This window comes from Klenkia sp. AC732 (assembly GCF_979256525.1).
This window is the reverse complement of sequence record NZ_CEEDOS010000013.1, coordinates 55190-102021: the sequence shown is the minus strand read 5'-3', so window position 1 is coordinate 102021 and position 46832 is coordinate 55190. Positions and strand designations below refer to the sequence as shown.

At 73.4% G+C, this 46832-nt stretch carries 46 protein-coding genes, 1 tRNA gene and 2 pseudogenes (1 of these 49 cut by a window edge); 26 read left to right on the top strand and 23 right to left on the bottom strand.

Features of this window, described 5'->3' with window-relative positions:
• Window positions 1–317 (bottom strand): annotated as a pseudogene (locus AC0IVP_RS08510) (hypothetical protein); the annotation flags it as partial.
• 57 nt (window positions 318–374) lie between these two features.
• On the opposite strand from AC0IVP_RS08510, the gene AC0IVP_RS08505 reads away from it, so the two are divergent.
• Complete coding sequence (locus AC0IVP_RS08505) at window positions 375–869, top strand: inorganic diphosphatase (RefSeq protein WP_056293593.1); 495 nt, start codon at window positions 375–377, stop codon at window positions 867–869.
• Window positions 870–965: 96 nt separating this feature from the next.
• On the opposite strand, the gene AC0IVP_RS08500 is transcribed toward AC0IVP_RS08505, so the two are convergent.
• Entirely contained in the window at window positions 966–1568 is a 603-nt protein-coding gene (locus AC0IVP_RS08500) for a TetR/AcrR family transcriptional regulator (protein WP_056294842.1), read from the bottom strand.
• A 54-nt stretch (window positions 1569–1622) separates the two neighbouring features.
• On the opposite strand from AC0IVP_RS08500, the gene AC0IVP_RS08495 reads away from it, so the two are divergent.
• Window positions 1623–2420 (top strand): SDR family NAD(P)-dependent oxidoreductase, encoded by a 798-nt coding sequence (locus tag AC0IVP_RS08495; protein WP_471755894.1) that lies wholly within the window; start codon window positions 1623–1625, stop codon window positions 2418–2420.
• A 5-nt stretch (window positions 2421–2425) separates the two neighbouring features.
• Window positions 2426–3463, top strand: coding sequence for an aldo/keto reductase (locus AC0IVP_RS08490; protein WP_471755892.1), 1038 nt, complete (start codon window positions 2426–2428; stop codon window positions 3461–3463).
• Between the two features lie 4 nt (window positions 3464–3467).
• On the opposite strand, the gene AC0IVP_RS08485 is transcribed toward AC0IVP_RS08490, so the two are convergent.
• From AC0IVP_RS08485 to tmk, 4 genes are all read right to left on the bottom strand, one after another.
• The gene (locus tag AC0IVP_RS08485; protein ID WP_056293600.1) at window positions 3468–4430 is read right to left on the bottom strand and encodes an NAD(P)H-dependent flavin oxidoreductase; all 963 of its coding nucleotides are present in this window, start codon (window positions 4428–4430) and stop codon (window positions 3468–3470) included.
• A 140-nt stretch (window positions 4431–4570) separates the two neighbouring features.
• A tRNA-Thr gene (locus AC0IVP_RS08480) sits at window positions 4571–4646 on the bottom strand.
• Between the two features lie 58 nt (window positions 4647–4704).
• Window positions 4705–5880: a DNA polymerase III subunit delta' gene (locus AC0IVP_RS08475; RefSeq protein WP_471755890.1), complete on the bottom strand. Its 1176-nt coding sequence runs from the start codon at window positions 5878–5880 to the stop codon at window positions 4705–4707.
• Window positions 5877–6542: a dTMP kinase gene (gene tmk, locus AC0IVP_RS08470; protein ID WP_056293605.1), complete on the bottom strand. Its 666-nt coding sequence runs from the start codon at window positions 6540–6542 to the stop codon at window positions 5877–5879. Before tmk ends, AC0IVP_RS08475 begins: the two co-directional genes overlap by 4 nt.
• 80 nt (window positions 6543–6622) lie before the next feature.
• On the opposite strand from tmk, the gene AC0IVP_RS08465 reads away from it, so the two are divergent.
• A complete protein-coding gene (locus tag AC0IVP_RS08465; RefSeq protein ID WP_471755888.1) occupies window positions 6623–7411 on the top strand; it encodes a methyltransferase domain-containing protein in 789 nt (262 codons plus the stop codon).
• Here the strand turns inward: AC0IVP_RS08465 and AC0IVP_RS08460 are convergent.
• From AC0IVP_RS08460 to AC0IVP_RS08445, 4 genes are all read right to left on the bottom strand, one after another.
• A complete protein-coding gene (locus tag AC0IVP_RS08460; protein ID WP_471755886.1) occupies window positions 7390–8154 on the bottom strand; it encodes a class I SAM-dependent methyltransferase in 765 nt (254 codons plus the stop codon). The two genes, AC0IVP_RS08465 and AC0IVP_RS08460, sit on opposite strands and share 22 nt — an antisense overlap.
• A gap of 29 nt (window positions 8155–8183) precedes the next feature.
• On the bottom strand, window positions 8184–11117 hold the full coding sequence (gene topA / locus AC0IVP_RS08455; protein ID WP_471755884.1) for a type I DNA topoisomerase: 2934 nt from the start codon (window positions 11115–11117) through the stop codon (window positions 8184–8186).
• Window positions 11118–11305: 188 nt separating this feature from the next.
• Window positions 11306–12835 carry an alpha/beta hydrolase gene (locus tag AC0IVP_RS08450; protein WP_471755882.1) on the bottom strand — a complete coding sequence of 510 codons (1530 nt, stop codon included), beginning with the start codon at window positions 12833–12835 and terminating at the stop codon, window positions 11306–11308.
• The gene (locus AC0IVP_RS08445; RefSeq protein WP_082556772.1) at window positions 12832–13149 is read right to left on the bottom strand and encodes a hypothetical protein; all 318 of its coding nucleotides are present in this window, start codon (window positions 13147–13149) and stop codon (window positions 12832–12834) included. The genes AC0IVP_RS08450 and AC0IVP_RS08445 overlap by 4 nt, the downstream gene beginning before the upstream one ends.
• Window positions 13150–13304: 155 nt before the next feature.
• Here AC0IVP_RS08445 and AC0IVP_RS08440 point away from each other — a divergent pair, with 155 nt between their 5' ends.
• Window positions 13305–15974, top strand: coding sequence for a DEAD/DEAH box helicase (locus AC0IVP_RS08440; protein WP_471755880.1), 2670 nt, complete (start codon window positions 13305–13307; stop codon window positions 15972–15974).
• Window positions 15975–16033: 59 nt separating this feature from the next.
• Here the strand turns inward: AC0IVP_RS08440 and AC0IVP_RS08435 are convergent.
• The 6 genes and pseudogenes from AC0IVP_RS08435 to AC0IVP_RS08410 all read right to left on the bottom strand — a co-directional run.
• Window positions 16034–16366 (bottom strand): annotated as a pseudogene (locus AC0IVP_RS08435) (Rv3654c family TadE-like protein); the annotation flags it as partial.
• A complete protein-coding gene (locus AC0IVP_RS08430) occupies window positions 16363–16704 on the bottom strand; it encodes a TadE family type IV pilus minor pilin (RefSeq protein WP_471755878.1) in 342 nt (113 codons plus the stop codon). The gene AC0IVP_RS08430 and the pseudogene AC0IVP_RS08435, both read right to left, overlap by 4 nt.
• Before the next feature lie 49 nt (window positions 16705–16753).
• A complete protein-coding gene (locus tag AC0IVP_RS08425) occupies window positions 16754–16996 on the bottom strand; it encodes a DUF4244 domain-containing protein (protein WP_235564714.1) in 243 nt (80 codons plus the stop codon).
• A 141-nt stretch (window positions 16997–17137) separates the two neighbouring features.
• Entirely contained in the window at window positions 17138–17860 is a 723-nt protein-coding gene (locus AC0IVP_RS08420; protein WP_471755876.1) for a type II secretion system F family protein, read from the bottom strand.
• The gene (locus tag AC0IVP_RS08415) at window positions 17857–18627 is read right to left on the bottom strand and encodes a type II secretion system F family protein (protein ID WP_471755874.1); all 771 of its coding nucleotides are present in this window, start codon (window positions 18625–18627) and stop codon (window positions 17857–17859) included. The genes AC0IVP_RS08420 and AC0IVP_RS08415 overlap by 4 nt, the downstream gene beginning before the upstream one ends.
• Window positions 18624–18935 (bottom strand): ATPase, T2SS/T4P/T4SS family, encoded by a 312-nt coding sequence (locus AC0IVP_RS08410; protein ID WP_471755898.1) that lies wholly within the window; start codon window positions 18933–18935, stop codon window positions 18624–18626. The genes AC0IVP_RS08415 and AC0IVP_RS08410 overlap by 4 nt, the downstream gene beginning before the upstream one ends.
• 34 nt (window positions 18936–18969) lie before the next feature.
• Between AC0IVP_RS08410 and AC0IVP_RS08405 the strand changes: the two genes are divergently transcribed.
• The 6 genes from AC0IVP_RS08405 to AC0IVP_RS08380 all read left to right on the top strand — a co-directional run bounded on the left by AC0IVP_RS08405 (window position 18970) and on the right by AC0IVP_RS08380 (window position 25436).
• Window positions 18970–20664: a recombinase family protein gene (locus tag AC0IVP_RS08405; RefSeq protein ID WP_471755872.1), complete on the top strand. Its 1695-nt coding sequence runs from the start codon at window positions 18970–18972 to the stop codon at window positions 20662–20664.
• Window positions 20665–20910: 246 nt separating this feature from the next.
• Window positions 20911–21198 (top strand): hypothetical protein, encoded by a 288-nt coding sequence (locus AC0IVP_RS08400; RefSeq protein WP_471755870.1) that lies wholly within the window; start codon window positions 20911–20913, stop codon window positions 21196–21198.
• Between the two features lie 112 nt (window positions 21199–21310).
• Complete coding sequence (locus AC0IVP_RS08395) at window positions 21311–22444, top strand: hypothetical protein (protein WP_471755868.1); 1134 nt, start codon at window positions 21311–21313, stop codon at window positions 22442–22444.
• Window positions 22445–22512: 68 nt separating this feature from the next.
• Window positions 22513–23151, top strand: a complete 639-nt coding sequence (locus AC0IVP_RS08390) for a hypothetical protein (protein ID WP_471755866.1) — start codon at window positions 22513–22515, stop codon at window positions 23149–23151.
• On the top strand, window positions 23148–23747 hold the full coding sequence (locus tag AC0IVP_RS08385; RefSeq protein WP_471755864.1) for a hypothetical protein: 600 nt from the start codon (window positions 23148–23150) through the stop codon (window positions 23745–23747). The genes AC0IVP_RS08390 and AC0IVP_RS08385 overlap by 4 nt, the downstream gene beginning before the upstream one ends.
• A 51-nt stretch (window positions 23748–23798) precedes the next feature.
• Window positions 23799–25436, top strand: coding sequence for an SIR2 family protein (locus AC0IVP_RS08380; protein ID WP_471755862.1), 1638 nt, complete (start codon window positions 23799–23801; stop codon window positions 25434–25436).
• 18 nt (window positions 25437–25454) lie between these two features.
• Here the strand turns inward: AC0IVP_RS08380 and AC0IVP_RS08375 are convergent, their stop codons facing one another.
• Window positions 25455–25754: a hypothetical protein gene (locus AC0IVP_RS08375; protein WP_471755860.1), complete on the bottom strand. Its 300-nt coding sequence runs from the start codon at window positions 25752–25754 to the stop codon at window positions 25455–25457.
• Between the two features lie 601 nt (window positions 25755–26355).
• Between AC0IVP_RS08375 and AC0IVP_RS08370 the strand changes: the two genes are divergently transcribed.
• The 6 genes from AC0IVP_RS08370 to AC0IVP_RS08345 all read left to right on the top strand — a co-directional run bounded on the left by AC0IVP_RS08370 (window position 26356) and on the right by AC0IVP_RS08345 (window position 31178).
• Entirely contained in the window at window positions 26356–26670 is a 315-nt protein-coding gene (locus AC0IVP_RS08370) for a hypothetical protein (RefSeq protein ID WP_471755858.1), read from the top strand.
• Window positions 26671–26767: 97 nt separating this feature from the next.
• Complete coding sequence (locus AC0IVP_RS08365) at window positions 26768–27403, top strand: recombinase family protein (protein WP_471755856.1); 636 nt, start codon at window positions 26768–26770, stop codon at window positions 27401–27403.
• 235 nt (window positions 27404–27638) lie between these two features.
• Window positions 27639–28430 carry a hypothetical protein gene (locus AC0IVP_RS08360; protein ID WP_471755854.1) on the top strand — a complete coding sequence of 264 codons (792 nt, stop codon included), beginning with the start codon at window positions 27639–27641 and terminating at the stop codon, window positions 28428–28430.
• 135 nt (window positions 28431–28565) lie between these two features.
• Window positions 28566–30068 (top strand): major capsid protein, encoded by a 1503-nt coding sequence (locus tag AC0IVP_RS08355; protein ID WP_471755852.1) that lies wholly within the window; start codon window positions 28566–28568, stop codon window positions 30066–30068.
• Between the two features lie 101 nt (window positions 30069–30169).
• Window positions 30170–30778, top strand: coding sequence for an HGGxSTG domain-containing protein (locus tag AC0IVP_RS08350; protein ID WP_471755850.1), 609 nt, complete (start codon window positions 30170–30172; stop codon window positions 30776–30778).
• Between the two features lie 58 nt (window positions 30779–30836).
• A complete protein-coding gene (locus AC0IVP_RS08345; protein ID WP_471755848.1) occupies window positions 30837–31178 on the top strand; it encodes a hypothetical protein in 342 nt (113 codons plus the stop codon).
• On the opposite strand, the gene AC0IVP_RS08340 is transcribed toward AC0IVP_RS08345, so the two are convergent.
• The gene (locus AC0IVP_RS08340) at window positions 31115–32083 is read right to left on the bottom strand and encodes a TadA family conjugal transfer-associated ATPase (protein WP_471755846.1); all 969 of its coding nucleotides are present in this window, start codon (window positions 32081–32083) and stop codon (window positions 31115–31117) included. The two genes, AC0IVP_RS08345 and AC0IVP_RS08340, sit on opposite strands and share 64 nt — an antisense overlap.
• A complete protein-coding gene (ssd, locus tag AC0IVP_RS08335; protein WP_056293641.1) occupies window positions 32076–33143 on the bottom strand; it encodes a septum site-determining protein Ssd in 1068 nt (355 codons plus the stop codon). Before ssd ends, AC0IVP_RS08340 begins: the two co-directional genes overlap by 8 nt.
• 126 nt (window positions 33144–33269) lie before the next feature.
• On the opposite strand from ssd, the gene AC0IVP_RS08330 reads away from it, so the two are divergent.
• Genes AC0IVP_RS08330 through argG form a run of 4 tightly spaced genes read left to right on the top strand, consistent with a single transcriptional unit; the run spans window position 33270 to window position 37377 of the window.
• Window positions 33270–34115 carry an HAD family hydrolase gene (locus tag AC0IVP_RS08330; RefSeq protein ID WP_471755844.1) on the top strand — a complete coding sequence of 282 codons (846 nt, stop codon included), beginning with the start codon at window positions 33270–33272 and terminating at the stop codon, window positions 34113–34115.
• Complete coding sequence (gene macS, locus AC0IVP_RS08325) at window positions 34025–35281, top strand: MacS family sensor histidine kinase (RefSeq protein ID WP_471755896.1); 1257 nt, start codon at window positions 34025–34027, stop codon at window positions 35279–35281. Before AC0IVP_RS08330 ends, macS begins: the two co-directional genes overlap by 91 nt.
• Entirely contained in the window at window positions 35278–35916 is a 639-nt protein-coding gene (locus AC0IVP_RS08320) for a response regulator (protein WP_471755842.1), read from the top strand. Before macS ends, AC0IVP_RS08320 begins: the two co-directional genes overlap by 4 nt.
• A 45-nt stretch (window positions 35917–35961) precedes the next feature.
• Window positions 35962–37377, top strand: coding sequence for an argininosuccinate synthase (argG, locus tag AC0IVP_RS08315; protein ID WP_056293646.1), 1416 nt, complete (start codon window positions 35962–35964; stop codon window positions 37375–37377).
• Between the two features lie 56 nt (window positions 37378–37433).
• On the opposite strand, the gene AC0IVP_RS08310 is transcribed toward argG, so the two are convergent.
• Window positions 37434–38402: an aldo/keto reductase gene (locus tag AC0IVP_RS08310; RefSeq protein WP_471755840.1), complete on the bottom strand. Its 969-nt coding sequence runs from the start codon at window positions 38400–38402 to the stop codon at window positions 37434–37436.
• A 220-nt stretch (window positions 38403–38622) separates the two neighbouring features.
• Here AC0IVP_RS08310 and AC0IVP_RS08305 point away from each other — a divergent pair, with 220 nt between their 5' ends.
• On the top strand, window positions 38623–39513 hold the full coding sequence (locus AC0IVP_RS08305; protein WP_471755838.1) for an endonuclease domain-containing protein: 891 nt from the start codon (window positions 38623–38625) through the stop codon (window positions 39511–39513).
• Window positions 39514–39586: 73 nt separating this feature from the next.
• On the opposite strand, the gene AC0IVP_RS08300 is transcribed toward AC0IVP_RS08305, so the two are convergent.
• Entirely contained in the window at window positions 39587–40414 is an 828-nt protein-coding gene (locus AC0IVP_RS08300) for a Fic family protein (protein WP_471755836.1), read from the bottom strand.
• A 46-nt stretch (window positions 40415–40460) separates the two neighbouring features.
• Here AC0IVP_RS08300 and AC0IVP_RS08295 point away from each other — a divergent pair, with 46 nt between their 5' ends.
• From AC0IVP_RS08295 to pabB, 4 genes are read left to right on the top strand one after another with little or no spacing between them, the layout of a single operon-like run.
• Window positions 40461–40997, top strand: a complete 537-nt coding sequence (locus AC0IVP_RS08295) for a histidine phosphatase family protein (protein ID WP_056293666.1) — start codon at window positions 40461–40463, stop codon at window positions 40995–40997.
• Window positions 40994–41515, top strand: a complete 522-nt coding sequence (gene cobU / locus AC0IVP_RS08290; protein ID WP_056293670.1) for a bifunctional adenosylcobinamide kinase/adenosylcobinamide-phosphate guanylyltransferase — start codon at window positions 40994–40996, stop codon at window positions 41513–41515. The genes AC0IVP_RS08295 and cobU overlap by 4 nt, the downstream gene beginning before the upstream one ends.
• Window positions 41512–42258, top strand: a complete 747-nt coding sequence (locus AC0IVP_RS08285; RefSeq protein ID WP_056293672.1) for an adenosylcobinamide-GDP ribazoletransferase — start codon at window positions 41512–41514, stop codon at window positions 42256–42258. Before cobU ends, AC0IVP_RS08285 begins: the two co-directional genes overlap by 4 nt.
• A complete protein-coding gene (gene pabB, locus AC0IVP_RS08280) occupies window positions 42255–44024 on the top strand; it encodes an aminodeoxychorismate synthase component I (protein WP_471755834.1) in 1770 nt (589 codons plus the stop codon). Before AC0IVP_RS08285 ends, pabB begins: the two co-directional genes overlap by 4 nt.
• Here the strand turns inward: pabB and AC0IVP_RS08275 are convergent.
• Both AC0IVP_RS08275 and cobN read right to left on the bottom strand, forming a co-directional pair.
• On the bottom strand, window positions 44017–44547 hold the full coding sequence (locus AC0IVP_RS08275) for an FKBP-type peptidyl-prolyl cis-trans isomerase (protein ID WP_056293678.1): 531 nt from the start codon (window positions 44545–44547) through the stop codon (window positions 44017–44019). The two genes, pabB and AC0IVP_RS08275, sit on opposite strands and share 8 nt — an antisense overlap.
• Window positions 44544–46832, bottom strand: the 3' portion of a protein-coding gene (gene cobN, locus AC0IVP_RS08270; protein WP_471755832.1) for a cobaltochelatase subunit CobN. 1368 nt of this gene lie beyond the right edge of the window; the window shows 2289 of its 3657 coding nt (coding positions 1369–3657); its start codon lies off the right edge, out of view; the stop codon is at window positions 44544–44546. Before cobN ends, AC0IVP_RS08275 begins: the two co-directional genes overlap by 4 nt.

The following is a 46832-nucleotide window of genomic DNA, read 5'->3' as shown; positions in this document are numbered from 1 at the left end:
ACCTCGCCCGGGGTGGCGCCGGCGACGACGGTGGTGGTGATCGTGGTGTCCGGGCCCAGCACCGTGACCGCGGCCAGCCCGGGGGCGGGGGTGTCGAGCTCGGGCAGCACCGCGTCGGGCACGGCGACGGCGTCCGAGGGCACCGCGGCCACGGTCGAGGGGTCGCGGTCGTCGTCCCGGACGGCGAACCAGACCCCGCCGGCGACCGCCAGCGCGACCAGGCTCAGGGCCACCAGGACCTGCCACGCGCGGCGGCGCCAGGAGCGCCGCGGCGCACTGCTGGCCGGGTCGCGGGAGGCGCGCGCGATGGCCTCCACCCCCCGATCGAGCACCTCGGCCACCCACGCCGGGCCGGCGTGGGCCACACTACGTCGGTGCAGTTCGACGTGACGGTAGAGATCCCCAAGGGCCAGCGGAACAAGTACGAGCTGGACCACGCCACTGGACGCATCCGGCTGGACCGGATGTTGTTCACCTCGACGCGGTACCCGGCGGACTACGGGTACATCGAGGCGACCCTGGGTCAGGACGGTGACCCGCTGGACGCCCTGGTGCTCCTGGAGGAGCCGACGTTCCCCGGGTGCCTCATCACCTGCCGGGCCATCGGCATGTTCCGGATGACCGACGAGGCCGGCGGGGACGACAAGGTCCTCACCGTCCCCGCGACGGACCCGCGGATGGCCCACCTGCAGGACATCACCGACGTGTCGGAGTTCGACCGCCTGGAGATCCAGCACTTCTTCGAGACCTACAAGGACCTCGAGCCCGGCAAGAGCGTCGAGGGCGCCAACTGGGTCGGTCTGGCCGAGGCCGAGGCGGAGATCAACGCCTCCTTCGAGCGCGCCAAGAACGCGCCCGGCCACCACTGACCCCCTCCTGACTGGCCGGTCTCCCCACGGCCGCCGAGCTCACCCGGACGACCGACGGGCGCCGCACCCCACCCGGGTGCGGCGCCCGTCGTCGTCTCAACCCCGGGCGGGGGCGTCCAGGGCGTGCAGCGCCTGGTCCAGGGCGGCCTCCAGCGGCCACGGGTCGCGCAGCGGCTGGCTGAGCACGAGACCGCCCTGGATCGCCGACAGCACCGACGCCGCGATGCGACGCGGGTCGACCGAGGCGTCCAGCTCCCCCGCCTGCTGCATCCGGACGACGCCGGCGGCGAGCAGGTCGGCCCAGGCGGTGAACGCCCCGGCGACGGTGGCCGCCAGTCCGGGGTCCCGGGCCGCCGCCTCGGTGGCCAGCGAGCCGATCGGGCAGGCCCACCGGCCCTGCCCGATGTAGTAGTCGACCAGCGCCGCCCGCCACGCCTCCCACGACGCCCGGGTCGACAGGTCGTGCACGTGCGGCTCCTGGGCGGCCAGCAGCTGGCCGCCCTCCCACTCCGCGACGGCCCGGACCAGCTCGGTCTTGCCACCGGGGAAGTAGTGGAAGAGCTGGCTCTTGCTGGTCAGCGTGGCGGCCCGGACGTCGTCCAGCGTGGTGCCGCCGATCCCGGCGGCCAGGATCTGGCGCCCGGTCTCCTCGACGATGCGCTGGCGGGTGCGTCGTCCCCGTTCGGTCAGCTCGGCCACGTGCCGCACGGTACCCGCTGGACCGCACGGTCCACTCCTGGTAGGAACTGGACCGTGCAGTCCAACTCAGACGTCCTGTCCACCCTGCCCCGCGACGACCGGCTGGCCGGCCGCACCGCGTGGGTCACCGGCTCCACCAGCGGCATCGGCGAGGCCACCGCGCACGTGCTGGCCGCGTCCGGGGCCACCGTGCTCGTCAGCGGCCGCGACGCCACCCGCGCCGCGGCCGTCGCAGACGCGATCACGGCCACCGGCGGCCGTGCGCTCGTCCTCGTCGCCGACCTGGCCGCCGCCCCCGACGCGTTGCGGGCGACCGCCGCCCGCGCGGTCGAGCTGGCCGGCGGCCGGCTCGACGTGCTGGTCAACAACGCCGGCGTCTACCCCGTCTCGGCCACCGAGGACCTGGCCGACGACGACCTCGAGGCCCTGCTCGCGGTCAACGTCCGCGCCCCGCACGTGCTGGTCGGCGCGATCGCCCCGGCGATGGCCGCCCGGGGGTCCGGGGTGGTCGTCGACGTCGGGTCCTGGATGGCCCGGGTGGGCAGCCCGTTCGGCGCGATGTACACCGCCACCAAGGCCGCCCTGGAGCAGCTGACCCGGGCGTGGGCCGCCGAGTACGGGCCCCGCGGGGTCCGGGTGAACACCGTGGCGCCGGGCGTGACGTCGACCCCGGGCAACGCCGGGGCCGAGGCGGTGCTGACGCAGATGACCGCGTCCACCGTCGCCGGACGTCCGGTCCGGCCCGTCGACGTCGCCCTCGCCGTCCGGTGGCTGGTCGGCGACGAGGCCGCCTTCGTGCACGGCACCACCCTCGACGTCGACGGCGGCATCCTCGCCGCCCGGGTCGGCTGACCGCCGTGGAGCTCCGCACGCTGGGCCGCTCCGGGCTGCTGGTCAGCCCGTTCACCCTGGGCGCCATGACGGTGGGCAACGACCAGTGGGGCTCCGACGAGGCCACCTCGGGCGCCGTCCTGGATGCCTACCTGGCCGCCGGCGGCAACGCCGTGGACACCGCGGACGTCTACTCCGGGGGCCGCAGCGAGGAGGTCCTCGGCCGGCTGCTGGCCGCCCGCGGGCTGCGCGACCGGGTCGTGCTGGCCACCAAGTACGGGTTCAACGCCGGGGGCGGGCCGCTGACCGGCGGCGCCGGGCGGATGAACGCCGTCCGTGCGCTGGAGGGGTCGCTGCGCCGGCTGGGCACGGACCGGGTGGACCTGTACTGGCTGCACGTGTGGGACGACGTCACCCCGGCCGAGGAGGTGCTGGCCACCATGGTCGACCTGGTCCGGGCCGGGAAGACCGGGCACTACGGGCTCTCCGACGTGCCTGCCTGGTTCGCCGTCCAGGTGGCGACGCTGGCCCGGGCGCACGGCGTGCCCGCGCCGGTCGCGCTGCAGCTGGAGTACTCGCTGGTGGCCCGGTCGATCGAGCAGGAGCACGTCCGGGCGGCCCGGGAGCTGGGGATGGGCATCGTGCCGTGGAGCCCGCTGGCCGGCGGCTTCCTCAGCGGCAAGTACCACCCCGGGCAGCCCGCCACGGCCGGGCGCCTGTCCGGCCCCAACCCGTTCGGGGACACCAAGGACACCCCCGGCAACTGGGCGGTCCTCGAGGTGCTGCGCGCCGTCGCCGACGAGCTCGGCCTGCCCGCGGCACAGGTGGCACTGGCCTGGGTGCTGGGGCGCCCCGGGGTCGACTCGGTGCTGGTCGGCGCCCGGACCCCGGAGCAGGCCCGCGCCAACCTGGCGGCCGCCGACACCGTCCTGCCGGCCGACGCGCTGGCCCGGCTGGACCGGGTCAGCGCGCCGGAACTGGGCTTCCCGTACGCGACCTACACGGCGGCGATGACGACGGCGGTCATCACCGGCGGCACCCCCTACCGGCGGCTGCGCGGCTGACGGCTCAGACGCCGGCCAGCACCGTCCGCAGCTCGGCCACGGCCTCGGCGTACTCCCGGCCGAAGCGGGCGATCAGCTCGCCGGCCGGGAGGACGGCGTCGATGGCGCCGATGCCCTGGCCCGAGCCCCACACGTCGCGCCAGGCCTTGCTCTCCCCCGACCCGAAGCTCATCGCGCTGGGGTCGGAGGTGGGCAGCGCGTCGGGGTCCAGGCCGGCGGCGGTGATGCTGCCGCGCAGGTAGTTGCCGTGCACGCCGGTGAACAGGTTGCTGTAGACGATGTCGTCGGCGGCGCTGTCCACGATCATCTGCCGGTAGCCCTCGACCACCCGGGCCTCGGTGGTCGCCAGGAACGCCGAGCCGATGTAGGCCAGGTCTGCGCCGGCGGCCTGGGCGGCGAGCACGGACCGGCCGTGCGCGATGGCGCCGGAGAGCACGAGCGGGCCGTCGAACCAGCGGCGGATCTCCCGGACCAGGGCGAACGGGCTCTGCGTCCCGGCGTGCCCGCCGGCACCCGCGGCGACGGCGATCAGCCCGTCGGCGCCCTTCTCCACCGCCTTGTGCGCGAACCGGTCGTTGATGACGTCGTGCAGCACGATGCCGCCGTAGGAGTGCACCGCGTCGTACACGTCGGAACGGGCGCCCAGCGAGGTGATGACGACCGGCACCTCGTGCTCCACGCACAGCGCGACGTCGGCCTCGAGCCGGTCGTTGGAGCGGTGCACGATCTGGTTCACCGCGTACGGCGCGACGGTGGCCCCGGTCGCCGCGGCGGCCGCCAGGCGTTCGTCGATCTCGGCCAGCCAGTCGCCGAGCATCGCGGCCGGCCGGGCGTTGAGCGCCGGGAAGGACCCCACGATGCCCGCCGAGCACTGCGCGACGACGAGGTCGGGGCCGCTGGCGATGAACATCGGCGAGGCCACCACGGGCAGGCTGAGCCGGCCCTGCAGGACGTCCGGGATCGACATGGGTGCAGCTCCCTCCTGGTCACGCCGCGGTGCGTGAGCCTGCGGGCAGTCTGCCGGTCAGCCCTGACTGCCCGAGCACCGGGGCCGGGGACGACGACGGCCCCCGTCCGTGGGGACGGGGGCCGTGCGGGTCGGTGTGGTGGAGCCGCCTGTCGGAATCGAACCGACGACCTTCTCATTACGAGTGAGATGCTCTACCGACTGAGCTAAGGCGGCGTGCTGCGTCGGAGAGCTTACGGGACCGCCTGCGAGGACCCGAGCACCGGTGCGGGTGTCACGCCGGCAGCCGCAGGGCCACGCACAGCGCCTCGATCGCCACCTGCGGCTTGACGTTGCGCTCCAGCGCGGTGCGGGCGGCGAGCACGGCGTCGATCCGGCGCAGGGCGCCCTCGGCGCCGATCTTCTTGGCCAGCTCCGTGGCGTCGGCCGCCCGGTCGGGGTGCGCCAGCTGCGGCACCCGGGTGAGGTCACCGCGCACGGTGTGGATGACAAGGGCGTCCCGGTAGAGCGAGGCCAGGTCGACCAGCGCCCGGTCCAGGGAGTCGCGCCCCAGCCGGGTGGCCCGGGACTTCTGCTTCTTCTCCAGCTCCTTGAGCTGGCCGGCGCCCCGGCTGGCCGCGGCGACCCCGGGCCCGCGCGCGCCGATGCCCAGGCTGGCCTTGACCGCCTCGGTCTCGGCGCCGTCGGTGACCGCCGTCGTCCGGTCGGACTCGACCTTGGCCGCGGACACCAGGTCGTCGGCGGCGTTGAGGCAGGCAGCCAGGCTGACCAGCGACAGCGGGACGTCCAGGACCGCCTTGCGGGACATCCGGGCCTCCTCGTCGCGGGCCAGGTGCCGGGCCCGCCCGACGTGCCCACCGGCTGCCGCAGCCGACCAGGAGGCCAGCGCCAGGTCGATGCCGTCCCGGCGGACCAGCACCTCGGCGACGGCCTCGACCGGCGGGGTGCGCAGCGCCACCACCCGGCAGCGGGAGCGGATGGTGACCGGCACGTCGTCGGGGTGCAGCGAGGGCGCGCACAGCAGGAAGACCGTCCGGGGCGGTGGCTCCTCCAGCATCTTCAGCACGGTGTTGGTGGCCTGCTCGGTCATCCGGTCGGCGTCCTCGACGATCACCACCTGGAACCTGCCCTGGGACGGCGCCCGGCCGGCCAGCCGGACCAGCTCGCGGGTCTCGTTGACCCCGATGGACAGCCCCTCGGGTGCCACGACCCGGACGTCGGCGTGCGTGCCGGCCAGCGCCGTCCGGCAGGCGTGGCAGGTGCCGTCACCGCCGTCGGGGCACTGCAGGGCGGCGGCGAAGGCGCGGGCGGCCACCGAGCGACCCGAGCCGGGGGGCCCGGTGAACAGCCAGGCGTGCGTCATCGAGGCCGGGTGCGCCACGGCCTGGGAGAGCTCGGCCACGACGGCCGGCTGCCCGACCACGTCGGTCCAGACGCCCCCGGCGCTCACGGTCGGTCCACCAGCAGCTGCCCGACCCGGTCCCGGACGGCGGCGGACAGCTCGTCGGGGGTCTGCTGGGCGTCCAGCACCAGGTAGCGGCGCGGCTCCGCGGCGGCCAGGTCCAGGAACGTCGCCCGCACCCGCTCGTGGAAGGCCAGCGACTCGGCCTCCAGCCGGTCCGCGGTCGAGCGACCCCGCGCGCGGGCCAGCCCCACCTCCGGCGGCAGGTCCAGCAGCACGGTCAGGTCGGGCACCAGACCCCCGGTGGCCCAGCGGGACAGGGCCAGGACCTCCTCCAGGGGGATGGTGCGCCCGGCACCCTGGTAGGCCAGCGAGCTGTCCACGTACCGGTCGGTGACCACGACCTCGCCGGCGGCCAGCGCCGGGTCGAGCAGCTCGTGCACGTGCTGGGCGCGGTCGGCGGCGTAGAGCAGCGCCTCCGCACGGGAGGACAGCGCGGTGTTGCCCGGGTCCAGCACGAGCTGCCGGATCGTCCCGCCGATGGCGGTGGCCCCGGGCTCACGGGTGCCGCGGGCGGCCCGGCCCTGCCCGGACAACCAGCTCAGCAGGTGCCGCACCTGGGTGGACTTCCCGGCGCCCTCACCACCCTCGAACGCCAGGAAGACACCACGGACGGCGGTCCGGGCGGGCGGGGACGGGACGGCGGGGATGCGGTCTCCTCGGGGTGGGACGGGGTGGTCCCCACGCTACCGGCGGGTGCCGACAGCCCTGGTGCAGCAGGGTGGGGTGCGTGCCCGCCGACTGGTCCCCGCCGCAGTACCTCCGCTTCGCCGACGAGCGGGCCCAGCCGTTCCGGGACCTGGTCTCCAGCATCGGCGAGGTCGACCCGGCCGTGGTGGTCGACCTGGGTTGTGGCACCGGGGAGCTGACGGCGTCGCTGGCTGCCCGGTGGCCCGGCGCCCGGGTCACCGGGGTGGACGCCTCGGTCGCCATGCTGGCCGCCGCGGCCGAGCACGCCGTCCCCGGGCAGGTGACGTTCGAGGCCGCCGACCTGACCACGTGGACACCGGCCGGCCCGGTCGACGTGCTGGTCAGCAACGCCGCTCTGCAGTGGGTGCCCGACCACCCGCGGCTCGTCGTGGAGTGGGCCGGGGCGCTGGCCCCCGGCGGCTGGCTGGCGTTCCAGGTCCCCGGCAACCACGCCGCCCCCACCCACGCGCTGCTGGCCGACCTGTGCCGGGACCCGCGGTGGTCCGACCGGGCCGGCGCCCTGGCACCCACCACCGACAGCGTGCTCGACCCGGCGGGCTGCCTGGGCGTGCTGGAGTCCGCCGGCCTGGCCACCCGGACCTGGGAGACCACCTACCTGCACGTGCTCACCGGACCCGACGCGGTGCTGGGCTGGGTGCGCGGGTCCGTGCTGCGCCCGGTCCTGGCCGCCCTCGGGGACGACGCCCCGGGGTTCGAGGCCGAGTACGCCGACGCCCTGCGCACGGCCTACCCGCCGCGGCCGGACGGCACCACGCTGCTGCCCTTCCGGCGGGTGTTCGCGGTGGGTCAGCGCGGGACGAGCCGGTAGGCCCGCGTCACGTACGACAGCTCCAGCACCTCACGGCCGGCGGTGTCCGGGTGCCGGGCCAGCAGGTCGCGCAGACCGTCCAGGAACCGCTCCCGCTCGGCCGGGGACATGGTGGCCACGTGGCTGCGGGTGCCGATGCCCAGCACCACCTGCTCGGGGGTCTGCCGCTGCACGACGCCGGACTGGTGCATCGCCACGTCGGCGGGCAGGGCGGCTGCGAAGGCGTCCACGACGGCCTGGTCGGCCTCCTGGCCACGGAGCTCGTCGCCCAGGTCACCCTCCAGGGCGCGGACCCAGGGGACGGTGAGGTCGCGGGTGTTCCAGACCCAGCCGACCACCCCGCCGGGCCGCAGCACCCGGCGCAGCTCCGCGGCGGTCGGCGCGGGGTCGAACCAGTGCGCGGCCTGCCCGGCGACGACGGCGTCCACGCTCGCGTCGGGCACCGGCAGCGCCTCCGCCCCGCCCACGTGAGCGGTGACCTGCGGCAGCCGGGCGCCGAGCTGGGCGAGCATCGGGGCGGACGGGTCGACGGCGACCACCTCGTGCCCGGCCGCCAGCAGCTGGTCGGTGAGCAGCCCGGTGCCGGCACCGAGGTCGAGCACCCGCAGCGGGCGCTCGCCCAGCAGCGCGGTCACCGCGTCGGCCGGGTAGCCCGGGCGCAGGGCCGCGTAGTCCGCGGCCACCGAGCCGAAGGAGGTGCGGCGGGCGTCCCAGCCGGCCTGGTCGAACTCGCCGTCGGTCACGCCTGCCGCTCCCCCGTCGTCCTGTCCGGTCAGCTGCCGCCCGCGGGGACGACGCCGGTGCCGGTGGTCGTCCGCGGGGCGGCCTTCTTCGCGGTCGTCTTCTTGGCCGTGGTCGTCTTCTTCGCCGTGGCCGCTGTGGTCTTGGCTGCCGTCGTCTTGGCTGCCGTGGTCTTGGCTGCCGTCGTCTTCTTCGCGGTCGTCTTCTTGGCCGTCGTCTTCTTCGCGGTCGTCTTGCGGACCGCCTTCTTCTTCACCGGGGCCCGCTCGCGCCGGTCGGCGAGCAGCTCGGCGGCCCGCTCCAGGGTGATGGTCAGCGGGTCGTCGCCCTTGCGCAGGCTGGCGTTGGACTCACCGTCGGTGACGTAGGGCCCGAACCGGCCCTCGCGCACGGTGACCAGGCCGTTGGTGACCGGGTCGGGGCCCAGCTCCTGCAGCGGCGGCTTGGCCGCGGCCCGACCGCGCTGCTTGGGCTGGGCGAAGACCGCCAGCGCCTCCTCGAGCGTGGTGGTGAACAGCTTCTCCTCGCCCTCGATGGAGCGGGAGTCGGTGCCCTTCTTCAGGTAGGGCCCGTAGCGGCCGTTGAGCGCCTGGATCTCCTCGCCGTCGGGCGCGACGCCGACCGTGCGGGGCAGGGTCAGCAGTTTGAGCGCGTCCTCGAGGGTGATCGTCTCCGGGGACATCGAGGCGAACAGGCTCCCCGTGCGCGGGGACTCCTTGCTGTCCTCGGGGACCACGGTGGTGACGTAGGGGCCGTACCGGCCGGCCTTGACCAGCACGGTCTGACCCGTCTCCGGGTCCTTGCCGAGCTCGCGGTCGCTGGAGGGCGCGTTGAGCAGCTCCTCGACCTTCTCGGGGGTGAGCTCGTCGGGGGCGATGTCGTCGGCGATGGAGACGCGGGCGCCGTCCTCGCCGCCGGCCTGCAGGTAGGGGCCGTAGCGCCCGACCCGGACCATGACCGGCTTGCCGTCGGAGGTGGTGGCGCGCAGCGGGATCGAGTTGACCCCGCGGGCGTCGATCTCCTCCAGCCGCTGGCCGACGACGGACTTGAGCCCGCCCGAGGCCGCGATGCCGCCGGCGTGCCCGCCCTCGCCACCGAAGTAGAACTCGGTCAGCCAGTCGACCCGGCGCAGCGTGCCGCCGGCGATCTCGTCGAGCTCGCCCTCCAGGGAGGCGGTGAACTCGTAGTCCACCAGCGCCGCGAAGTGCTGCTCGAGCAGGTTGACCACCGCGAAGGCGATGAACGTCGGGACCAGGGCGGAGCCCTTCTTCCAGACGTACCCGCGGTCCTGGATGGTCTGCATGATCGAGGCGTAGGTGGAGGGCCGGCCGATGCCGAACTCCTCCAGCGCCTTGGTCAGCGAGGGCTCCGTGTACCGGGCGGGCGGTGAGGTGGTGTGGCCCTTGGCGTCCAGCGACCGGGTGTCCAGCAGCTGACCGCGGGTGACCCGGGGCAGCCGGCTCTCGGCGTCGTCGGCGTCGCCGACCTCGTGCTCCTCGCGGCTCTCCACGTAGGCCCGCAGGAAGCCGGGGAAGGTGATCGTGCGGCCGCTGGCGGTGAAGGTGACGGCCTCGTCGGTGGTCGAGGTGCCGGCCAGCCGGATGCTGACGGTGTTGCCGACGGCGTCGGACATCTGGGAGGCGACGGTGCGCTGCCAGATCAGCTCGTAGAGCCGGAACTCCTCGCGGGCCAGCTGGCTGGCCAGCTGACCGGGGGTGCGGAAGGAGTCACCGGCGGGGCGGATCGCCTCGTGCGCCTCCTGGGCGCCCTTGGCCTTCTTGGAGTAGCGGCGGGGCTCGGCCGGCACGTAGGCGTCGCCGTACAGCTCGCGGGCCTGGGTGCGGGCGGCCCGCAGCGCCGTCTCGGACAGGTTCGTCGAGTCGGTGCGCATGTAGGTGATGAAGCCGTTCTCGTACAGCCGCTGCGCGGTGCGCATGACCTGCTGGGAGGACCAGCCGAACTTGCGGCCGGCCTCCTGCTGCAGCGAGGACGTGGTGAACGGGGCGTAGGGACGGCGGCGGTAGTCCTTCTGGTCCACCCGCACGACCTCGACCGGGCGGCCCTCCAGCCGGGCGGCCAGCCCGCGGGCGCCGGCCTCGTCCAGGTGCACGACGTCGCTGGCCACGGTGCCGGTGTCGGGCTCGAAGTCCCGGCCGGTGGCGACCCGGCGGTCGTCGACGCTGGCCAGCTTGGCGGTCAGGCTGGTCGGTTCGCCCTCGTCGGTGACCGCGGCGGCGTCCTGGACGTCGAAGACGCCGGACAGGCTCCAGTAGTCCGCGGCGGTGAAGCGCATCCGGGCCCGCTCGCGCTCGACCACGATGCGCGTGGCGACGGACTGCACGCGTCCGGCGGACAGCTTGGGCAGCACCTTCTTCCACAGCACCGGGGAGACCTCGTAGCCGTAGAGCCGGTCCAGGATCCGCCGGGTCTCCTGGGCGTCGACCATCGCGGTGTCCAGCTCGCGGGGGTTGGCCAGGGCCCGGGCGATCGCCTCCGGGGTGATCTCGTGGAAGACCATCCGCCGGGTCGGGACCTTGGGCTGCAGGGTGTCGACCAGGTGCCAGGCGATGGCCTCGCCCTCGCGGTCCTCATCGGTGGCCAGGAAGACCTCGGAGGCGTCCTTGACCAGCGACTTGAGCCTGGCCACCTGCTGCTTGCGGTCCGGGCTCACCACGTAGAGCGGGTGGAAGCCGTTGTCCACGTCGACGCCCAGGCGGGCCCAGGACTCGCCCTTGTGCGCGGCGGGGACGTCGGCGGCGTTGCGCGGCAGGTCCCGGATGTGGCCGACGCTGGCCTCCACGACGTAGCCGCTGCCCAGGTAGCCCGCGATCGTCTTGGCCTTGGACGGCGACTCCACGATGACCAGCGGCTTGCCCCCGGAGGCCGCCGCGGTCCGCTTGCGCGGCGGGGTGGCCTTGCCGCCCTCGGCGGACTCGGGGGTGGTCTTCGCGGTCTTGGTGGGCAACGGGACTCCTGTCGGGTGCTGCTGTGTGCAGGCGCCGGGACCGACCCGGGCACCGGGAGGGCGGTGGCTCCGGCCCGCTCGGCGTGCGCCACGGTAGGCCACGGTGCCGACGGGACCGCCGGAGACGAGCGGACCCGGGCGCGCCGCCCTCCCGGCCCGGCCCGTCGGTGGACCCGTCGATGGACCCCTCAGTCCGGCCGCCGCGTCCCGGCGACGACCTCGGCGATCGCCTCCACGGTCGGGAACCAGGGGCTGTAGTACTCGGTGTGCAGCTGCACCGGGGTGGTGGGCAGCGCGGTGTCCCCGAAGCCCGCGTCGAAGGGACTGCCCTGGTACCAGTCCGACGTCGAGACCGGGTCGAATGGGGTCCAGGCGCCGAAGACCTCGTCGGCCTCCAGGTCACCCGCCTCGTGCGCCCCGACACCCGGGCTGCCCAGCAGGACCAACGCGTCGGCGGCCAGCTCGCCGTCGGCGCGGGCCGCCTCCCCCGCGACCAGGGTGCCGTAGCTGTGGGCGACCAGGGTCGTCCGCGGGAGGGCGGGGCCCGACGCCAGCGCGCCCGCGGCGCGAGAGGCGGCCAGGCCGTCCAGGGCCCGGTCCAGGTCAGGGCCGCCGACGACCGCGCGCCGCGGGGACAGCACGTTGCCCAGGTGCGGGGTCTCGTAGCCCAGCCACGCCACCGTGGCGACGGCGAGGCCCGGGGCGGCGGCCTGGGCCAGGGACTGCACGCTCAGCGCGTCCCCGGTCATGCCGTCCAGGTCCCCGGTGACCGAGGTCAGCATCCCGGGCACCAGCACGCCTACGGCCTGCGCGGTGTCCAGGTCCCCGGCGGACAGGGCGGTCAGACCGCGCACCGGGTCGAAGAGCAGCAGCTGGGCCGTCTGGCCCGCCGCCTCGACCACGGCGAGCTGCGCGGCGGTCGCCCGGGCCTCGGCCAGGCCGGGTGCCGTGGGGTCGGCCAGGGTCGCGGCCAGCACACTGCGGTTGGCCTCGTCCCGCGCCCAGGCGGGCAGGCCCTCCAGTCGGCCCACCCCGGCGGGGTTAGCGACGATCGCGGCCTGCTGCTCGGCGGTGCTCAGCCCGGACCACCAGGTGGCCGCGCCGGTCGGGTCGACGTGCGGCACCGGGGGCGCGGACACCGCCGCGGCCGCGGCGGCGGCCACGTCGCCGAAACCGACCGGCCCTGCTCCTCCGACACCGGCCACGACCAGCGTCTCCGCCGACGCCCCCGCGGCGGCCAGCACGGCGGCGGCCGCGGTGAAGGCCTCGCGAGCGTGGCCCTCGGCCCGGCTGGCGGCGTGCTCGCGGTCGGCCACGGCGGTCAGCTGGTCCTCGGCCATCGCGGCGGTCGCGATCGGCGGCACGAGGCCGTCGTCGGACAGGGCGACCGGCCCGGACGCGGCCCAGCCGCGTGCCGACGCGGCCGCCTCCTGCGCGGCGCCGGCCTGGGTCACCACGACGCCCAGCGAGTCGGCGCTGCCGGCCAGCGCCGCCTGCACCTGGCCGGCGGTGGTGGACAGCTCGACCAGTGCGGTGGCCGCGACGTCGGCGGCCGGGCCGGACCACAGCGGCGTGGAGCGCAGCAGCTCGGCCAGCGAGTCCACCCGCACCCGCCAGGCGCCCAGTGACTCGGGCACCCCGGACAGCCCACCGACGGCGGTCTGCAGCGCGGGCAGGTCCCAGGACTCGATCGCGGCCAGCCCGACCGGACCGCTCATCGGGCGATCGCAGCGTGCGGCCCGGCCCCGACCCGCTCGGACACCAGCGCGTCGACGGCGCGGTAGGAGGCCACCGCACCGGTCAGCACGGTCGCGAGGTCCTGGGTGCGGGCCGCCAGCGACTCGACGAGCCCGCCCCAGCCCAGCCCCGTTGCGGCCAGGTGCTCGCCGGCCGGCCCGCTGAGCGCCTGCCCGAGACGGGCCCCCTCCCCCCGGGTGGCCGACCCCTCGGCCGCGAGCTCGGCGCCCAGGCCACCCAGCTGGCCGGCGAGGGCGTCGGCGTCGTCCAGTTGCACGGTCACGAGGTCGGGCACGGGTGTCTCCTGCTCGATGGGGCCCCGGTCGGGCCCGGCAGGACAGACGGTGTCCGCCGGGAGCGCGCCCCGTCGGCCGTCGTCCACAGGCGGGGACGGCGTCCACAGATCCGCCCCGTCACCGCCTGGTTGCCGACAGGTGTGACAGTGGAGGGGTGACGTCGTCCGCCTCCCGTCCGGCTGCCGTGGACGGGCTCCCCGGGGACGAGCTGCTCGAGGCGCTGCTGACCGGCACGCCCGAGGAGGACTCCCCGGTCACCCACGTGCACCGGCTCCCGGTCCGCGAGGCCAGCACCGGTGCCTGGCCGACCTGGGTGCCGGCGGACCTGCGCGACCGGCTGGTCTCCCGCGGCGTCCGCGAGCCCTACGCCCACCAGGTCGCCGCCGCCGAGCTGGCGCACGCCGGGCAGCACGTCGTCGTCGCCACCGGGACGGCGTCGGGCAAGTCGCTGGCCTACCAGCTGCCGGCGTTGTCGACACTGGCCGAGGACGACCGCGCGTGCGTGCTCTACCTGGCCCCGACCAAGGCGCTGGCCCGGGACCAGCTCGCGGCGGTGTCCGCGCTGGCCGACCCCTCGGTCCGCCCGGCGGCCTACGACGGGGACACCCCGCAGGAGGAGCGCGACTGGGTCCGGCGGCACTCCCGCTGGATCGTGACCAACCCGGACATGGTCCACCGCGGGATCCTGCCCGGGCACCAGCGCTGGTCCTCCACGCTGCGGCGGGTCGCCTACGTCGTCGTCGACGAGTGCCACGCCTACCGGGGGGTCTTCGGCTCCCACGTCGGGCACGTGCTGCGCCGGCTGCGACGGATCTGCCGCCGGTACGGCGCGGACCCGGTCTTCGTGCTCGCCTCGGCGACCGTGGCCGACCCGGCGACGGCGGCGACCCGGCTGGTCGGGGCGCCCGTCGCCGCCGTCACCGAGGACGGCTCGCCCCGCCCGGGCGCGACGTTCGCGCTCTGGGAGCCGCCGCTGACGGAGAAGACCGGTGAGCACGGGGCACCGCTGCGTCGCTCGGCCGCCGCCGACGCCGCCGGACTGCTGGCCGACCTGGTCGAGCAGGGCGCCCGCACGCTGGCCTTCGTCCGCTCCCGGCGGTCGGCGGAGTCCGTCGCCGACCAGGCCCGCCGGATCCTCACCGACCGCGGCCGCACCGACCTGGTGCGCCGGGTGGAGTCCTACCGCGGCGGCTACCTGCCCGAGGAGCGCCGCGAGCTGGAGCGTGCGCTGTCGGCCGGGGACCTGCTCGGGGTGGCGACGACGAACGCCCTCGAGCTGGGCATCGACATCGCCGGCCTGGACGCGGTCGTGCTGGCCGGCTACCCGGGCACGCTGGCCTCGCTGTGGCAGCAGGCCGGGCGTGCCGGGCGCGCGCAGCGGGAGTCGCTGGTCGTCTTCGTCGCCCGCGACGACCCGCTGGACCACTACCTGGCCCACCATCCGCGCGCGGTGTTCGGCCGGCCCGTCGAGGCCAGCGTCACCGACCCCACCAACCCCTACGTGCTGGGGCCACAGCTGTGCTGCGCGGCCGCGGAGCTGCCGCTGACCGCCGACGAGCTGGCCGACTTCGGTGGCGACGCCGCCCGCGCCGCGCTGGACCAGCTGGTGGCCTCCGGTCAGCTGCGCGAGCGGCCCACCGGCTGGTACTGGGCCGGTCGGGGCCGGCCCGACGTCGACATCCGCGGCTCCGGGGCCGAGCCGGTGTCGATCATCGAGGGCTCCACCGGTCGGCTGCTGGGCACCGTCGACGGCGATGCCGCGCACTCCGCGGTCCACGAGGGCGCGCTGTACGTGCACCGCGGCGAGACCTACGTGGTCGACGAGCTCGACGTCGAGGACGCCTGCGCGGCCGTGCACCCCGAGAGCCCCGAGTGGACGACGGTGGCCCGCGACGTCACCGACCTGTCCATCGTCGACATCGACACCACCCGCCGGTTGGGAACGGTCACCGCCCACACCGGCACCGTCGACGTCACCAACCAGGTGGTGGCCTACCAGCGGCGGCGGCTGGGCACCGGCGAGGTGCTGGCGGAGTTCCCGTTGGACCTGCCGGCCCGGCAGCTGCGCACCCGCGCGGTGTGGCTGACCCTCGACGAGCGGGCCATCGCGCGCGCGGAGCTCGACGACCTGGAGCTGCCCGGCTCGCTGCACGCCGCCGAGCACGCTGCGATCGGCATCCTGCCGCTGCTGGCGACCTGCGACCGGTGGGACCTGGGCGGGGTCTCGACGGCGCTGCACCCGGACACCGGCGCCGCGACGATCGTGGTCTACGACGGTCACCCCGGCGGCGCCGGTTTCGCCGAGCGCGGGCACGCGGTGCTGCGCCGCTGGCTGACCGCGACCCGGGCGACCGTGGCCAGCTGCGAGTGCGAGTCCGGCTGCCCCTCGTGCGTGCAGTCCCCCAAGTGCGGCAACGGCAACGACCCGCTGGACAAGGCCGGCGCGGTCCGGGTGCTCGACGTGGTGCTCGACGAGCTGGCCGCCGCCGGGGACACCGGCGACGAGGACAGCGACGACGCCGGGGACCCGGCGGCTGCCGACCCCCGGGGCCTGGGCGGGCCGCACGCGCTGGCCCGCGCGGCGACCTCCTCGGCGCACTCCCGGGCACTGCGGCGCAGGCAGCGGCTCAGCGGCTCCCTCGGCGCCCCACCGCCGGTGACCACGGTCCGCCCTCCGCGCGCGGTGCGCCCGGACGAGGCCGTGCCGTGGCCCGAGGAGGCGCCGGCCGACCCCGAGGACGCCGCGCCGGAGTCCGGGCCCGAGGACGCCGACGCCGCGGAGGACCGGTACACCCGGCCCGACGAGGACGACCTGGTCTTCTGACCCGGCTCCCGGCCGGCCGCGGTCGCTGTGTCGGTGCCCGGCGGGACCGGGCCCGCCCGGGCGCGGGCCTCGGCGGCGGTCACCCCCAGCGGCCCCAGCCGGACCGGGACCGACACCTCCACCGAGGCGACCGCGTCGGCGGCCACCACGCACGAGGTCAGTGCCGCCCCGTTGGCCGCGGCGACCTCCCCCGCGGTGACGCAGGCCGCCGGGTCGCCGAGCACCGCCCGCCCGGCCGCGGCCAGCGCGGACAGGTCGGCGGCCGTCGTCGCCCGGTGCCGGGCCACCACCGCAGCACCGACCAGCACGGTCACCGCACCGAGCGCCGCCAGCAGGCCCGCCAGCGCGACCACCCAGACGGTGGCCGAGCCGCGTTCGTCGTCGTCCCTCACGGGGGTGCTCCCCCGACGCCGGGCTCGACCAACCCGGTCGCCGTGGCGGACACGGTCACCGCCACCGGCAGCGGTCCCAGCGGCTGGACCCGTGCCGAGACGGTCACGGTGACCTGGTCCCCGGTCACCGTCGAGGTGACCACGGCGCCGTCGGGACCCGCCCGGCCGGCCAGCGACGTGACGAGGGCGCTGCTCTCCCCGCGCGCCGCGGCCCGCGCACCCTCCCGGGCCGCGTCCACGCAGCGCAGCTGGGCGCCGACCACCACGACCGCGGCCACCGCACCGGCCAGCACCAGGAGCAGCACCGGGAGCACGACGGCGGTCTCGGCGGTGACCATCCCCCGCTCGTCCCGTGCGCGGCGGGCCCACCGCCGGCCGGCCACGCCCTCAGCCCAGCGTCGCGAGGGCGTCGGCCACCAGGCCGGTCAGCGCGGTGACCACGGACCCGCCGGTGACCACCTGGTAGAGCACCGCTGCGAACGCGCAGGCCGCCACCGTGCCGACGGCGTACTCCGCGGTGCTCATGCCCTCCTCGGGGTCGGCGGTCAGCCGGGCCCACCCCCGCCGGAGCGGCCCCGCGGTCGCCGTCCCCGAGCTGTCGTACCCGTCCACCGTCTGCTGCTCGTCCACCGTCTCGTCCTCCCTGCGTCCCGGCTCTCGGGGCACGGTCCGAGCCTGGGTGCCGGCGGGTCCGGCCGGGGCCTCCCCGCAGGTCCTGTGGACGACGCCCTGCGTTGGGGACGACGGCCAGCGCCCCCGCGTGGTCCGTGCTCACCCGAAGACGTCCGCGGCGATGCCCAGCACCAACGGCGCGACGCCCAGGCACAGGAACGCCGGCAGGAAGCACAGCCCCAGCGGGGCCAGCACCCACACCCCCGCCCGCTGCACCGCGACCGAGGTGGCCGCCCGCTCGGCCACCCGGCTGTCGGCGGCCAGCCGCTGCAGCGCCGGGACGACGGCGGACCCGGACTCCCCCGCGCGCACCACCACCCGGGCCAGCGCCGCCGCCCCCTCGGGCACGTCGGCCCAGGCGACGCGGGCCGACGCGCCCAGCCGCAGCCGGCCGGCGACGTCGTCCAGCGCACCACCCAACGGGCCCCCGACCGCGGCACCGACCGCCGCCACCGCCCCGGTCACCGGGGTGCCCCCGGACAGGCAGACGGCCAGCAGGTCGGCGGCCACCGGGAGGTCGGCGCGCACCCGCCGGGCGTCCGCGTCGCCCCCCGGACCCTCAGCGGCCCGCCGCTGCCACCTCTCGAGGCCGACCGCCACCGCGCCGGCCACGACGACCGTGCCCGGCCCGACGCCGCCCAGGGCCAGCACGGCGGCGGCCGCCACCCCGGCCACCACCCAGCGCCGCCGAAGCCCGGCCGGCGGGGTGGGCAGGGTCGCGCCCGGGGCGGGAGGGCGCCGCAGCCGGTCGGCCCCGACGTGCCGGGCGGGCGCCCAGAGCAGCAGCGCCGCGGCGAGGCACAGCAGCACCGCCGGGGTCACGCGCGCGCCGCCCGACGGACCAGCCGGCCGGTCCAGGCCAGCCCGGCCACCTCGAGACCCACCCCCGCGACGAGCAGCAGCGTGCCCGTGCCGGTGGTGGTCAGCACCCGCCACGGGTCGGCTCCCACCCCGGCGCCCATCAGCAGGCCCAGCACCGGCAGCCCGGCCAGCACGACACCCGACGCCCGGGGCCCGGCCACGGCCGAACGGAGCTCGGCCGCGGTCGCCAGCCGGGCCCGCAGGTCGTCCTCGGCCGCCCCCACGACGGCGGCGAGCGAGCACCCGGTCCGGGCACTGACCACCGCGGCGGCCGCGACCCGGGCCAGCACCGCGCGCGATGCCTCGGGGACCGCGTCGTCGACGGCCCCGCTGCGCAGCGCGGGGGCCAGCGCCCCGGCGACCACCGGGTGCGGGCAGGCCGCCACCGCGGTGCGGGTGGCCTCCTCGGCCGGCCGCCCGGCCCGGAGCTCGGCCGCCAGCACACCCAGCGCCTCGGCCAGCGCCCGCACCTGCCTGTCGAGGTCGCGGTCCCCGGCCCGCCGTCGCCAGGCACGCAGGGCGACCGCGAGGCAGCCGGCGACCAGCAGCCCGACGACGGGGGTGGCCAGCAGCGCCGCCGCCAGGCCCCCCAGCGGGGCCAGCGTCCACCCGCCGGGCAGCACGGCCCGCGCCGGGCGGCCGCGGCGGCCCAGCCGGCGCACCACACGTGCCGTCGGCCGCGGCCAGCACACCAGGGCGGCGGCCAGGCACAGCAGGCCGGCGCTCACGGTGCACCCAGCAGCCGGACCAGCTCCGGGCGCCCCGGCACCGCGCCGCCGTCGGCCCGCCAGCCCGGCACCACCTCGACCAGCTCGCCCACCCGGCGGACGACGCCGAGCTCGTCCACCCGACGCCCGGCGGGCCCCCGGCGCAGGTGCACCACCACCGCCAGCGCCGCGGCGGCCTGACTGTGCACCGCCAGGCGGTCCAGCCCGGCGGCCACCCCGAGCGCCTCCAGCCGGGCCGGCAGGTCGGCGGCCCGGTTGACGTGCAGGGTGCCGCAGCCCCCGTCGTGCCCGGTGTTGAGCGCAGCCAGCAGGTTGCGTAGCAGCTAATACAATTTCGAAGTGATGAACGCAACAGCACCACGTCGAGCCGCGATCTACCTGCGGATCTCATCTGACCCCGAAAGTCGACGGGTCGGTGTCGACCGCCAGGAGCGGGACTGCCGTGACCTGTGCGACGAGTACGGGTACGACGTGGTGGAGCTCTTCAGCGACAACGACGTGTCCGCCTCCACGCTGAGCCGTCGCGGCCGTCCCGGGTACGAACGCATGCTGGCGGCGGCGCGAGCGGGCCGGGTGGACGTTGTCGTGGCGTTCTCGACATCGCGGCTGACCCGTCGCCCGGCTGAGTGGGAAGCGCTGTTCGACCTGCACCGCGAGCGCGGGACGACCTTCCATCTGTTTCGGCGTGGGCTGCTCGACTTGTCCAAGCACACAGTGCGTCGTGACTTGCGGAACGACGCCAACTCGGACGCCTACTACGCGGAAGAGATCAGTGCGAACGTCACCGATGCGTCGCGGCACCGCGCACAGCGAGGCGAGTGGCACGGCGGCCAGGTCCCCTACGGCTTCGTGCGGGTCGGGCCCAAGGGCGAACAGGGCAAGCTGGAGCACCACCCCGAGCGCGCGGACATCGTGCGCGAGTCGGCCCGCCGCATCTTGAACGGCGAGACCCTCTACTCGGTGTGCATGTCCCTCAACGGTCGTGGCCTGCTGACAGCCCCGACCAAGCGCAGCCCGGAAGGTGCGCGATGGGGCGCACGAACGCTCAAGCGAGTCCTCACGAGCCCCAACACGGTCGGCATCCGCTTGTACGAAGGCCAGGAGCACGCGGGTCAGTGGCCGGGCATCCTCGACCGCAAGACGTGGGACCGGCTGGTCACGCTGCTGAACGACGACGACCGCGCCACTCGCCAGTCTTGGCTTCCGGCTCAGAAGTACATGCTGAGTGGCCTCATGGTCTGCGGGCTCTGCGGAGCCAAGCTGACGAGCAACACGGTCAAGAAGAACTTGGACACAACCCAGCGCCGGGTGTCCTTCATCTGCAGCCCGATCACGAACGGCTGCGGGAGGATCCGGATCAACTCTGACGCTGCCGAGACGTTCGTCGTACGCCAGGTGCTGGCCGTGCTCGACGTCCCGGCCGTGCGAGATGGCCTGACGTCGCGCGACGAGTCGGCCGAGGATGACGAACTCCGGCAGGCCGTCCGCGAGGACGAGCGCCGCCTTCGCCGGCTTGAGGACGAGCTGTACGACGACGTCATCGACCGGCCGACCTACAACCGCCAGCGCGACCGAATCACCGAGCGCGTCGAGGCGAACCGGCGACGGCTCAGCGCGACGCAGAGGGCCACGTTCGTACTCGACACCGGTGGGCGGTCGCTGAATGACGCATGGCGCGAGCACGCGGACGACGTGGCTTGGCGGCGAACTCTGCTCCTACACATGATGGATCGCGTCATCGTGAACCCGCACCCGTCCGACATGACCTCGACCATCACCGCCAAGCGCGGCGAGACGGTCGACCAGCTGGCCGAACGCCGGGCCGAGCACGCAGCCAGAGTCATGGCTCGCCGTGCCTTCATCGAGTGGAAGGTCGAGACGCTGCCGGACGGCGTTCCGGCCATCGATGACGCGGCGCTGGCCGGGCTGACTCCTGACGAGCGCGCGGCGCTCTGGCTGACGCGGATGCACGCGAACCAGCCCGTGCAGGTCACCAGCGCGCAGCGGGTGGATGAAGTCACCACGCTCATGCGCTGATCCATAAAGTCATCGAAGATTGACTTTTCTCGCAGTCAGCGACACGTAAGAGAGCATTCTTGCAAGACGCGTCTCTTAATGACACACCGACGCCATTCTCGATCGCGCGCCGGGGTAGACATTGGTAACAACTAGGCTAGATTTGTCTTAACCGAACGACGTAGCCGTTGGGTCCGAGGAAGAACACCAGGAACCCAGCGGCACACTTGTGCCCTGCCCTGGGTTCCGCGAACCCAGGGAGCCTTGATGGCTTACAACCGCTTCGGCCCGCAGCCCATCCGCGAAATCATCTGGACCGCCGGCTACTCGCACTCGGTCTTCGCTGAGCTGACCGGGGTCCACCCCTACTCGCACGTCCGGCTGGCTATCTACGGCTACTGCCCGCCGTCGCACGAGCTGCGCAAGCGTGCCGCTGAACTGCTGGAACGGCCCATCGAGGACCTGTTCACGGCGGAGTCGCTGGCGACGTTGCACCAGCCGCGTCGGTCGCGCGGTGACCGCTCGCTGGCGCATAAGCAGTGGATGTCCTCGTGAGGCCGAACGACAACAGGACCCGGACGGCTGAAGTCCGAGTCCCGCTGCCTTCGAGGTCGACGAGTGCCTGCCAGTCCTCGCCTAACGGTTCGCCTATTGGAAGTGATCCGCTGTGAACGACGATAGCTGGCCGCAGCGCCAGTCCACCGCGGAAGAACTGCGAATTCTGACCGGCCCGACGGATCAGCTTTCGGATAGCGGCATCTTCAGCAATGAACTCATGCGTCGCCTTGCCCAGAAGCGAGCCGACGAAGTTGTGGGCAGTCTCAGTGGTAGCGCGAAGTGGCCGCGGGTCGACCTGGCCGCGATCTATGCCGACGGGCTCACTCCGATCGTGCCCGACGTCGTGCAGCGCCAGGACGGCCGGTTCTTGCTCTACTCGGGCCTGCCCAACTGCGTCTTCGGCGACCCCGGCTCCGGCAAGACCGCGATTGCCCAGTGGGCGGCCGCCGAGGAGATCCGCGCCGGGCACTCCGTCGTGGTCATCGACTACGAGACGACCGTCCGGGTGTGGCTGGCCCGCATGCGGGCGCTGGGGGTGCCCGACGCCGACGTCGTGGAGCGGCTGTATTACTGCAGCGTCTCCGAGGGCGATGAGCCGCCCACGCCTCCTCCTGGCACGTCTTTGGTCGTCATGGATTCGCTGACCGGCGCGCTGGACGCCACGGGCCTGGACCCGAACAGCTCCCAGGACATCCAGGCGGTCTACCGCCGCATGATCAACCCGTTCACCGACGCGGGCATCGCGGTGCTGGTCATCGACCACGTGGGCCACGGTGACAAGACCAGGCCGATGGGGTCGATCCGCAAGACCGGCATCGTGCAGGGCGCCATGTATCGCATGGAGGTCGTCGCGCCCTTCGGCCGCGGTCGTCACGGCCAGGCCGTCCTGCGGCTGCACAAGGACAACATGGGCGGCACCGAGGCGGCCAAGAAAGACATCGTCGCCAAGTTCTCGATGTCGTCCACCGGCGGCGGTGCCGACGTCCAGTGCTCGCTGTCCGCCGGCGATGACATCGCGACGCTCTCGGCCATGGCCCAGGTGGGCATGAATGCGGTCGAGAAGAAGAAGGCCGAGATTTTGACTCTGCTTTCCGACAATGAGCCGCGACCTACCACAAAGATCGCCGCCGCCGTGAAGGGCAACCGCGCCACGGTGAGTACCGCAATCACCGATCTCGTGACCGAGGGCGTCTTGACGCACGAGAAGCGTGGAAAGGCTGACTTCTACTCGATCTCGCCGTGATGGTCGATCTGTACTAGGCCGTTACTACGTAACCCCAGACAGGGTTCTGTTGGTGGATCTGTACGCAGGTGCAGATCCACCGACTGGCCATCTACCAGCAGTTTCTGCTGGGTTCGCTCATCTGTACGCCGAAGCAAATGTACGCCGATCTGCACGCAAGTACAGATGCCCGACGTGCAGATATCAATCCACCGAAGACCATGATGAAAGGACCCATGATGGGCAAGAGACGCGATGGAGCGCGCTTCAAGCAGCAGATGCGCGACTTCGAGGCCCGCGAGGTCGCTGGCGGGTCTCCCAAGTTGTCGGTCGTCAGCGGCCACATCGATGCAGCCGCCGCCGGTGAGCCCCTGACGGCCGCCGAGCCGACCGCCATGACCGGTGCGCTGGGCCCTCCTCCCCTGGCGGAGCTGTCCGAGCTGCTGGGGGTCCGGGTCACCGGCGCGGAGGGCATCGGCTACCGGGACGGTCGGCCGGTCCACTGGCGGCTCACCTTCTCGGAGGCCTCGGTTCCGGCGGCTGAGATCGCCACCAAGCGTCTCCGGTGGGCCTACTGGCTGAACCTTATGGCCGACTACTGGGGCCGGACTCCTGGGGCCTCTCAGCTGGTCACGGCCGATTGCCGCCGGGCCCTTCGACTTCTCCACGAGCACGTGGAGATGCATGACCGCATGTCCACCTACACAGAAAGTGAGAACAGATCATGAGCGACGACTACGACGACCTGACCCCCGAGCAGACCGAGGGCCTGGAGTACGACGTCGACACGGCGATGGAGAATGCCTTGGCGATTCCGGAGCTGAACCGGCTCTGCGCCAAGGCGATCACCCAGGCCGAGAAGGCTCTTTCCCCTGCCATGTCCGGTCGGCACGTTCAGTCGTGCCTCCATGCCGTCGATGCGGCCTACGTGCCGAACGTTGGGCACGCGGTCAAGGGCCAGGGCCGGGACAGCGAGCTCCGCGCGTACCTGTGCCTCGACCACCCCGGCCGGCTGATGTGCAGCAAGCCGGAGGATCGGCACGGGTCCGGCTGCATGGCGGGCCACCTGGCGCGCGAGCACCCGGAGCTGATGGAGCCGGTTCAGTGCTACGTCTGCAAGATGTCGATCCCGAGCGACGAGGCGACGCCGGTGCGGGGCTCGATCGTGCTCCGCGACGAGTTGCCGATCTACCCGTCCAACGACCGGACGTTCACCTATCGCGGCGCGATACGGGTCTTGCCCTGGGCCTGGCTGTGCGTTCGGCACTCGGGCGCCGTCGACCTGCCCATCCGCATGGAGTGGCACCTGATCAAGTCGCGGTGAGACCAGGCCCGGCGATGGGGTTCTGTCGGTGCGCTGCTCTACGGTCACGCCGTGGCTAACGAGTCTGACCAGTCCATGCCTGAGCACCTGGCTGCCCTGCGTGACGTCTTGGTCGCGGCGAACGCTCTACCGGTGCTGTTCGTCGGCTCAGGGATGTCGCGACGTTACATCGGATCGCCAGACTGGGATGGATTGCTGGAGCAGTTCGCCGACCTCACCGACCGCCCCATCAGTTTCTACCGCGGGCGCGCTAAGAACGATAAGCCGCAGATTGCTTCACTCATTGCAGAGAAGTTCTATGACATCTGGTTCACGGATGACCAGTACGAGGATTCTCGGGCATCATTCCAGGCAGAGGTCGAACGAGAGGCCGACCCTCTCAAGTTCGAGATGGCGAAAGCCATTAGCGGTCTAGAGTACATCAACGAGGATGATGTCACGGCGGAACTCGACGCTTTGTCTCGGGTCCGCACTCACGCCGTCGTCACAACCAACTGGGACACGATCTTTGATGAGACGCTGTCCGACTTGGAGGTGTTCGTAGGACAGCAGGACGTCCTCTTTGCTACGACCCAGACGATCGGTGAGATCTACAAAATCCATGGTTCAGTGACTGATCCCAAGTCGATGGTTCTCACAAGCGAGGATTACGACGCATACTGGGAACGAAACCCGTATCTGATTGCAAAGCTACTCACTATGCTTGTTGAGCATCCAGTGATGTTCCTGGGGTACAGCCTCAGTGACCCTCACATCAACCGGATGCTCAGCAACCTAATCACCTGCTTGACCCCTGAGCAGATCGACGTCTTGAACGACCAGCTCATCTTCGTGCGTCGCCCGCGATCCGCGGACGACGTTGGGGCCCTCACGCGCAGCTCCCTTACCGTCGAACCCCACACGCTTAGCATCCGGGAGTACGTCTGCGACGACTACACCCAGCTCTACGACATGCTTGGCGAACTTCCGCAGAAATTCTCCGTGAAAATGCTTCGGCAGCTGCGGGAGAGCGTCTACGAGCTGACGTTCTCTACTGAACCGTCCGGGCGCGTTCACGTGCTCCCGATGGAAGAAGGAGCCGACCCCGAAGATATCGAGGTCGTTGTCGGCATCGGGACGATGGAACGTCTGGGCGAGAGGGGGTATCGAGCGCTCAGCCGCGCGGACCTTGTGCGCGACATGCTCAATGGCGCTACCGACCATAACGCCAGCCTTCTCCTGAAGGACCTTCTGCCGCGCCTTTTCCGTGGTGCGAAGTATGTGCCGGTGTACTACCCACTTCTTGCCGCTGGACGTGTCGGCAGCTCTGGCACGGTCGCTGATACAGACGGGCTGCCCGCGAATGCTCGCGCACTACTGAGCGGGTCGACTCCCCTCAAGCCTTACGCAGTGCGAGACTTGGCGCACCGGCGCACCCAGACCTTCCGGGAACTGTTGGCCGAGGACCGCGCCGTCGCCCTAGATTTCGGCGTCTCCTGTCGGTACGAGGCCGATGATGTTGTCGCACTTCGGGATTTCTTGTTGAACGAGATTGGTACCTCAGAATCAGTCAAGACCCCTCAAGCCAAGCTGAGTTGCAAGTTCGACCGTCTTGTCTACGGTCCAGACTTCGACGGTGACCAGAAGGCGCTTCTGACCGCACTTGGCATCAAGGCTTCCTGGGTAACGAAGCAGCACGGCCTGGCGTAGTGCGAACCAACAGGCAGGTCATCGCAAGCGATGCGGAAAGAGGCGCGCGACCACGCCCCTCAACCCGGTGGGTTCAGATGGCTGATCGTCAATCGAATGATCGATGACACGCGGCCCAGGCAGGGCCTCGGGGGTGTTCGGCGGCCGCAGCTCATGATGAAGCACGCGCGGATCGCCGGTTACCTCGAACGCCCAGCGCTGATGCTGTTGAGCCGAGCGCTGACGAAGAAGGCTACCGCCCTCGTGAAGAGCCTTCACGAGAACCGCCGCGAGGCCGCCCGAGCCAAGAAGGCCAGCGACCAGCAGGTGCCACTCCATCGGTTCTCCGCATCAGCCCACACCCCCAGCGAGTGCGGATCTGTCGAAGACCGCAGTTTCCGTGCTCGGCAGCATATATAGGTGAGGACTAGGGGCCTCGGCGACCTTTGCGGGTCATTTCCTCGGGTTGTTCGCCGGTCGCTTCTCACAGTCGCTAGGCCAGTGAGTTGCGAGCAGCGGCCCGAGGGCTGCCGTACTGCTGATGTTGCTATATGGGCGTCGCTCAGGGCATCGCGCCCTGCCTTGCCTTGCAGGCAAACTCGAAGCTAGTTGGCGGATCGCCAGTTCACTTCGCGGCCCTGCTCGGCCAGTTGACCCAGGTTACCTCCGATCCTGTGCGCCGCGCTACTGGCCGTATCGGTCACGGCTCCCGAATCGATGACACGTGCTCGGGTGTCAGCCATTGCGAAGGCAGCACGCGCCCAGCCCCGCACGGCTCCCCTCCCCCACTCAGGGCGCCACGCCAGCCCATCACGCTCGAACTGCGATATCACGCCGAGTTACCGCAACTGGACGGTTAGTGATTGACGAACCTCATCGCGCGGTCGATTGTTCGTTCCGAGGCGGAACCGTCTCGCAACGACACAAGGAGGCCACGCCCGTGATCGACTTCCAGCAGATCGCCAGCGGCACCAAGCCCGCATCAGACGCCGAGCTGCCCGCCAGCACCCGCAAGAACTCGAAGCCCAACCCGTTCGTCCAGCTGGTCGCCGAAGCCGTCAAGACCGGCAAGCGGTACGACCTGCCGGGCCGGTTCAGCCTGGCGCCGTACGCCGGTCGCAAGAACGCCTGCGAAGCACAGACCGTCGTCAGTCACCTACATGCGGCTGGCCGAGTCGAGGGAGTGAAGCTGGCCGTCCGGCGCTTCGACGCCACGGCTGAGGGTTGCCGCATCGCCTTCCGAGTCCAGGCATGACCGAGCCTGAGCCCGTCGACCAGCCCGAGGACGGCGCCTACGACGAGCGCAACGGCCCGCCGGTCGACCCCGACAACCCGGATAGCGAGCCGTGGTGATGCGCGTCGTCGCGTACACCCGGGTCTCCACCCGCGAGCAGGCAGACGACGGCCACGGCCTGGATGCTCAGCGCCGTGAGCTGACCCTGGCGGCCTTGGCGCGCGGTTGGACGGTCGTCGCCTGGGCCGAGGATGCCGGGCTGTCAGGGGCCCACCTGGAGGGCCGCGAGGGGTGGGCGCGAGCCGTCGAGCTGGTCGAGTCCGGCCAGGCCGACGCCATCCTGGCCACGAAGATCGACAGGGTCAGCAGGTCGGTCGCGGACTTCGCGTCCCTGATCGCCCGGGCGAAGGCCAACCGGTGGAACCTGGTGGTGCTCGACATCGGGTTGGACCTGTCCTCTCCCACCGGCGAGTTCGTCGCAACGGTGATGGCGGCGGTGGCACAGCTCGAGCGCCGGATGATCGGCCAACGCACGAAGGACGGCCTGGCAGCCGCGAAGGCCAAGGGCATCCACGTCGGCCGGCCCGTCACCATCAGCAGCGACGTCGCGGCCCGCGTGGTCGAGCTGCGCCAGGGCGGCGCGACGCTGACCGAGATCGCGGACCGGCTGACCCTCGACGGCGTGCCCACTGCGCGGGGTGGAGACCGCTGGTGGCCGTCGACCGTTCGCCTGGTCTTGAGCCGAGCCGCCTGACCCCGGCGTCAAGCGGCTGAGCGCCGCGCCAGGCACGCGACAACGCCCGCCGCGAACAATCTCGCGGCGGGCGCTGTGATCTTGCGTCAGGAGGACCTGACCGGCGGCTGACCGGCGGCGCGGACTTCAAGACCGCGTGCGTCCATCGGCGGCGTGATCTTGAGACACGGACTGGTCCCAGACGACGCGCGCGATGGCGCGCTGGGGGAACCGTCCAGTCTCATACCCTGCACGGGTGCTCGACTTTCTCGGTGAACACACCGAAGCAGTTGCTACCACCGTGGCCGGTGCCATCATCGGCGCGATCATCAGTTGGTACTTCTTCCGCGCCGCCAAGACGACCCGTCGTATCCGATGGCACGTCGAGGTGGACGAGTTTCTCGTGGGGCGAAACGCTCCGACGGGCTTGAAAGTCACTTACAACGGCTCTGACCTTCACCGGCCCCGACTTCTTACGGTGCGCGTAACGAACGCAGGCACCCGAGGTATCGCAGCTTCCGACTTCATCCGACCCATGACACTTCAGATACCGAAGGCCGGTATTCATTCAGTCACGTATCTGCCCTCAAAGATGAGCGCTGATGACACGCCGAACATCGACCAAATCGGTGTGGACGCGCTCCAAATCGCGCCCATGAATATGAACCCAGGAGACAACTTCACGCTTCAACTCGTTGTGGATGGTGGCGCCGCCCAAGATGTGAAGGTACATGCGACCCTCTTCGAGGAGACCGGGCGACCCGTGCAGGGGTCTTCGACCGCGCCTCCTTCCCGTCTCAACTTGGTCGTTTTCACCGTTGCCGCCCTGATCACACCTGCTTTCATTTTCCAGAATGTCATCAGAGTCCTCCTCTTGGAGAATCGCCCCGCCGGTGTGACCACTTCCGGCCAGGTTTCTCTGGCCGTGGCAAGCGGTGCAATCATGATTATCTTGATTCGCTTCCTAGGTACGTGGAGTCGTCAATTTCGCGGCGAGCCCGCCACACCCCACGCAGCAACGACGCGAACCAACAACCGGCGGCCTTAGTCGTACGATCGCCCCAGAACGACAGCCCGGCGCCTACGTGCGAGGGCAGCAGAATCGGTGATCCGGCGAGCACATGACGCTCGCGGCGGCAGCCCGGCTGAGTCGATCGCACTGCGATCCCCCGGGAGCTACATCATGAGTCGAATCCGCGAACTGCTCGCCCGAATCACCGAGCTGTCCGACGCCGAGCTGAACGAATTGCGTCAGCTCGTCATCAAGGCCTTCGAAGCCACCCAGGGCGACCCGTCCAAGGTCGCCAGCGGCGAGGAGCTGGGCATCCTGGCATCCGCCGCGAGCGCGCTGACGTCCGAGCGCAAGCGCCGTGAGGACGAGATCATCGACCGGCACGAGAACGAGCGGACCCTCCGGGCCTTCCAGGCCGGGCGCGCCGCCGTTCCCGCCGACCGGCGCCCCCGCTTCACCAGCGGTGACACCGCGTCCGCGCTCACCGCGTCCGGGCACGCCATCCACGACCGCCACGGCATCGCCACCGAGTTCGTGGACGCACTGCGCCACCACTCCACCAGCCGCGGCACGGACGGCGACAAGACCCGCGTCGTCCGCATCAACGCGGCGCGCCCCCACGACCGGATGCTCCGGTCCAGCGACTCGGCCGAGACCATCACGGCCAGCATCGATGCCGCCGCCGAGGAGCACGAGGGCCGCGTCATCGAGGCCATCACCGCAGCCGGCGGCCTGGGTGCGATGGAAGACAGCGACTACGCGCTGCCCGGGTTCGAGGTCACCGACCGGCCGGTCAAGAACGCGCTGCCGACGTTCACCACCGAGCGCGGCGGGGTGCGCTTCATGCGCCCGCCGAGCCTCGCGGACGTCAACGCCGCGATCGGCATCTGGACCGTGCAGGACGACATCGACGCGGTGACCAACCCGGCGATCCGGAAGCCGCATCTGCGGGTCGTTCCCGGGCCTGAGATCAAGGTGAATGTCCAGGCGATCACCAACATCATCGAGTTCGGCAACCTGATGGCCGGGGCATACCCCGAGCACATCGCACGGGTCGTGGACCTGGCGCTCGCGGTGCACGCACGGGTGGCCGAGCAGCAGCTGCTCACCCAGCTCGGCAGCCTCTCGACGTCCGTGTCTGGGACGTCTGGCGAGACCGCCGGTCTCGGAGCTGCCAGGGTCCTCCTGCCGCTCCTGGACCGCGTGGCGACCGGGACGCGTAGCCGTCTCCGCATGCGGCCCGACGCGCCGCTGCAGCTCGTCCTCCCCCACTGGGCGCGCGGGATCCTCCGGTCCGACCTCGCTCGTCAGGAGCCGGGTGACTCCACGCTCGGCGTCACCGATGCCGAACTCGCCGAGTACCTGAGCGCGCGGAACCTGGCGCCGACGTGGGCTCTGGACGGGGAGGCCGGGCAGAACTTCAACCCGCAGAACCCGGGGCCGGTCAACACGTGGCCGACGTCGATCGTCTCCTACGTGTTCCCGGCCGGAGCGTTCCAGTTCCTCGACGGCGGCACGCTGGACCTGGGCCTCGTGCGCGACTCCGAGCTGAACAGCCGGAACGATTTCGAGTTGTTCTCGGAGACATTCGAAGGTCTGCTGTTCCGGGGTGGCGAAAGCTTCCGCATCGACCAGCCCATCACTCCGTCGGGCGTTGCTCGGGCGGCGGCGTAATGGGCAAGCGGGACCCCCGCTGCAAGTCGCCGGGCTGCACGTACAGGGCGGTCGTAGACCAGCCCGTGTGCGTGCAGCACGGCGGCTCGTACCCGGTCCGGATGACCTTGGCACCGATCGACGCGATGCCCCTCTGCGGTGCCACTCGGCGCGATGGCGGGTCGTGCACCCAGCCGTCGATGAAAGGCCAGCGTCGTTGCCGGATGCACGGCGGCGCAACACCGCAGAAGCTCGCGCATGCGGAGCGGACGATGGCTGAGACCAAGGCATCTGAGCTGGCGCGCAAGCTCAGCGTTCCGCGCGGCATCAGCGCCACCGCCGCACTCCAGGAGGAACTGGAGCGAACCCAGGGACGCATCGACTTCCTGGAACACCAGCTCGCCGAACGTCCGGCCGACCAGGCCGTCATGGCGGTCTACGCCGCCGAGCGGAACCACCTGCGACAGCTCGCCGGCGGCATGATCACCGGGAAGGTCGAGGAGCGCCGCCAGGTGGCGACGGAGCAGGACATGAACCGCATCGAGGCCGCAATCGTGGCGACCATGCGGGACCTCGGCGCCGACCCGTCAGCCGACCATGTGCGGCGGCTGCTGGGCGAGCACCTGGCCGCTCCGACGAACGCGCGACAGCCGGTCCACGCAACGTCCGCAGTCGTGCGCGTCCCGGCGTCGACCTGGATTGAGCCGACCGCCGCACCAGTGCCCTTCTAGGTCTGCGCACGACGCCGTCCGCGTGGTGAGGCGCTTGAGTGTGATGGCCTGCCGGGGGATGCTCCTGCTCGTGGAAGACGAGTGGAACAGCGCAGAGGGCACCGGCTGGATCAGCATCCCGGGGTTCGGGCAGATCGCCCCGCAGAGGGACGACATCGCGGGCGGCAGACGGTACTTCACGGCGAAGCTGGACAACGGCGAGTACGCGCAGACATCCGGGGCGTCGCTGACTGGGGGACCAGAGAGCTGGCACTTCCAGTTCGATGAGCCGTTCCTGTTGGCCGACAGGGACGAGCGCTGCCTCGAGGTTGAGATCGGGCAACTTGTCGGCGGCCGCTACGTCGTCAGGTACCGCGCGGGAGAGTGGCCGACCGAACCCGCTGGCGCCTGGTTGCCGTGACACCGTCGGCGGTACCGGTGCTGCTCCGACCCAGCGATGCCGGTAGCTGCACCGGTGTTGCGTTTGCTGCCTTTTGACAGGTCCACGACCTCAGCCCCGCGCACCTCACCGACCACCAGCCGGTCCGGCCGCATCCGCAGGGCCTGCCGCACCAGGTCGCGCAACGTCACCGACCCGGCGGCCTCCACGTTCGGCGGTCGGGTCAGCAGCCGCACCACGTGCGGGTGCACCGGGTCCAGCTCGGCGGCGTCCTCGCACAGCAGCAGCCGTTCGGCGGGCGGGGCGCAGCCCAGCAGGGCCGACAGCAGCGTCGTCTTGCCCGTCCCGGTCCCGCCGGTGACCAGGAAGGCCAACCGCCGGGCCACCAGCGCGCGCAGCAGCGGCGCCACCCCACCGGGCAGCGCGCCGGCGGCGTCCAGGTCGTCCAGCGACAGCCGGACCCGGCGCAGCACCCGCAGCGACAGGCACGTGCCCGAGCCCGACACCGGGGGCAGCACCGCGTGCAGCCGGGTGCCGTCGGGCAGGCCGACGTCGACCCAGGGGGCGGCGTCGTCGAGCCGGCGACCGGCCGAGGCCGCCAGCCGGACGGCGAGCCGGCGGACCGCCTCGTCGTCGGCGAACCGGACCGGGGTCCGCTCCAGTCCGCCGCCGCGGTCCACCCAGACCTCTGCCGGGCCGTTCACCAGCACGTCGGTGACCCCCGGCAGCCGCAGCAGCGGCTCCAGCACCCCGGCACCGGACAGCTCGTCGACCGCCTCTCGGACGGCGTGCAGCACGTCGCCGTCCCCGAGCAGGCCGCCGGCCTCCTCACGGACCAGCGTGGCCACCGCCGCCTGCGACGGGGCCCCTGCGTCGGCGGCCAGCCGGGCCCGGACCCGGTCCACCAGCGGCGGCAGCTCACGCACCGGCGTGGACCGGACGGCGGGCGGTGCGGGCCTGCAGCGTCCGCGCCACCTGGCCGAAGGGGCTGCGGGCCCCGACCTGTGGGGGCTCACCCCGCTCACCGCGCACCAGCGCGGACCGGTCGTGTCCCAGCTCGGCGACCACCGGGCGGCCCAGGGCCGCACCGACCTCGGCGGGGCTGAGCCCGCCGGGCGCCGTCCGGGCCACGACGACGGCCCGGCTCCAGGCACCGCCCTCCAGCAGCGGTCCGGCCGCAGCCAGTGCCCGCACCCGGGCCGGCACCACCAGCACGGCCAGGTCGGCGTCGGCGAGGACGGCGTCGGCCAGCAGCGGAGCCCGGTGCGGCAGGTCGACCACCACCGGGTGGCCCTGCGCCCGGGCAGCCGACACGACCGCGAGCAGCGCCTCGGCGGGCACCTCGGCGGGGGCGTCCCGCTGCGGGGCCAGCACGTGCACCCCGTGCGCCACGGGCAGCGAGGCCAGCACCGCCGCCCCGTCGACCCGGCCGCGGAGCCCGGCGAGGTCGGGCCAGCGCAGCCCGTCGGCCCACTCGGCGCCCAGCAGCAGGTCCAGTCCGCCGCCGGCACCGTCGGCGTCCACCAGCAGCGACCGCTCGGCGGTGAGGGCCAGGGCGGTGGCCAGCGTGCTGGCGCCCGCGCCGCCTGTGCACCCCCCGACCACGGTGAGCGAGCCCGGTTCCACCGGTTCGCGCACCGCGGTGGCGGCCCGTTCAACCAGCCAGCCCTCGTCCCGGGGCAGCACGACCAGTCGCTCCGCGCCCACGGCGAAGGCGGCCTCGAAGTCCTCGGCGGCCGGCTCCTCCCGGGTGGCGACGACGACGCCGGCCCGACGGGGCAGGGCCCGGACGCCCGCCGCGCCGAGCACGTCCCGGCCCAGCACCACCAGCGGGGCGGCACGGTGCGCCCGGCGCATCGCGGTGCTGCCGTGGGTCAGTTCCGGGGTGGTGCCGGCGGCGGCCAGCAGCCGCAGCAGGTCGTCGACCAGCAGGTCGTCGGAGCTGACCACCAGGGGCCGGGGCAGGTCGGGGGGTGAGGCGTCCACGGGGCCAGTGGGCACGACCGGGGGCCGTCGCGGGCGGGTGCCGGCAGATCTGTGGACGACCCGGAAGGGTGTGGACGACGGCGAGCCCCCCGCCGCGGGGGCCTGCTACGCCTAGCCTCGTGCCTCGTGACCCGCTCAGCGGCGTTCTTCGACCTGGACAAGACGGTCATCGCCAAGTCCAGCACCCTGGCCTTCGGCCGCCCGTTCTTCCAGGGTGGGCTGATCAACCGGCGTGCGGTGCTCAAGGGCGCCTACGCGCAGTTCGTGTTCTCCCTCGCCGGCGCCGACGAGGTGCAGATGGAGCGGATGCGCGCCCAGATCACCGCGATGTGCACCGGCTGGGACGTCGAGGTCGTGCACGACATCGTCCGGGAGACGCTGCACACGATCGTCGACCCGCTGGTCTACGCCGAGGCCGCGGACCTGATCGAGGAGCACCGGGCCGCCGGCCGGGAGATCGTGATCGTCTCCAGCAGCGGCGCCGAGATGGTCGAGCCGATCGGGGAGATGCTGGGGGTCGACCGCGTCGTGGCCACCCGGATGGTGGTGGCCGAGGGCCGCTACACCGGGGAGATCGAGTACTACGCCTACGGGCAGAACAAGGCCGCCTCGATGCGGGCGGTGGCCGCGGAGATGGGCTACGACCTGGCCGACTGCTGGGCCTACTCCGACTCGGTCACCGACCTGCCGATGCTCACCGCGGTCGGCCACCCCACCGCGGTGAACCCCGACCGCGGCCTGCGCCGGGCCGCCGCGGAGCGGGGCTGGCCGGTGCTGACGTTCGACCGCCCGGTCGCCCTCAGCGCCCGCGCGTACTCCCCGCGGACGCCGATCGTCACCGGTGCCGCGGTCGGCGTCGGGGCCGCCGTCGCGGGGCTGGCCTGGTACGCCCGCCGGCGGGCGCTGCGCCTGCTCGCAGCCGCCCCGGCACCAGCCCCGCCCGCCCTGCGTCGCCGGCGCCGCGGCGCCTGACCGGGGACACGGCGACGAGCAGTCCCGCCCGCCCCCGCAGCCGCGATCTGCTCGCGCCGCTGTGGCGGGCGGTCGTGGTCTTCCGGCTGCTGGCCCTGGTGGTCGCCGTCGTCGGGTTCTGGCGCAACGCCGACCGGTTCCCCTCGATGACCGCGCCGGTGCTGGTGCTGGTCGCGATGACCGCGTGGACCGCCGTCGTCAGCGTGCTCTACGCACGGCCCGAGGGACGTCGCACCCGCACCGCGCTGGCCGACCTCGTCGTCACCGTGGCGGTGGTCGGCGGGGTCACCACGACCCAGACGGCCACGGCCTTCTCCGCCGGTGCCCCGATCCTGACCTCGCTGTGGGTGGCCGGTCCCGCCTACGCCCTCGCCGTCGCCCGCGGCCGGGACGGCGGGCTGCTCGGCGGCCTGGTCGTGTGGGGTGCGGTCACCGCACTGCGCCAGCGGGTCGGGGACCAGGAGCTGTTCAACCTGGTGCTCTTCGGCCTGTCCGCGGTGCTGCTGGGCTACGCCGCCACCACCACCCGGGCCGCCACGCTCGCCGTCCAGCAGGCCGCGGCCACCGCAGCGGCCGCCGCGGAGCGCGAACGGCTGGGCCGGGCCGTGCACGACGGGGTGCTGCAGGTGCTGGCCGCCGTCCGCCGCCGGGGCGAGGCCCTGGGCGAGGACGCCGCGGACCTGGCCCGGCTGGCCGCCGAGCAGGAGGTCGCACTGCGCGGGCTGCTGTCGGCCGGCCCACCCGTGGACGACGGCGGCCACGGCGGCGATGCCGACCTGGGCTCGACGCTCCGGCTGCTGGCCACCCCCGACGTGCAGGTCTCCTCCCCCGCCGACCCGGTGCTGCTGCCCGGCCGCGTCGCCACCGAGCTCGCCGCCGCCGTCCGGGAGGCGCTGGCCAACACCGCCGAGCACGCCGGCCCGGCGGCCCGGGCCTGGGTCAGCCTGGAGCCCGGTGACGACGAGGTCGTCGTGGTGGTCCGCGACGAGGGCCCCGGCATCCCCGTTGGGCGCCTGGCCGAGGCCGGCGCGGCGGGCCACCGCGGGGTCAGCTCGTCGATCTGCGGCAGGCTGACCGACCTGGGCGGCACCGCCGTCCTGCACACCGGCCCGGGACAGGGCACCGAGTGGGAACTGACCGTGCCACGGGAGAGGGACCGACGATGACGACGGTGATGGTGGTCGACGACCACCCGATGTGGCGCGAGGCGGTCGAGCGGGACCTGGTCGCGCGGGGGTTCACGGTCTCGGCCACCGCCGGGGACGCCGGGGCCGCGGTCCGCCGGGCCCTCGCCGTCCGGCCCGACGTGGTGGTGATGGACCTGCAGCTGGGCGCGGACTCCGGGGTCGACGCCACCCGGGACGTCGTCGCCGCCCTCCCGGGGACCCGGGTGCTGGTGCTGTCGGCCAGCGCGGAGCAGACCGACGTCCTGGAGGCAGTGAAGGCCGGCGCCTCGGGCTACCTGGTGAAGTCCGCCTCGGCCGACGAGCTGGCCGACGCCGTCGCGCGCACCGCCGCCGGTGACGCGGTGTTCTCCGCGGGGCTGGCCGGCCTGCTGCTGGGTGAGTACCGGCGGCTCGGGTCGGGCCCCGACCCCGGCGCACCGGAGCTGACCGACCGGGAGACCGAGGTGCTCAAGCTGGTCAGCCGGGGGCTGTCGGCCAAGCAGATCGCCGACCGGCTGGCCATCTCGCACCGCACCGTGGAGAATCACGTGCAGAACACCCTGCGCAAGCTCCAGCTGCACAACCGGGTCGAGCTGACCCGCTACGCGATCGAGCACGGCCTCACCGACGACTGAACCCCGCGTGTGCATGGTCATGCAGCGCCGTGCATAATCTTCGACGTGTCCAAGGTCCTCACGTCCCTGCCCGTCGGCGAGCGCGTCGGCATCGCCTTCTCCGGGGGTCTCGACACCTCCGTGGCGGTCGCGTGGATGCGCGAGAAGGGCGCGGTGCCCTGCACCTACACCGCCGACATCGGCCAGGCCGACGAGCCGGACATCGACTCGGTGCCCGGCCGCGCCACCGCCTACGGCGCCGAGGTCGCCCGGCTGGTCGACTGCCGCGCCGCGCTGGTCGAGGAGGGCCTCGCCGCCCTGACCTGCGGCGCCTTCCACATCCGCTCCGGCGGACGCAGCTACTTCAACACCACGCCGCTGGGCCGCGCCGTCACCGGCACGCTGCTGGTCCGCGCCATGCTCGAGGACGACGTCCAGATCTGGGGCGACGGCTCGACCTTCAAGGGCAACGACATCGAGCGGTTCTACCGCTACGGCCTGCTCGCCAACCCGGCGCTGCGCATCTACAAGCCCTGGCTGGACGCCGACTTCGTCACCGAGCTCGGTGGGCGCAAGGAGATGAGCGAGTGGCTCGTCGCCCACGACCTGCCCTACCGGGACAGCACGGAGAAGGCGTACTCCACCGACGCCAACATCTGGGGCGCCACCCACGAGGCCAAGTCCCTGGAGCACCTCGACGTCAGCATCGAGACCGTCGACCCGATCATGGGCGTCCGGTTCTGGGACCCCGCCGTCGAGATCGCCACCGAGGACGTGACGGTCGGCTTCGAGCAGGGTCGCCCGGTCACCATCAACGGCGCCCGCTTCGACACCCCGGTCGACCTGGTCCTGGAGGCCAACGCGATCGGCGGCCGGCACGGGCTGGGCATGAGCGACCAGATCGAGAACCGGATCATCGAGGCCAAGAGCCGCGGGATCTACGAGGCGCCGGGCATGGCCCTGCTGCACGTGGCCTACGAGCGGCTGGTCAACGCCGTCCACAACGAGGACACCGTCGCGACGTACCACGCCGAGGGCCGCCGACTGGGCCGGCTGATGTACGAGGGCCGCTGGCTGGACCCGCAGGCGCTGATGATCCGGGAGTCCCTGCAGCGCTGGGTCGGCAACGCCGTCACCGGCCAGGTCACCCTGCGGCTGCGCCGCGGCGAGGACCTCTCGATCCTGGACACCTCGGGCCCGGCGTTCAGCTACCACCCGGACAAGCTGTCCATGGAGCGCACCCAGGACTCCGCGTTCGGCCCGGTCGACCGGATCGGCCAGCTGACCATGCGGAACCTGGACATCGCCGACTCCCGGGCCAAGCTCGAGCAGTACGCCGGCCTGGGCATGATGGGCGGCACCCACGCCGCGCTCATCGGGCCGATGGAGATCGGCGGAGCCGAGACCATCGCCTCCCGCGGCGAGGTCTCCGCCGACGAGGAGATGCTGGACCGGGCCGCCATGGAGTCCGGCGCCGACTGAGGGAAGCCCCCTCGCAGGCCCGGGGCGGGACCTGCGAGGGGCCGGGCGTCCTCGGACTAGACGCCCAGGCGCTCCCGCACCCGCTCGACCAGCGTGGGCAGCGCACCGACCGCGGTGAAGGCCCGGGCGGCGGCGGTGAGGGCGGCCAGCTCGTCGGCGGCGAGGTCCAGGTCGGCGGCGGCCACGTTGAACTCCAGCTGCTCGACGCTGGAGGCGCCCGGGATGGCGACGACGCGGGGCAGCGCGAGCAGCCACGCCAGCGCGACCTGCGCCGGCTTCACGTCGTGGGCGTCGGCGACCTCGCGCAGGGTGGCCAGCAGCGGCTCGACGCGCCGCAGGTTCTCGGTGCCGAAGAGCGGGTTCATCGCCCGCACCCCGCCGGGCCGGTGGTCCACGGTGTACTTCCCGCCCAGCAGCCCCTGGGCCAGGGGGCTGTAGGCCATCACCATCCGGTCCTCGCGCTCGACGAAGGGGACGAGGTCCTCCAGCGGGCCGGCGGTGGCCAGGGAGAACTGCACCTGGTTGCTGACGACGGGACGCCCCAGCGCCAGGTCGGCCTGCCGCCACCGCTGCAGCGAGTAGTTGGACACCCCGGCCGCGCCGATCTTCCCGGCGTCCAGCAGCTCGCCCATGCCGCGCATCGTCACCGAGTCCGGCACGACCGGGTTGGCCTGGTGCACCTGGTACAGCGGGATCGTGTCCAGCTGCAGCCGCCCGGCCGACCCCTCGAAGCTGCGCCTGACCAACGGCGGGAACGGCGCGATCGGGAACACCTTGCTGGCCACGACGACCTCGCCCCGCCGCTCGCCCAGCGCCTCGGTGAGGATCCGCTCGCTCTTCCCGAAGCCGTAGACCTCGGCGGTGTCGAAGAGCGTCACGCCCAGCTCCAGCGCCCGCCGGACGATCGCACCCGCTCCCCCACCGGCGTAGTCCGAGCCGTAGCCCCACTCGCGGGACCCGAACTGCCAGGTCCCCAACCCGATCCTGCTGACCTGCCCCAACCCGTCGACCTCGAGAAAACGCATGCCCCCAGCGTCCCCCAGCGCCGCGCACCCCGCCGAGTGCGGAGCCTGACCGGTCATCCGAGCGTGGTGACCGGCCTGGCTCCGCACTCGACGGGAGCACGGTCGGGGGTGTGGACAAGATCATCGCGAGGGCCGTCGGTGGGGCAGGGTCTCAGCCGTGTCGCGGCCGCCTCGTCCTGTCCCCGGACTCGGATCCAGGCCGTTCCGGGGGTCGACCACGGTGGCGCAGGGGCTCCTGACCCGCCACCAGCTGGCACACCCGCGGTGGGTGCGGGTCTTCCCCGACGTGTACGTGTCCGCCGACGTGCCGCTCACCCACGAGGTCCGGGTGCGGGCTGCCCGCGTCCTGCTCCCCGGCGCCGTCGCCTGCGGTCTGAGCGCCGCCAGGCTCTGGGGCATCGACGTCGACGGACCCGACGTGGACCGCGACGCCACGGTCGTGGAGGTGGTGGTGCCCCGCCCGGTCGGTCCCGACGGGACCCGGTCGGCCGCGGGTCAGCAGCGGGTGTCCGGCCTCCGGGTGCGGCGCCGTGCGCTCTTCGCCGCCGAGCTGGGCCGGGTCGGGGACCTCCGGGTCACGTCGCCGGCGGTGACGGCGCTGGAGCTGGCGTGCCGCCTCGACCACGACGAGGCCGTCGTCGTCCTGGACCAGTTCTGCGCACGGAACGCATCGGGACGACGGCTCACCTCGGTCGACGTCCTGACCGCGCTGGCCGCCGAACGCACCGGTCGGGGCTGTCGCCGGGGTCGCAGCGCCGTGGAGGGGGCCGACGGCCTGGCCGAGTCACCGCAGGAGACCCGGCTGCGCCTGTTGCTGCACCGGTCGCCCCTCCCGCGCCCGTTCGCCCAGCACCGGGTGCGGGACGCGACCGGCCGGGAGTGCGCCCGCGTCGACTTCGGGTGGCCGGAGCACCGGCTGGCCGTCGAGTACGACGGCCAGGTCCACCTGACCCGCCTGGGCCCCGACCGCCGTCGGATGAACCGGCTCGCGGCGGCCGGCTGGCGGGTCCTCTTCGTGACCGCTGCAGACCTGGCCGACCCGCCCCGCCTGCTCCGCGCCGTCGCGGCAGCCCTCGCCGACTGCGTCTCGGCGGCATCGAGTGCGGAGTGAGACCGGTGTCCTGCCCTGGATGACCGGCCTGGCTCCGCACTCGGCGGGGAGGCGGCGGGGAGGAGCGGAGGGGTCAGCCGCGGAGGAGGGACTCGCAGATGGCCAGGCCCTCGGCCGCGCCGAGCTCCGTCGCCCGGGCGCAGTGCACCAGCCAGCCGGCGACGCCGTCGGCGGTGCCGCTGCGGTAGCCGGCCAGGGCGTCGGCGTACGCCTGCGCGCCGAGCTCGGCGAAGCCGACCTCGGGCACCGAGACGGCCTTGGGGTCCAGGCCGCGGGCGATGCCGGTGAGCCGGCCGGCGGCGCGGGCCACCACGCCGTTTCCGACGGCGAAGGGCTCGATGGCGGCCAGCTCGCCGTGCACGACCGCGGCGATGAGCACCGCGGGCGCCGTCGTCGCCCCGGTGACCAGGCCGAAGACGCCGCCGAGGCGGCCGCCGGAGGACGGGGCGGGCCGGCCCAGCTCGGCAGCCGGGACCAGGTCGGCGGCGGCGAGCACGTGCATCCGGGCGAGCACCTGGCCCGGGGCCCGGTCCCAGGTGTCGACCATCGAGCCCAACCCGACCGACACCCGCAGGGCGCCCTGCAGGGTGGGCTCGCTGACGTCGCCGGTGCGCACCTGGGCCAACGGGACGTCGACACCCTCCAGCGCGGCGGAGGCGCGGGCGCCGCGCAACGCGGACTCCGAGCTCACCCCGGCCGACTCCCGGCGCAGCACCTTGTGCCCGAGCAGCCGGTCGATGGCCGTCCGGGAGGCGTCGGAGGCCGCGCGCACGCCGGGGAGCTCCAGCAGCGGGGCCAGCGGGTCCGGGCCGGTCGGCCGGGTGGGGCGCGGCGCGGCGCGGCGGGCGCCCAGACCGGCGGCGCCGGGACCGTCCGTCGGGGGCCGCATCGGGATCGTCACGACGACGACGGTAGCCGCGCCCGGCAGCCACCTAGGCTCGGCCTCGATGACCACGCTCCTGCTCGTCCGGCACGGACAGAGCACCTGGAACGCCGCCGGCCTGATGCAGGGCCAGACGGCGCACGTCCCGTTGACCGAGCTGGGGCACACCCAGGCCCGCAGTGCCGCCGCGGAGCTCGCCACGCTGCGCCCGGGCGCGATGGTCTCCAGCGACCTGACCCGCGCGGTGCAGACCGCCGAGCACTGCATGCAGGCCACCGGACGTCGGTTCACCACCACACCGGCGCTGCGCGAGCAGGGCTACGGCGTGCTGGAGGGCCGGCCCTCGCGGGAGCTGTGGGACCTCGTGGACTGGACCGACGTGCACTGGTCGGCCGAGGGCGGGGAGTCCCTGGCCCAGCTGCACGCCCGGGTGGCGGCCTACCTGGAGACGCTGCGGGCCGGGCCGCCGGCCGACGTCGTCGCGCTGGTCACCCACGGGGACACCATCCGGGCCGCGCAGGCGGTGCTGGCCGGCGACGGGCCCGAGGCCATGCCGCACGTGACCCCGCACAACGGCACCGTCACCCGGCTCGAGCTGTGAGCCGCACCCTGGTCCTGGGCGGTTCCCGGTCCGGGAAGTCCGCGCACGCCGAGGCACTGCTCGAGGGCCGGGACGACGTCACCTACCTGGCGACGTCGGACCCCCGCCCGGACGACGCCGAGTGGGCCGAGCGGATCGCCGCGCACCGGGCCCGCCGGCCGGCGACCTGGACGACGAAGGAGACCACCAACCCCGGTGAGCTGGTGCTCCCGGGCACGTACCTGGTCGACTCGGTCACCACCTGGGTCACCGCGATGATGGACGCCAGCGGGGTGTGGGAGGGCGGTCAGCGCGCCGCCGACCGGCTGTCCCGCCGGGTCGACGAGCTGCTGGAGGCCTGGGTGATGACCCCGGCGCACGTGGTGGCGGTCAGCGACGAGGTGGGGCTGGGCGTGGTCCCGGAGACCCGCTCGGGACGGCTGTTCCGGGACACCCTGGGCACGGTGAACCAGCGGCTGGCGGCGACCGCCGACGAGGTGTGGTTCGTCGTCGCGGGGCTGCCCCAGCGCCTGCGATGAGGGCGGCGTTCGCCTGGCTGACCATCGCCCGGGTGGGTGGTGACGCCTCCCCGCGGGGCGTGCTGCCGTGGGCGCCGCTGGTCGGGCTGGTGCTCGGCGACCTGGCTGCGCTGACCGCCTGGCTGGGCGCCCGGTACGCCGCACCGCTGGTCGGGGCGGTGCTCGGCGTGGCGTTGCTGGCCTGGCTGACCCGCGGCCTGCACCTGGACGGGCTGGCCGACACCGCCGACGGCCTGGGTCCCTTGCGCGGGCGGGAGCGGGCGCTGGAGGTCATGCGCGCCGGGGACGTCGGGCCGTTCGGCGTGGCCACGCTGGTGCTGACCCTGCTGCTGCAGGTGGCCTGCCTGGCCGCGCTGCTGACCGTGGACGGCGGCTGGCTGGCGTTGTGGACGGCGGTCGTGGCGGCCCGGCTGGCGATGGCCCGCTGCGGCCTGCCCGGGGTGCCGACGGCGGCCGGCTCGTCGCTGGGCGCAGCCGTCGCCGGGACGGTCTCCCGGGTCTGGTTCGCCGGCGCCGCGCTGGTCGCGGCCGGCTGCGTGGTCGCCACGGCGGCCTGGTTGGGCGACCTCCCGCTGGCCGCGCGGCTGGTCGGGGCCGCGGTGCTGGGGCTGGCCGCCGGGGAGCTGCTGCACCGGCGCGCCCGCGGACGCCTGGGCGGGGTGAACGGCGACGTCATGGGTGCCGCCGGGGAGGTCACCACGGCCGCGACCCTGCTGGCCGCCCTGGTGCTCGTGGGCCTGTGAGCGCCCGGTTCGACGACCTCGTCGCGGGCACCGCGTGGGTGTTCCCGGAACCGGACCGGGTCGTCGTCGCCCGCCGGGCAGAGGACGTCGTGCCGGCCCTGCGGGAGGTCGCGGCGGCGGTGGCCGGTGGCGCGTGGGCGGCCGGGTTCCTGTCCTACGAGGCGGCCCCGGGCCTGGACCCCGCCCTCCCGGTCCGCGCCCCGGATCCCGGTGACCCCCCGCTGGTCTGGTTCGGGGTCGGCGGACCGCCGCGGGAGGTCGCACCGCTGACCGCATCGGGGCACCTGCCGACCACGTGGACGCCGGACCGCACCGACGCCGAGCACGCGGCCGCGGTGCAGGCCGTCCGGGAGTCGATCGCGGCCGGGGAGACCTACCAGGTCAACCTCACCGACCGGCTGCGGGCGACCGGCGTGGACGGCGCCGCGCTGTACGCCGACCTGGTGCTGGCCCAGCGCTCCGCCCACGGCGCGCTGCTGGAGACCGGCTCGCACACGATCGCCGGCGCCAGCCCGGAGCTGTTCTTCGAGTGGTCGGGCCGGACGGTGCGGACCCGGCCGATGAAGGGCACCGCCCGCCGCGGCCGGACGACGGCCGAGGACCGCGACGTGGTGGCGGCGCTGCGGGCCAGCCCCAAGGAGCGGGCCGAGAACCTGATGATCGTGGACCTGCTGCGCAACGACCTGGGCCGGGTCGCGGCCACCGGCAGCGTGCGGGTCACCGAGCTGTTCACCGCCGAGCGGTACCCGACGGTGTGGCAGCTGGTCTCCGAGGTGGCCGCCGACCTGAGCGCAGACGTCGACCTGGTCGACGTGCTGCGCGCGCTGTTCCCCTGCGGCTCGGTGACCGGCGCGCCCAAGACGGCCTCGATGCGGGCGATCGCAGACCTGGAGGCCTCCCCGCGCGGGGTGTACTGCGGCGCGGTCGGCTGGCTGGCCCCGCCCAGGGAGCCGGTGCACGCCCGGTTCTCCGTCGCGATCCGGACGGCGGTGGTGGCCGCGGACGGCTCGGCCGTCTACGGCTCGGGCGGCGGCATCACCTGGGACTCCGACCCGGCCGCCGAGCGCCGCGAGCTGGTGGCCAAGGCCGCCGTCCTCACCGCACCGGCCGGGGACCACCGGCTGCTGGAGACCCTGGGCCACTCCCCCGGCGGCGGGTTCACCCACCTGCCCGAGCACCTGGCCCGGCTCGCCGACTCCGCCGCCTGGTCCGGCTTCGCCTGCGACCCGGCGGCCGTGCACGCGGCGCTGGCGGAGGCCGTCGCCGGCCGGACCACGCCGAGCCGGGTGCGGCTGCTGCTGGACCGGGCCGGCGCCGTCGAGGTCACCGTCACCGACCCACCACCGGCGCCGACCGGCCCGGTCCGGCTCGCCCTGGACGACCACCCGGTGGACCCGGCCGACCCGTGGCTGCAGCACAAGACCACCCGCCGCGACGTCTACACCGACGCGGCCGCCCGGCACCCGGGTGCCGCCGACGTGGTGCTGGTCAACACCCGCGGTGAGGTCACCGAGACCACGACCAGCACGCTGTGCGTCCGCATCGACGGCACCTGGTGGACCCCGCCGACCGACTCGGGCTGTCTGCCCGGCACCGCCCGCGCCCGGCTGCTCGCCCGGGGCGAGCTGCGCGAGCGGGTGCTGACGCCGGCCGACCTGCGCGCGGCCGACGACGTCGCCGTCGTCAACTCCCTGCGCGGCTGGCGCCGGGCAGCCGTCAGCCGGCCCCGCCGAGCCGTCAGCCGGCCCCGCCGAGCCGTCAGCTGACGGAGACCAGGTCCACCACGAAGACCAGGGTCGCCCCGCCCGGGATCGGGCCCTGCCCGGCGTCGCCGTAGCCCAGGTCGCTGGGGATCGTGATGTAGCGGCGGCCGCCCTCGGCCATGCCCACGACCCCGGTGCCGAAGCCCTCGATGACGCCCGGGGCGCCGGCGGTGAAGGGCAGCGTCTCGTCGGCACCGCGGCTCCACGAGGAGTCGAAGGACTCCCCGGTGTCGTAGAACGCGCCCCAGTACCTCACCTCGACGTCGGAGCCCTCCTCGGCCACCGCGCCGTCGCCCTCGACCACGTCGGCGACGACGAGCCCGCACGGCGGCAGCGCGTCCGACGCCGGCACGGTCGGTGCCTCGGAGAGGTCGGTGGACACCGAGGACGGCGCCTCGACCGTCGCCGGCAGGCTCTCGCAGGTCGCCGTGGGCTCGGCGGTGGCGTCGCCGTCGTCGGACCCGCAGGCGCCGAGCACCAGGGCGACGGGCAGGGCGAGGGAGAGCAGGGCGGTGCGGCGGTTCACGGGGTCCTCTCGGCGGGGGTGCGGGGGCCGTTCTCCAGGTCGCCCTCGGTGTCGAGGTAGGCCTGCTTGAGCTGGGCCAGCAGCTCGGGGTCCGGCTCGGCCCACAGCTGGCGGTCGGCGGCCTCGAGCAGCCGCTCGGCGATGCCGTGCAACGCCCAGGGGTTGGACTCCTCCATGAACGCCCGGTTCTCCGGGTCGAGCACGTAGGTCTGGGTCAGCTTCTCGTACATCCAGTCCGCGACGACGCCGGTGGTCGCGTCGTAGCCGAAGAGGTAGTCCACCGTCGCGGCCATCTCGAAGGCGCCCTTGTAGCCGTGCCGGCGCATCGCGGCCAGCCACTTGGGGTTGACCACCCGGGCGCGGAACACCCGGGAGGTCTCCTCGACCAGCGAGCGGGTGCGCACGTGCTCGGGCCGGGTGGAGTCCCCGACGTAGGCCTTGGGCGAGCTGCCGGTCAGCGCGCGGACCGTGGCGACCATCCCGCCGTGGTACTGGAAGTAGTCGTCGGAGTCGGCGATGTCGTGCTCGCGGGTGTCGATGTTCTTCGCCGCGACCGCGATCCGCCGGTAGGAGGTCTCCATGTCCGGTCGGGCCGCGACACCGTCGAGGTCCCGGCCGTAGGCGTAGCCGCCCCACACCGCGTAGACCTCGGCCAGGTCGGCGTCGGTGCGCCAGTCCCGGCTGTCGATCAGCGACAGCAGGCCCGCGCCGTACGCGCCGGGCTTGGACCCGAAGACCCGGGTGGTGGCCCGGCGGCGGTCCCCGTGCTCGGCGACGTCGGCGTCCACGTGGGCCTTGACGAAGTTCTGCTCCGGCGTCTCCTCCAGCCCCGCGGCGAGGGTGACGGCGTCGTCCATCATCGTCACCACGTGCGGGAAGGCGTCCCGGAAGAACCCGGAGATGCGCACCGTGACGTCGATCCGCGGCCGGCCCAGCTCGGGCAGCGGGATCGGCTCCAGCTTCGTGACCCGGCGGGACGCCTCGTCCCACACCGGCCGGACGCCGAGCAGCGCGAGCACCTGGGCGACGTCGTCCCCGGAGGTGCGCATGGCCGAGGTGCCCCACACCGAGAGCCCGACCGAGCGCGGGTGCTCGCCGGTCTCGGTGACGTAGCGGTCCACCAGGGACTCGGCCAGGCCCTGCCCGGTCTCCCAGGCCAGCCGGGACGGGACGGCGCGCGGGTCCACGGAGTAGAAGTTCCGGCCGGTCGGCAGCACGTTGACCAGCCCGCGCAACGGGGAGCCCGAGGGCCCGGCCGGCACGTAGCCGCCGTCCAGGGCGTGCAGGGCCATGTCGATCTCGTCGGTGGTCCTGGCCAGCCGCGGCACGACCTCCTCGACGGCGAACCGCAGCACCCGCTCGACGTCGGCGTGCGGCTCGCCCAGCACGCCCTCGATCACGGTGGGGACGGCGTCGGCGGTCCAGCCGGCCTCCTCCATCCCGGTGACCAGGGCCAGCGCGCGGGCCTCGACGTCATCGGTCTCGTGCAGGCCGGCGGAACCGTCCTCGACCAGGCCGAGCGCCTCGCGCAGACCCGGCATGGCGACCGAGCCGCCCCAGATCTGCCGGGCCCGCAGGATCGCCAGCACCAGCCCGACCCGGGCGTCGCCCTCGGGCGGGGAGCCGAACACGTGCAGCCCGTCGCGGATCTGGCTGTCCTTGATGGCGCACAGCCAGCCGTCGACGTTGAGGATCATCTCGTCGAACTCGGCGTCGTGCGGCCGGTCGTCCAGGCCCAGGTCGTGGTCGAGCTTGGCGGCCTGGATCAGCGTCCAGATCTGCTGCCGGACGGCGGGCAGCTTCGGCGGGTCCATCGCGGCGATGTTGGCGTGCTCGTCGAGCAGCTGCTCCAGCCGGGCGATGTCGCCGTAGGTGTCCGCGCGGGCCATCGGCGGCACCATGTGGTCGACCAGCACCGCGTGCGCCCGGCGCTTGGCCTGACTGCCCTCGCCGGGGTCGTTGACCAGGAACGGGTAGACCATCGGCAGGTCGCCCAGGGCCGCGTCGGGCGCGCAGGCCGCCGACAGGCCCACGGTCTTGCCGGGCATCCACTCCAGGTTGCCGTGCTTGCCCACGTGCACGACCGCGTGCGCGCCGAAGGACGACCGCAGCCAGTGGTAGGCGGCCAGGTAGTGGTGGGAGGGCGGCAGGTCCGGGTCGTGGTAGATCGCGATCGGGTTCTCCCCGAACCCGCGCGGGGGCTGGACCATGACCACGACGTTCCCGGCGCGCAGCGCGGCGAAGACGATGCAGTCGTCGGTCGGGTCCACGAAGAGCTCGCCGGG

Coding starts and splice junctions, on each gene's coding strand:
- AC0IVP_RS08485 (WP_056293600.1), bottom strand. CDS start 4,430: ATGTCGATCCCGGACGTCCTGCAGGGCCGGCTCAGCCTGCCCGTGGTG.
- AC0IVP_RS08450 (WP_471755882.1), bottom strand. CDS start 12,835: ATGAGCGGTCCGGTCGGGCTGGCCGCGATCGAGTCCTGGGACCTGCCC.
- AC0IVP_RS08430 (WP_471755878.1), bottom strand. CDS start 16,704: ATGGTCACCGCCGAGACCGCCGTCGTGCTCCCGGTGCTGCTCCTGGTG.
- AC0IVP_RS08405 (WP_471755872.1), top strand. CDS start 18,970: ATGAACGCAACAGCACCACGTCGAGCCGCGATCTACCTGCGGATCTCA.
- AC0IVP_RS08400 (WP_471755870.1), top strand. CDS start 20,911: ATGGCTTACAACCGCTTCGGCCCGCAGCCCATCCGCGAAATCATCTGG.
- AC0IVP_RS08385 (WP_471755864.1), top strand. CDS start 23,148: ATGAGCGACGACTACGACGACCTGACCCCCGAGCAGACCGAGGGCCTG.
- AC0IVP_RS08375 (WP_471755860.1), bottom strand. CDS start 25,754: ATGGAGTGGCACCTGCTGGTCGCTGGCCTTCTTGGCTCGGGCGGCCTC.
- AC0IVP_RS08365 (WP_471755856.1), top strand. CDS start 26,768: ATGCGCGTCGTCGCGTACACCCGGGTCTCCACCCGCGAGCAGGCAGAC.
- AC0IVP_RS08355 (WP_471755852.1), top strand. CDS start 28,566: ATGAGTCGAATCCGCGAACTGCTCGCCCGAATCACCGAGCTGTCCGAC.
- AC0IVP_RS08350 (WP_471755850.1), top strand. CDS start 30,170: ATGACCTTGGCACCGATCGACGCGATGCCCCTCTGCGGTGCCACTCGG.
- AC0IVP_RS08345 (WP_471755848.1), top strand. CDS start 30,837: ATGCTCCTGCTCGTGGAAGACGAGTGGAACAGCGCAGAGGGCACCGGC.
- AC0IVP_RS08320 (WP_471755842.1), top strand. CDS start 35,278: ATGACGACGGTGATGGTGGTCGACGACCACCCGATGTGGCGCGAGGCG.
- AC0IVP_RS08310 (WP_471755840.1), bottom strand. CDS start 38,402: ATGCGTTTTCTCGAGGTCGACGGGTTGGGGCAGGTCAGCAGGATCGGG.
- AC0IVP_RS08295 (WP_056293666.1), top strand. CDS start 40,461: ATGACCACGCTCCTGCTCGTCCGGCACGGACAGAGCACCTGGAACGCC.
- AC0IVP_RS08285 (WP_056293672.1), top strand. CDS start 41,512: ATGAGGGCGGCGTTCGCCTGGCTGACCATCGCCCGGGTGGGTGGTGAC.